Source organism: Mesorhizobium sp. P2_F5 (assembly GCF_056403715.1).
In genome coordinates, this window is the sequence record NZ_JBFUEY010000016.1 from 1 (window position 1) to 57179 (window position 57179).

At 62.5% G+C, this 57179-nt stretch carries 47 protein-coding genes; 18 read left to right on the forward strand and 29 right to left on the reverse strand.

The window, feature by feature from the left end; genetic code table 11:
- Positions 1 to 1457 (reverse strand): hypothetical protein (locus AC1DYO_RS20865; RefSeq protein WP_477266401.1); only part of this gene is annotated, 1457 nt, incomplete at its 3' end.
- A 322-nt stretch (positions 1458 to 1779) separates the two neighbouring features.
- Here AC1DYO_RS20865 and AC1DYO_RS20870 point away from each other — a divergent pair.
- Positions 1780 to 2724, forward strand: coding sequence for a transglutaminase-like cysteine peptidase (locus AC1DYO_RS20870; RefSeq protein ID WP_477266498.1), 945 nt, complete (start codon positions 1780 to 1782; stop codon positions 2722 to 2724).
- 29 nt (positions 2725 to 2753) lie between these two features.
- Here the strand turns inward: AC1DYO_RS20870 and AC1DYO_RS20875 are convergent, their stop codons facing one another.
- The 5 genes from AC1DYO_RS20875 to AC1DYO_RS20895 all read right to left on the reverse strand — a co-directional run bounded on the left by AC1DYO_RS20875 (position 2754) and on the right by AC1DYO_RS20895 (position 11038).
- Entirely contained in the window at positions 2754 to 3395 is a 642-nt protein-coding gene (locus AC1DYO_RS20875; RefSeq protein WP_477266402.1) for a ribbon-helix-helix domain-containing protein, read from the reverse strand.
- Entirely contained in the window at positions 3385 to 4674 is a 1290-nt protein-coding gene (locus tag AC1DYO_RS20880; protein ID WP_477266403.1) for an HlyD family type I secretion periplasmic adaptor subunit, read from the reverse strand. The genes AC1DYO_RS20875 and AC1DYO_RS20880 overlap by 11 nt, the downstream gene beginning before the upstream one ends.
- Positions 4675 to 4717: 43 nt before the next feature.
- Positions 4718 to 6850, reverse strand: a complete 2133-nt coding sequence (locus tag AC1DYO_RS20885; protein WP_477266404.1) for a type I secretion system permease/ATPase — start codon at positions 6848 to 6850, stop codon at positions 4718 to 4720.
- Positions 6851 to 6887: 37 nt separating this feature from the next.
- Entirely contained in the window at positions 6888 to 8336 is a 1449-nt protein-coding gene (locus AC1DYO_RS20890; RefSeq protein ID WP_181061079.1) for a TolC family protein, read from the reverse strand.
- 482 nt (positions 8337 to 8818) lie between these two features.
- Complete coding sequence (locus AC1DYO_RS20895) at positions 8819 to 11038, reverse strand: mechanosensitive ion channel family protein (protein WP_477266405.1); 2220 nt, start codon at positions 11036 to 11038, stop codon at positions 8819 to 8821.
- A 528-nt stretch (positions 11039 to 11566) separates the two neighbouring features.
- Between AC1DYO_RS20895 and AC1DYO_RS20900 the strand changes: the two genes are divergently transcribed.
- Positions 11567 to 12481, forward strand: coding sequence for an MBL fold metallo-hydrolase (locus tag AC1DYO_RS20900; protein WP_477266406.1), 915 nt, complete (start codon positions 11567 to 11569; stop codon positions 12479 to 12481).
- Between the two features lie 458 nt (positions 12482 to 12939).
- The gene (locus AC1DYO_RS20905; RefSeq protein ID WP_477266499.1) at positions 12940 to 13674 is read left to right on the forward strand and encodes an alpha/beta hydrolase; all 735 of its coding nucleotides are present in this window, start codon (positions 12940 to 12942) and stop codon (positions 13672 to 13674) included.
- A 133-nt stretch (positions 13675 to 13807) separates the two neighbouring features.
- Here AC1DYO_RS20905 and AC1DYO_RS20910 read toward each other — a convergent pair whose 3' ends face one another.
- Genes AC1DYO_RS20910 through AC1DYO_RS20930 form a run of 5 tightly spaced genes read right to left on the reverse strand, consistent with a single transcriptional unit; the run spans position 13808 to position 18186 of the window.
- Positions 13808 to 14413 (reverse strand): cysteine hydrolase family protein, encoded by a 606-nt coding sequence (locus AC1DYO_RS20910; RefSeq protein ID WP_477266407.1) that lies wholly within the window; start codon positions 14411 to 14413, stop codon positions 13808 to 13810.
- The gene (locus tag AC1DYO_RS20915; RefSeq protein WP_477266408.1) at positions 14410 to 15480 is read right to left on the reverse strand and encodes an ABC transporter ATP-binding protein; all 1071 of its coding nucleotides are present in this window, start codon (positions 15478 to 15480) and stop codon (positions 14410 to 14412) included. The genes AC1DYO_RS20910 and AC1DYO_RS20915 overlap by 4 nt, the downstream gene beginning before the upstream one ends.
- Positions 15467 to 16246, reverse strand: a complete 780-nt coding sequence (locus tag AC1DYO_RS20920) for an ABC transporter permease (protein WP_477266409.1) — start codon at positions 16244 to 16246, stop codon at positions 15467 to 15469. Before AC1DYO_RS20920 ends, AC1DYO_RS20915 begins: the two co-directional genes overlap by 14 nt.
- A 10-nt stretch (positions 16247 to 16256) precedes the next feature.
- Positions 16257 to 17165 carry an ABC transporter permease gene (locus tag AC1DYO_RS20925; RefSeq protein WP_477266410.1) on the reverse strand — a complete coding sequence of 303 codons (909 nt, stop codon included), beginning with the start codon at positions 17163 to 17165 and terminating at the stop codon, positions 16257 to 16259.
- Entirely contained in the window at positions 17155 to 18186 is a 1032-nt protein-coding gene (locus tag AC1DYO_RS20930; RefSeq protein WP_477266500.1) for an ABC transporter substrate-binding protein, read from the reverse strand. Before AC1DYO_RS20930 ends, AC1DYO_RS20925 begins: the two co-directional genes overlap by 11 nt.
- A 152-nt stretch (positions 18187 to 18338) precedes the next feature.
- On the opposite strand from AC1DYO_RS20930, the gene AC1DYO_RS20935 reads away from it, so the two are divergent.
- Genes AC1DYO_RS20935 through AC1DYO_RS20945 form a run of 3 tightly spaced genes read left to right on the forward strand, consistent with a single transcriptional unit; the run spans position 18339 to position 24440 of the window.
- Positions 18339 to 20567: an MGH1-like glycoside hydrolase domain-containing protein gene (locus AC1DYO_RS20935; RefSeq protein WP_477266411.1), complete on the forward strand. Its 2229-nt coding sequence runs from the start codon at positions 18339 to 18341 to the stop codon at positions 20565 to 20567.
- Positions 20564 to 23302: a carbohydrate-binding protein gene (locus AC1DYO_RS20940; RefSeq protein ID WP_477266412.1), complete on the forward strand. Its 2739-nt coding sequence runs from the start codon at positions 20564 to 20566 to the stop codon at positions 23300 to 23302. The genes AC1DYO_RS20935 and AC1DYO_RS20940 overlap by 4 nt, the downstream gene beginning before the upstream one ends.
- Before the next feature lie 10 nt (positions 23303 to 23312).
- Positions 23313 to 24440 carry a serine hydrolase domain-containing protein gene (locus tag AC1DYO_RS20945; protein ID WP_477266413.1) on the forward strand — a complete coding sequence of 376 codons (1128 nt, stop codon included), beginning with the start codon at positions 23313 to 23315 and terminating at the stop codon, positions 24438 to 24440.
- A gap of 43 nt (positions 24441 to 24483) precedes the next feature.
- Here the strand turns inward: AC1DYO_RS20945 and doeB are convergent, their stop codons facing one another.
- From doeB to ehuR, 10 genes are all read right to left on the reverse strand, one after another.
- Complete coding sequence (gene doeB / locus AC1DYO_RS20950; RefSeq protein WP_477266414.1) at positions 24484 to 25488, reverse strand: N(2)-acetyl-L-2,4-diaminobutanoate deacetylase DoeB; 1005 nt, start codon at positions 25486 to 25488, stop codon at positions 24484 to 24486.
- 2 nt (positions 25489 to 25490) lie between these two features.
- Positions 25491 to 26669: an ectoine hydrolase DoeA gene (gene doeA, locus AC1DYO_RS20955; RefSeq protein ID WP_477266415.1), complete on the reverse strand. Its 1179-nt coding sequence runs from the start codon at positions 26667 to 26669 to the stop codon at positions 25491 to 25493.
- Between the two features lie 130 nt (positions 26670 to 26799).
- Positions 26800 to 27792 carry a cyclodeaminase gene (locus AC1DYO_RS20960; RefSeq protein WP_477266416.1) on the reverse strand — a complete coding sequence of 331 codons (993 nt, stop codon included), beginning with the start codon at positions 27790 to 27792 and terminating at the stop codon, positions 26800 to 26802.
- Complete coding sequence (gene eutB, locus AC1DYO_RS20965; protein WP_477266417.1) at positions 27789 to 28778, reverse strand: hydroxyectoine utilization dehydratase EutB; 990 nt, start codon at positions 28776 to 28778, stop codon at positions 27789 to 27791. The genes AC1DYO_RS20960 and eutB overlap by 4 nt, the downstream gene beginning before the upstream one ends.
- A 183-nt stretch (positions 28779 to 28961) precedes the next feature.
- Positions 28962 to 29738: an ectoine utilization protein EutA gene (gene eutA, locus AC1DYO_RS20970; RefSeq protein ID WP_477266418.1), complete on the reverse strand. Its 777-nt coding sequence runs from the start codon at positions 29736 to 29738 to the stop codon at positions 28962 to 28964.
- Positions 29739 to 29745: 7 nt separating this feature from the next.
- A complete protein-coding gene (ehuD, locus tag AC1DYO_RS20975) occupies positions 29746 to 30405 on the reverse strand; it encodes an ectoine/hydroxyectoine ABC transporter permease subunit EhuD (RefSeq protein ID WP_454573526.1) in 660 nt (219 codons plus the stop codon).
- Positions 30405 to 31064, reverse strand: coding sequence for an ectoine/hydroxyectoine ABC transporter permease subunit EhuC (ehuC, locus tag AC1DYO_RS20980; protein WP_477266419.1), 660 nt, complete (start codon positions 31062 to 31064; stop codon positions 30405 to 30407). The genes ehuD and ehuC overlap by 1 nt, the downstream gene beginning before the upstream one ends.
- Positions 31065 to 31208: 144 nt before the next feature.
- Positions 31209 to 32060 (reverse strand): ectoine/hydroxyectoine ABC transporter substrate-binding protein EhuB, encoded by an 852-nt coding sequence (ehuB, locus tag AC1DYO_RS20985; RefSeq protein ID WP_477266420.1) that lies wholly within the window; start codon positions 32058 to 32060, stop codon positions 31209 to 31211.
- A 69-nt stretch (positions 32061 to 32129) separates the two neighbouring features.
- Entirely contained in the window at positions 32130 to 32915 is a 786-nt protein-coding gene (gene ehuA / locus AC1DYO_RS20990) for an ectoine/hydroxyectoine ABC transporter ATP-binding protein EhuA (protein WP_210285109.1), read from the reverse strand.
- Positions 32916 to 33039: 124 nt separating this feature from the next.
- Entirely contained in the window at positions 33040 to 34425 is a 1386-nt protein-coding gene (gene ehuR / locus AC1DYO_RS20995; RefSeq protein ID WP_477266421.1) for a MocR-like ectoine utilization transcription factor EhuR, read from the reverse strand.
- A gap of 81 nt (positions 34426 to 34506) precedes the next feature.
- Between ehuR and AC1DYO_RS21000 the strand changes: the two genes are divergently transcribed.
- The 5 genes from AC1DYO_RS21000 to AC1DYO_RS21020 all read left to right on the forward strand — a co-directional run bounded on the left by AC1DYO_RS21000 (position 34507) and on the right by AC1DYO_RS21020 (position 40088).
- Complete coding sequence (locus AC1DYO_RS21000) at positions 34507 to 34998, forward strand: Lrp/AsnC family transcriptional regulator (protein ID WP_477266422.1); 492 nt, start codon at positions 34507 to 34509, stop codon at positions 34996 to 34998.
- A gap of 130 nt (positions 34999 to 35128) precedes the next feature.
- The gene (locus AC1DYO_RS21005) at positions 35129 to 36622 is read left to right on the forward strand and encodes an NAD-dependent succinate-semialdehyde dehydrogenase (protein ID WP_477266423.1); all 1494 of its coding nucleotides are present in this window, start codon (positions 35129 to 35131) and stop codon (positions 36620 to 36622) included.
- A gap of 32 nt (positions 36623 to 36654) precedes the next feature.
- Positions 36655 to 38034, forward strand: a complete 1380-nt coding sequence (locus tag AC1DYO_RS21010) for an aminotransferase (protein WP_477266424.1) — start codon at positions 36655 to 36657, stop codon at positions 38032 to 38034.
- A 9-nt stretch (positions 38035 to 38043) separates the two neighbouring features.
- Positions 38044 to 39153 (forward strand): alcohol dehydrogenase family protein, encoded by a 1110-nt coding sequence (locus AC1DYO_RS21015; protein WP_477266425.1) that lies wholly within the window; start codon positions 38044 to 38046, stop codon positions 39151 to 39153.
- Positions 39154 to 39329: 176 nt separating this feature from the next.
- On the forward strand, positions 39330 to 40088 hold the full coding sequence (locus AC1DYO_RS21020) for an SDR family oxidoreductase (protein WP_477266426.1): 759 nt from the start codon (positions 39330 to 39332) through the stop codon (positions 40086 to 40088).
- Positions 40089 to 40143: 55 nt separating this feature from the next.
- On the opposite strand, the gene betI is transcribed toward AC1DYO_RS21020, so the two are convergent.
- Entirely contained in the window at positions 40144 to 40869 is a 726-nt protein-coding gene (gene betI / locus AC1DYO_RS21025; protein ID WP_477266427.1) for a transcriptional regulator BetI, read from the reverse strand.
- A 45-nt stretch (positions 40870 to 40914) separates the two neighbouring features.
- On the opposite strand from betI, the gene choX reads away from it, so the two are divergent.
- The 3 genes from choX (at position 40915) to AC1DYO_RS21040 (ending at position 43868) form a co-directional block, all read left to right on the forward strand.
- A complete protein-coding gene (gene choX / locus AC1DYO_RS21030; RefSeq protein WP_477266428.1) occupies positions 40915 to 41844 on the forward strand; it encodes a choline ABC transporter substrate-binding protein in 930 nt (309 codons plus the stop codon).
- A gap of 12 nt (positions 41845 to 41856) precedes the next feature.
- A complete protein-coding gene (locus tag AC1DYO_RS21035) occupies positions 41857 to 42882 on the forward strand; it encodes an alcohol dehydrogenase catalytic domain-containing protein (RefSeq protein ID WP_477266429.1) in 1026 nt (341 codons plus the stop codon).
- Between the two features lie 80 nt (positions 42883 to 42962).
- Positions 42963 to 43868, forward strand: a complete 906-nt coding sequence (locus AC1DYO_RS21040) for an AraC family transcriptional regulator (RefSeq protein ID WP_477266430.1) — start codon at positions 42963 to 42965, stop codon at positions 43866 to 43868.
- Positions 43869 to 43890: 22 nt separating this feature from the next.
- On the opposite strand, the gene AC1DYO_RS21045 is transcribed toward AC1DYO_RS21040, so the two are convergent.
- Positions 43891 to 45408, reverse strand: a complete 1518-nt coding sequence (locus AC1DYO_RS21045) for a winged helix-turn-helix domain-containing tetratricopeptide repeat protein (RefSeq protein ID WP_477266431.1) — start codon at positions 45406 to 45408, stop codon at positions 43891 to 43893.
- A gap of 123 nt (positions 45409 to 45531) precedes the next feature.
- Between AC1DYO_RS21045 and AC1DYO_RS21050 the strand changes: the two genes are divergently transcribed.
- Both AC1DYO_RS21050 and AC1DYO_RS21055 read left to right on the forward strand, forming a co-directional pair.
- Positions 45532 to 45753, forward strand: a complete 222-nt coding sequence (locus AC1DYO_RS21050) for a DUF1127 domain-containing protein (RefSeq protein ID WP_477266432.1) — start codon at positions 45532 to 45534, stop codon at positions 45751 to 45753.
- Positions 45754 to 45856: 103 nt separating this feature from the next.
- The gene (locus AC1DYO_RS21055; protein WP_477266433.1) at positions 45857 to 47023 is read left to right on the forward strand and encodes an MFS transporter; all 1167 of its coding nucleotides are present in this window, start codon (positions 45857 to 45859) and stop codon (positions 47021 to 47023) included.
- 124 nt (positions 47024 to 47147) lie between these two features.
- On the opposite strand, the gene AC1DYO_RS21060 is transcribed toward AC1DYO_RS21055, so the two are convergent.
- The 5 genes from AC1DYO_RS21060 to AC1DYO_RS21080 form a co-directional block, all read right to left on the reverse strand.
- Positions 47148 to 50429: a DNA/RNA non-specific endonuclease gene (locus AC1DYO_RS21060; protein ID WP_477266434.1), complete on the reverse strand. Its 3282-nt coding sequence runs from the start codon at positions 50427 to 50429 to the stop codon at positions 47148 to 47150.
- A gap of 1 nt (position 50430) precedes the next feature.
- Entirely contained in the window at positions 50431 to 51699 is a 1269-nt protein-coding gene (locus AC1DYO_RS21065) for a caspase family protein (protein WP_477266435.1), read from the reverse strand.
- Entirely contained in the window at positions 51700 to 52491 is a 792-nt protein-coding gene (locus tag AC1DYO_RS21070) for a M12 family metallopeptidase (RefSeq protein ID WP_477266436.1), read from the reverse strand. It abuts the gene before it with no gap.
- Positions 52492 to 52504: 13 nt separating this feature from the next.
- On the reverse strand, positions 52505 to 52855 hold the full coding sequence (locus AC1DYO_RS21075; RefSeq protein WP_181061045.1) for a YbaY family lipoprotein: 351 nt from the start codon (positions 52853 to 52855) through the stop codon (positions 52505 to 52507).
- Positions 52856 to 53346: 491 nt separating this feature from the next.
- A complete protein-coding gene (locus AC1DYO_RS21080) occupies positions 53347 to 53985 on the reverse strand; it encodes a TetR/AcrR family transcriptional regulator (RefSeq protein ID WP_477266437.1) in 639 nt (212 codons plus the stop codon).
- 195 nt (positions 53986 to 54180) lie between these two features.
- Here AC1DYO_RS21080 and AC1DYO_RS21085 point away from each other — a divergent pair, with 195 nt between their 5' ends.
- Together AC1DYO_RS21085 and AC1DYO_RS21090 are read left to right on the forward strand one after the other, a co-directional pair.
- Positions 54181 to 55377: a TCR/Tet family MFS transporter gene (locus AC1DYO_RS21085; protein ID WP_477266438.1), complete on the forward strand. Its 1197-nt coding sequence runs from the start codon at positions 54181 to 54183 to the stop codon at positions 55375 to 55377.
- Positions 55378 to 55456: 79 nt separating this feature from the next.
- Positions 55457 to 55879 carry a hypothetical protein gene (locus AC1DYO_RS21090; RefSeq protein ID WP_477266439.1) on the forward strand — a complete coding sequence of 141 codons (423 nt, stop codon included), beginning with the start codon at positions 55457 to 55459 and terminating at the stop codon, positions 55877 to 55879.
- A gap of 85 nt (positions 55880 to 55964) precedes the next feature.
- Here AC1DYO_RS21090 and AC1DYO_RS21095 read toward each other — a convergent pair whose 3' ends face one another.
- The gene (locus tag AC1DYO_RS21095) at positions 55965 to 57179 is read right to left on the reverse strand and encodes an NAD(P)/FAD-dependent oxidoreductase (protein ID WP_477266440.1); all 1215 of its coding nucleotides are present in this window, start codon (positions 57177 to 57179) and stop codon (positions 55965 to 55967) included.

Below are 57179 nucleotides of genomic sequence, written 5' to 3' on the forward strand. Positions count from 1 at the left end.
GTCGAGGCAAGGCCTGGCGCCGGGATGCTGTCGGTCGGCGTCGAATCGCCGATCGAGATGGTCAGCGTGGTGTGCGAGGTGTCGCCGTCGCCGTCCTTGATGGTGTAGGTGAAGACGTCGTCATGGCCGCCGGCCGAGCCGGCATCGCGAACGTAGGTATATGTTCCGTCGGCGGCCAGCGTCAGCTTGCCGTAGAGGCCCTGGACCTGAACGCCGAGCGAGCCGGTGGCATCGGTATTGGTGTTACCAGCCTGGACGCCAACCACTGTCGCACCGTCGGCGCCCTGGGTGTCGGCAACGCCGTCCGTGGCGTTCGCGTCGACCGCGTCCGTACCGCCGACAAGCACATTGCCTGTCGCGGGGCCAAACTGGCCCGCGGCGACGCTGTCGGTATCGGCAACCGCCGTCGGCACGTCGTCGACGATGGCGACGGCAAAGGTGGTGCTGGCCGAATCGCCGTCGACATCCGTAACTGTGATGCTGAAATTGTCCGGAACCGTGTCGTTGGGATTGAATCCGTCCCCCTGAAGGGGATGAGTGACCGATTCGGTCACCGTGTAATTGTATTCGATAGCACCTGTGCTCGGATTGTAGGAGACGATCGTCAGGTAGCCGAAATCGCCGGGAATCTGCTGGCCGACACCGGTAACGGTGACGCCGTTGATGACGATCGACCCGATACCATCCGGCGCGTCGATGGTGATCGTTCCAGTGCCGGAGGTTTCCGCGTCACTCGGCGCGTTGCTGCCCGGCGATTGGCCCTGGCCGCCGTCAAGACCGGTTTCGCTGGCCGCCTGGTCCGGGGTGAGCAATGATGTGGCCACCACTGAAACCGGCCTGTCGACAACGGACGGAAACAGTTCGCGCCGATCCAGAAGCCCAAATTGCAGAGCCGTGGGCGGCAACAGCGCCGACAGGCCAAACCCGTCGCCGATGCCACCTGGGGGAACCGAGAAGTCTCCGCCTGCACTTGAGTTCGAACCGCCCGGGCCGGCCGATATCGAACCATCGGCACCGAAGGCGACATCGACATGGCTTGCCTCAAGGGCTGCCAGCAAGGCAACGCGCGGCACCTCGACGTCACCGATGATGAAGGTCGGCACGTTGAGCGCGCCATCCTTGATCACGATCACCGTGCCATCAGCCTGTTCGAGCACGAGGTTGTGGCCGTCGACCTTGATGTTGTCGATCGAGACGTTGGCCGGAAGCTTCACCACGTTGCTGGCGTCGGCCACGTATTCGTGCGGCGCAGCTGTCGCCGGGGCCTTCGCCTCCGCAGGTGCATCTTGTTTGACGGGCGCGCCGCTGCCGACATCGACCGGTACGGGCTCGGCAGGCGCCGCCTGAGCGGCCTGCGCTACCTGCGTTCCCGCCTGCGACGGCGAGCCGCCATGTTCATCGTGAGAGCGCTGGTCCCAAGAATTCGAGACGGTGTCCAATTCGTTACTGTTCGTCATAACCAAACCCCTCCGGTATTTCCCGGAAAGAGACAGTGACGGCTCCTGCTTTGCAACTATCCCACAATCATTTTCATATATTCTGATATGCCTGTCTCGGCATTTTTTATACGTGGTAAACTCCAAACATATAACCTGGTATACACTGGCTGAGCCGCGGTCCGTTTGATATCCGCCAGCCAGGCCGGATTGGTAAACAGAAGTATAAATTTGAATAAAACTTTACGAAAGGTGGATGTTCCTGTTTTCCTGAAACTTATCCACCTTCCTTTCCAGTAATTTGAGACAAGATTGGTAGCGTCCACAGTCAAAGGTGGGCGTCATGAAAAAAGAAAAATCTGCCCCGGGGATAACCGGGCTCAAGCTGCTCCTGCTGGCAATGGGCATCGCAAGCCTGCCGCAGCCATCCTCCGCAAGCGCCGTTGCCGTGGATAACGGCGCTGTCGCTGGAATGCTGGCGAGAGTCGAAACCCCGCCCAGTCTCGGCGGCGTTTCGCTGGCTCGACCGCAACCCTGGCAGCCCGTTTCAGCCTACAGGATCGGCAGGATTTTCGGCAGCTATGGTCCTGCTGCCGTTCATGAAAATCCTGCTCCTTCGATCGCGCAGGACGACGCCGGGATCGACCCGATCCAGACTGCGGCGATCATTCCCGGCGTGTTCGGTTCGGTTGCCCTGTCGATGCGCAATTTCCCGGTCTCGGCGCGCTGGGCGCCTGTCTACAAGGCAATTGTCGAGTGCACCGCGGGCAGTGCATGCGAGCGCAAGAACAGCACCTTTGCCGGGATCGTCAAGGCAGCCGGGGACAAGGGTTTCATCGACAAGCTGTCTTTCGTCAACTCAAGTATAAATCACGCGATCGCCTACAAGAAGGACAGCGTGGTTTACGGCAAGCTCGACTACTGGGCGAAGCCTTCGGAAATCCTCGAGCGGCGGGCTGGGGACTGCGAGGATTTTGCCATCCTCAAGATGGCCGCGCTGTTGCACGCAGGCATCCCGGCTCAGAGCATGTCGCTGGTTGTCTTGCAGGATCGCAAGCGCGGTTTCTTTCATGCCGTGCTGTCGGTCAGCACCGGCAGCGGCGTTTTCATTCTCGACAGCCTGAGCAATGTCGTTTCGCGCGACAGCGATCTGCCGAGCTATGTTCCGCTGTATTCGTTCAGCACCGACCGCGCGTGGATCCATGGCGCAAAGACCGGCTCTGCGCAAATAGCCGATATCAAGGGCGGCCTTTCGACGGTCGCGCCGGGCGAAGGTTTGCAGAAGTAAGTATGCCGTCAGGGGGTGTCTTCGGAGCCCTAGCCGCCGAAGACGAACGCCATCAGCAGTTCCGGCTCGACCACCGGCGCCCTCACCGCATTCAGTTGACCGCGGTAGCGGCGGTCGCCGGCGCCAATGACGAAGCCGGTGGCGACCGGCGTCTCGCCATTGGCATCGAGCCTGGCGAATATATCGGCGACATTGAGGTCCAGCGCCAGCTTGAGGTCATGGCGCGCGTCCTCGTTCGGCGCCGCCGGCAATTGACGACGCACCAGTTGCTGGAACGGCGCATTGAAGGTCAGGATCTTCTTCGACGATGACAGGGCAAAGGCCGGCGAGGGACAGGCGACCAGAATGGCGCTGATGGTCTTGATCGACGCGAGCCTCTGCAAGGTGAGGTTCTGGTCGGCCAGTCCACGCATGCAGGCCACCCGGATTGCCGATGTCAGGTTTCCGGTGTTGGCGTGGCTCTCGGCGATCTCCTCGATCAGCATGCCGATCGTGCATTTCCGGTTTTCGGCCATTTGCTTCAGCGAGGCCCAGAACGCCCGCTCCAGACGAATGCCGCGGCGCGTACCGCCACGCGCCACAACCCGGAACTCCAGTCCGAAGTCCTCTGCCGCCAGCGGCGGCAGCAGCCGGTCGCGATCGGCAGGAGGGGAGATCGCGCTACCGCTCACTCATCGCCTCCTCACGCGCCTTGTTGATCGGCTTCATTAGGTAGGTGAGGATCGTCTTGCGTCCGGTCTTGATGTCGACCGAACAGATCATGCCGGGGATGATCGAATAGGTCTTGCCGTCTCGTGTCAGCGTCGATTTGTCGGTGGCGACTCGAACCTGATAGTAGGGTTCACCGGTCTTCTGGTCGACCAGGCTGTCGGCGGTGATGTTCGAGACCTTGCCTTCGATGCCGCCGAAGATCGAGAAGTCATAGGCAGTCACCTTGATCAGTGCATCCTGCCCCGGCCGGATGAAGGCGACGTCTCGGGGTGAAACCCGCGCTTCGACCAGCAGGGTTTCGGAGGTCGGCACGATACCCGCGACGACTGCGCCGGGCTGGACGAAGGCGCCGACCGTGTTGATGTCGAGCGTGTTGACGATACCGTCGACAGGCGAACGGATGTCGGTGCGCGCCACCTTGTCGGTGGCGCCGCGGATCGTCTCATCCACCACCGATAGGTCGGCCAGCGCCTGCGTGAGATCGCTGAGCGCCTCCTGTTGCAGCTGCAGGCCGAGTTCATCGACCTGAAGCTGGGCTTCCGTGATGGCCGACTTGGCTTTCTTGATGGTTTCTCCGGCGAGTGCCAGCTGGCCATTGAGCTCGGTCTGCTCGCGCTCGACGCGGAGCTGCTCGGTTCGTGCCATCAGGCCCTTCTTGACCATTGCTTCGACCAGCTTCGCCTCCTGGTCGCTGACGACCAGATTCTTGGTAAGGCGATCGGCATTGGCGTTGGCCTCGTCCAGTTCCTTCTCACGCTGATCGAGGCGCGACTTGAGAACCGACAGCTTGACTTCGAAGTTGTCGCGGCGCGCGATGAGCAGCTTCTGCTCGTTGTCGCAGATTTCCGGCGCCACCTTCTGGATCTCGGACGGGCAGGGGAACGCGCCCTCGAGAGTGCCGGTCTGTTCGAATTTGAGCCGTGCAATGCGCGTCTGCAGCGCACGGGCCTTGGCCTGCTGCTCGCCGAGGCTGGAGGTGTTGAAGGTGTTGTCGAGGCGAATGATGAGGTCGTTCTTCTTGACGACCTGCCCGATCGTCACGGCGATTTCCTGAACAACGCCAGGCTCACTGGCCTGGATGATCTGGGTCTTCGACGCCGGTATGATCTTGCCGTCGCCGCGTGCGATTTCATCGACCTCGGCAAAGGACGCCCAAGCGACCGAACTCGCAAAAAGCGCTCCGATGATGAATATCGACGCCGACGCAAAAAACGGCGGCCGGTCTTCCCTGGCAAGCATTTCCGACGCCCCAACGTATTGAATGCACTCAAGTCTGATTCTGTCAGGCGCTTGTTCTCTGCAGCGCCTGTATTACTTGGTCTTTCGGTCCATCTGCAACGATCTTGCCCTGCTCGATGACAATCAGGCGGTCGGCCAGCTCGAGCATGCTGAAGCGGTGCGTCGAAACGATCAGCGTCGTGCTGCGATCGAAAGCCACCTTGAGCTGCTTGATCAGCTGGCGCTCGGAAGCCAGATCCATCGAGCCGGACGGCTCGTCCAGGAAGACGATTTTCGGTTTGGTCAGCAACAGGCGGGCAATTGCCATTGTCTGCCTCTGGCCGCCCGAGAGATTGGTGCCGCGCTCGCCGACATTCATGTCGTAGCCGCGCGGATGGCGGGAGACGAAATCGTCGACGCCGGCAGCCTTGGCCGCTTCGACGATCTGTTCATCGGTCGCCTCCGGACACGCCATCAGGAGATTTTCCTTGATGGTGCCCGAAAACAGATCGTTGGCCTGCGCAACGATACCGACCGCGGCACGAACCTCCGACGGGTGGTATTGGCGGATGTCGATTCCGTCCAGCAACAGCTCGCCGGAGGTCGGCAGGAAGAGCCTGCCGATCAGCCGCCCCATAGTTGTCTTTCCCGAGCCTATGCGTCCGATGATGCCGATCCGTTCACCGGGCTTCACCGAGAAATTCACGCCGGTCAGAACTTCGTTTTCGGAACCCGGATAGACAAAGCCGACATTCCTGAACGCCATCGCGCCATTGCGAATGGGGCGGTTGACGAAACCAACCGTGTCCGGCCGATCCTCCGGCTGCGCCATGATCGAGTTGACAATTCGCAAGGAGAGCATTGCCTGACGAAGTCTGGACAAGGTAATAGCGATCTGCCCAAGCGGAGCCACCGCCCGGCCCGCCAGCATGACGGTGCCGATGATGGCGCCGGTGGAGACATGCCCTTCCGAGAAGGCATAAGCGCCGGCCACGATCAGGGCGATGGTCACCAGCTGCTGGATGGCCTGCGTTATGTTGCTGGCGGCGGCCGAAAGCTGCTTGATCTTCTCAGAGGTGTTTGACGCGTTCTTGGAATGCTCTGCCCATTTTCGCAGAAGATACGCCTCTGCCCGCAGCGACTTGATCGTCTCCAGCGTGGAGATGGATTCAACCAGTAGGGCCTGGCGTTGCGAAGCCTCGTTCATGGACGCGGCAACGCGTTTGCCGATACGCCGTTGCGTGATCAGCCCGACGATCACGGAGGCGACAAAGGCAATGGCCGGTATGATGACCAGCCAGCCGCCTATCGCATAGATGACAAGAAGAAAGACGAAGACGAATGCTGTGTCGATGAAGACGCTGACGGTGTTCGACGTGAAAAACTCGCGTACGAACTCGTACTGCGTCACCCGATTTGCATATTCGCCGGTTGAACCGGGCCGTGCCGACAAGGACGAGTTCAGCACCTTCTCGAACAGCATATAGGAGATGCGAAGATCGGCCTTGCGCCCGGCATAGTCGATCAGCGACGCTCTGGCGGTTTTCAAGAGCAGGTCGAACAGAATGACCGCGCCGATCCCGATCGACAGCACCCAAAGAGTCGAGATCGCCTTGTTTGGCAAGATCCTGTCGTAGACATTCATGGTGAAGATCGGCGAGGCAAGGGCCAACAGATTGATGAATACCGCTGACAGGATGACCTTCGAATAGGTGCGCCAGAATGGCCCCATCGTTCCGGTCAACCAATGTCGCCGCTCAATCTTGGCCGCCGAACCGACGCTCATCCCCTCGACCGCGTTGGCATAGGTTATCGAGAAGGAAACGCCGCCGCTTATGTAGCTTCCGGCAAGTTCGGATTTGCTGATGGTTGTGCGACCGTCCTCCTGGGTAGCGGTCGTAAATCCACCGTCCTCTGTCTCGGCAAGCAGCGCAACCGGCAATTGGCTGACGCGAAACAGGATGGCGGGGAGGTCGATGCGTCCGCGAAGAAAATCGCGATGGCTGAACTCCGTGATTTCAAGACCGACACGTTCGGCAAGATGCCGAATGGCGTCGATATCGATTCGGGTATCCGACAGCGGCACGCCGGCAAAGAGCACGGTCTCGGCACTCGGCCTGCCGAGGTAGCCGGCAACAGCCGAAAAGCAGGCCTTGAAGGCCTCCTTTGGGGACAGGATTTTAGGTTGTGGGTTCACGATCCGCCCGCAGGACTATCGTTAGACCTTGGCCTTACTACTTTTTCCTTACCGGCGCGAGGATATCGAAAGGCAGATCGTTCTTTTGCTCCGACGGCGTGCGTGCATAGGTTTCGGTGTCGGCCGTTTCCGGTGCATTGAACTCGGCCTTGGCGTAGGCGGTTGCCTGTTTGGCCGGCTGAAGGTCCATGGTCTTCAGCAACTGTCCGGTTGCCGCCAGCAGCCGGTACTGGGCAAAAAGCGAGGCGTAGGACGCGGTGTCGGCAAGCGTCGCTGTGTTGAACCGCGTGTTCTGTGCGTCAAGCACGTCGAGCAGCGAGCGCTGTCCGACCTTGAACTGCTCGCGATAGGACGCCACCAACTTTTCGTTGGCGGCTGCCTGAAGCTTCAGCGTCTTGGCCAGGTCGGCCTGCCGGAAGCGTCGATCCCATGACGTGCGGACGGCTTCCTCGATCTCACGCAGGACCTGGTGCAGGACAAGGCGCTGCTCGCTGGCGCGGCGGACTTGTTCCTGCTCGTTGGCCTTGTCGATGCCGCCGCGATAAAGGTTCCAGCGCAGCACGACCCTTGCCTGAAGGTCGTTCGTGTCGCCATCACTGCCATCGATGTCGGATCCTGCCCGGGCGACACCTTCGGCGGTGATCGAGGGCCCGAATTTTGCCCGTGCGGCATCCACGAGGGAAGCCGCGGCGTCGATATCACTGTTGGCCATATGCACGCGCGGATTGTTCTGTCGTGCCAGCCCGATTGCTTCATCAAGCGATCTCGGCAGCGCGGCGGACACATCGCCCGGCCTCGAGGCGCTGGTCAGCGGCTTTCCGACAGTCTTGAAGAACCGGATCTTTGCGGCCTCTAGTTCCTCTGTGGCTTCCTGCATACGGGCCTTGGCGGCGAACAGCCGCTCCTCAGCCTGCTGCCGATCGGCCTCGTTCAGCGCGCCGCCGGCAATGCCTTGCCGGATGTCGCCGAGAATTCCCTGATGGAATCCGAGGTTCTTCTTTGCTTCGACAACGATCGAGGCCTGCAACATGGCTTCGAGGTAATCCTGGACAACCGAGAGCCCGATGAATTCGGACCGTTCCAGAACCCGGAACGAGGCGCCGTCGACGCGCGAGGCCTGGCGGTTCAGTTCGGCGCGCCTTGCACCGCTGTCGTAGAGCGTCTGCGTAACCGTGAGGTCGGTTTCAGCTGGATAGAGCGTGTCGTTCTCGATGGAAAGCGAGCGCCTGTCCGGATTGTCGAGGCGGCGAGCCCCCGCTGACGCTTCCAGGTCGACGCTGGGAAGATAAAGCCCCTTTGCCTGGCGCAGCTCGAATTCGATTGCTTCGCGGTTTTCGATAGCCTGGCCAATCTCGGGATTGGACTCCACCGCGACCGCCATGGCCTCTTTAAGAGTGAGCGCGTGAGCATTCCCACAGCTCAATATGGCAACCGTCGTCAGCAGGCCAAGTCGCTTGCATATGGCCGACATAGTTGTCGAATTCATTTTACCCCGCCCCAACGTTTCCCCCTGCACCTTATCTCAAGCGCTACAACCCAAGCATGATTATCTACAAGTTTACAATTTAGTGACCTCTAAAACGCTGGATTCAAGCCATTAAGTTACGCAATGTAACAAAAATAGCACAAAAAATGCCCGGCCGGGTTTTTACGCGCGACCTGCCCACGCTCGCACATGGCAAACGGGAAGGTCCACGAAAAGGGGTTGTGACGCTCTCTTACAAGCAATTTTCCCTAAACAGACCGACTATTTCTGGGTGCATGTTTCTCCGCGGGTACCGGCAACGCCTGGTTGGCAGCTGCTGTTGGCACGCGAGCTTAAGCCTGGTTCCGATGACCTTCAAGCAGGAACGACACTCCGGTTAAGCGCCGCCTACCACGTACGGGTGTTTCATCGGTCTGCGACCCTTGGAACTGACGGCGCCCGGGCGGAATGCCGTGCTGTGACCGGCAGGTGTCACCGCTTTCCTACTCCGTTGTGCCGGCTTTTTTCCTGCGCCGGTTGGTGTGCGACTGCGCGACGGCCATTTGCAGCTCGGGTGTGATCTCTAGAGGCGCATTCTCTGCCTCATGTGGGTTCTGCAGCCCCTGGACGTGGACGGTCGGGAATGGCAGCTCGATGCCCTGCTCCTTGAAGACCTGACGCAGCCGCACATAGAATTTGCGTTTCATGCCGAAAGCGCCTCCGGGTCTGGTCATGGCCTTGACCCTCAATACGATGCCATACTCGCCGAACTCCTGTACGCCCTGCATCTTGATCGGGTCGAGCACCCAGTTTTTGAACTCGGGATCTTCCGCCAGTTCGAGGCCGATTCGCTTGATCAGCTTGCGGGCGAAGTCGATATCGGTGTCATAGCCGACGGTGATGTTGAATTTGTCGATAACCCAGTCACGGCTCTGGTTCTGGACTGCCCCGAGTTCACCGAATGGTATCGTGAACAACGGACCACGATGGTGGCGCAGCTTCACCGAGCGCAGCGAAAAGCTTTCCACGGTACCCTTGTAATTGCCCGAGGAAATATATTCGCCGACACGAAACGCATCATCGAGCAGAAAAAATACGCCCGAAATGATGTCCTTGACGATCGTTTGTGCGCCAAAACCTACGGCGACGCCGACGACGCCAGCACCGGCGATCAGCGGGCCGATCTGGATACCCAGCGACGCCAGCATCATCAGCACCGCCATCACGATGATCGATGCGACCAGAATGTTCTGGAGGATCGGCAAGAGCGTGTGCAGCCGAGCCTGCTGCGGATCGAGGATCGGGACCTCCTCTTCGCTGATCACAGGGTGCGGCATCTCAATGCCCAGTTTTCGTTCGATCAAAGCCTTGATGATCGACCAGCCGAAATCGGCTGCGAGGGCAATGACCACGACATTGATCAGGCCGCGCAATATGAACATCGTCGTCGTATCGCTGTCGTGCATGGATTGCATGTTCAGACCCCAGACACGCGCGAGAAAGTAAGCCGCCGCCAGGATGAAAATCATTCGGATTGCGCGATCGACGACGGCGATCGTCACCGCCGGGATCGTCGGCCGGCCGGCATCTTCCGAACCCGGTCGCAGGACGAAATTAACCCCGCGCTGCGTCAGCACGATCGCCAAAGGCAGGAAGAATGCGGCGAAGGTAAACCAGAAATAGGTATAAAGGCCGGCGATGCGCTGCAGGAACAGAACAACGAAGTAAGCAGTCAACAGCCATGTCGTTTCCGCGTGACCGCCATGGCGTGCACCGTCTCGCAGCGTTCTTGGCCGGCGCCAGATGGCAAGCAGCAAGAGCACCAGCAGCACGAAATCGGCGCCCAGTGACAAGACCATCATTCCGTCCTGATCGATGCCGAGACCCGGCAAGAGGATAAACGCGGCGCCGAAGAAGGCGAAGACGCCGACGATCCGGGGTAGCCAATAGGCCCAATGGTCAGCCGTCTCGTTGGTGATCGGCAAAGCACGAACCTCGACGGCGTTCTCGACGTTCATGAAGGAAGGGACGAGCGTGGCCATCACGTACAGGCGCACACCCCATGTAAGGACTGCCGCCATCAGAAATGTCAGCACAATCTCGCGGATAAGCATTGGCCAGTCGAACAACATGAATGCGCCGGCGCTGCCTAGTGCGAACGAGACGATCAGCATGCTGGAATAAAGCGCGCGACCACCGATCTTCTTGGCTCGCCCGATGGGCGTATCCTTCGGTTGCGCAATTACCCAAAGACGAAATGGGCGAGTGACTTTGTACGTTGCCCAAGTAAGCGCCAGGCCGGCAGCGATGAACATCGCAATCAGAATAAGGACGCTGACGGGCCCCTTGCTGGACATATCCTGCATGGTCTCTGCGCGAACGCGCGCGAACTGGCCTGGCAGCAGCGGCAAAGTCCGCACGATCCTTTCGATATGATGCCTGATCCGATCGAGCGTCGAGGATGCCATCGTATTCATCTGGCCGGGTGCGGCCGCGGCGTCGGACGACGCGTCGGTCGGCGAAGCTCCCGTCTCGGCAGGTGTTGATCCGGCGTCCTGATTTCGTTGTTCGGCCACCCAGGCCTTCACCGACGGATCGTCGAGAAGCTCGAACAGCTGTTTGACCCTTTCCGGCGGGACGGCCGCCGGCGCCTGCGCCTGCGCCTGACCAGCCAACAACAGGGCGATCCCAAAGACGAGCGGCCTGGCAATCAGGACAAACATCGCCGTCAGATCTCCGAGGCGTCGTGCCGGGCGCGCCAGAGCTCTGGCTCCCAATCGTCGATTCATGAGTGGCATAGTGCTGTAACCTTCCGGTCAAATCGGCGAGCAAAGACAGCTAGGTCCGTCGTTGCTCCTACCTTGGACAAGCCGATGTTGTGGTGCAAGTCTCATCGTTCCTGGCTAGTCCGTTGGGCAGGGCGCCTGGCGACCGGCAAGGCTGTCGTCATGGCCATTGTTTTCATGCATTGGCGACAGGGGACGCGCTGCCGCGTCTTGCGGGGCCACAATGGTAATTGATTTTATTGATAAAAGTGACCCCAGCGCTTTGAGGTGTCCATCGCCATTCCTGTTGTTTTCGACATAAGCCTTATGTCTCTCCCTTATGTCGGAACGGCTTTACAGCTCGGCAGTTAAGGATAATTTATATCCATAAGGATACGTAATATCCTTAATTGCAAGTCGACCATGGCATCATCATCGGTCGAGCCGACCCAATTGGTCTAAAGCTGCAGGCAGCAGGAGATAAACATGAGCCAAAACCACACCGCACATGTCGAAAGAGCGAGGCCCGACGAGTTGGTTCCATCGCGCTACGCGCTGCGGATCGGCGACATTGACGTGATGATCATCAGCGACGGTGTGCTGCCTCTGCCGACCGAGACAATGTCCACCAACGTCGACCCGGCCGTGCGGGCGGCCTGGTTCAAGGACATATTCCTGGGGCCGGATGCGTTCGACTGGGCGCTGAACGTCGTCGTGGTGCGCAGCGGCGGCCGGACCATCCTCGTCGACGCCGGGTTGGGGACCGAATTTTCGGGCTTTCCGCGAGCCGGGCAGTTGCTCCATCGACTGGAAGCCGCCGGTATCGATCTTGGGTCCGTGACTGACGTGGTGCTTACCCACATGCACATGGACCACGTTGGCGGACTACTCGTCGACGGGGTAAAAGACCGGCTGCGTCCGGACCTGCAAATCCACGTGGCCGCTGCCGAGGTCAAGTTCTGGGCAGAGCCTGATTTCTCCCACACCGCCATGCCGTCGCCGGTGCCGGATGTGCTTCGATCGGCCGCCAAGCAGTTCTTGAACGACTACCGCAGCCATTTGCGTCCGTTCGAGGAAGAGCATGAGGTGACGCCGGGCGTGATCGTCCGTCGCACTGGAGGCCACACCCCCGGGCACAGCGTGGTTCGCGTATCATCCGGCGATGAGCGGCTGACGTTCGCTGGCGACATAGTGTTCCCGGTCGGGTTCGACCATCCCGACTGGCACAATGGCTTCGAACACGACCCCGAGGAGGCGGTCCGCGTCCGGGTCCGACTTTTACGGGAAATGGCGGCGACTGGTGAACTGCTGGTAGCAACACATATGCCATTCCCGTCCATTGGCCGGGTGGCGGTCGCCGGCGACGCCTTTCGATGGGTGCCGGCCTTTTGGGACTATTGATCGGCTAAGCCTTCGTCCTGACGACATATCGACGGGCCGGCTTCTCATCGAGAGGGCCGGCTCTCTTCGCATATTCTGCGGAAGCGCGGAGTGGGCCTCCGCTATTTGATACGGCAATTGACGATCCGGCTTCCATAGCCAGAACGGTCAGCCCTCTTCAGAGGATCGTAGACAAACGCCTGGGCAATCCCTGTCGGAGCGCAGGTCGGCGCGCGCCGCGCGGGTGCAGACACTTTCAGCGTCGGGATGCGTCGTGGACGCAAAATCAAAGCGATCTCAAGGCAAAAACAACGCGCTCTGAAGGCCACCTCAAAGCGCGCTTTCCGGCTCTGCCGCATAGTCCTCCTGCAACACAGAGAAGCCGCCAAGCAGCGTCTGAAACCATCAACCGGACCTTGAACCCAGGAGTACTTGAAATGACCAAGATCGCACTCACCGCCGCAGCCATCCTCATCGGCATGGGCACGGCTTTCGCGCCTCCGGCCCTGGCCAAGACCGCCACCGGCGTCAAGAACATCGTGCTTGTGCACGGCGGCTTCGTCGACGGCTCGGGATGGAAGGGCGTCTACGACATCCTGACCAAGGATGGCTACACCGTCAGCGTCGTCCAGAACCCAACCGTATCTCTCAAGGAAGACGCGCTCGTCACCCGCCGTGCGATTGATGCCATGGGTGGCAAGGTCGTGTTGGTCGGCCACAGCTATGGCGGTGCCGTTATCAGCGAAGCCGGCACGGAAGCCAACGTTGCGGGCCTCGTCTACATCGCGGCCTTCGCTCCCGACAAGGGTCAGTCCATCATCGACATGCTGGCCAATCCTGAGAAGGCAGACCCGGTGCCACCGATCCTGCCGCCCGTGGGCGGCTTCCTGTTCCTCGACAAGGCGAAGTTCCACACGTCTTTCGCCGGGGATGTCAGCAACAAACTCGCAGCGTTCATGTACGCCTCGCAGGTACCATTCGGCCTTGAAGGGGCAGGCGGCAAGGTCAGCGACCCGGCCTGGCGGACAAAGCCCTCCTGGTACTTGTTGACCACCGACGACAAGATGATCCCACCGCGTGTCCAGAAATTGATGGCCGATCGCGCCAAGTCGCAAATCACCGAGGTCGCTGCCAGCCACGCTGTCTACGTGTCGCAGCCCAAGGTGGTGGCCAAGATCATCGAGACGGCGGCCCAGGCGCTCTCGGCTCAATAGGCCAACGCGGCGGGGGAGGGGCTCCCCCGCCGTCGCTCTCATCGGCGAGATTTGAAGACGAACCGAGCAACTCCCGTCCACGGCGGCTTCGTCAGGCTGGCAATGCCAGTGAACCGCTGGTGCCGCTCCGTGATCAGTCCGTCCAGTTCGCAAGCAGCGTGGCGGTGCTGGTAAGGGCTATCTGCTGCGGCATGCGCGGCAACAAAAGGTCTATGGTCGCCTTGTGGGATTCCAGCGACCCACTGGTCACGGCATCCTTCACCACGATTATCCTGTATCCTCTGTCGATGGCGTCGAAGACCGTCGCGAGCACGCAGACATCTGTCTCCACGCCGGTGATTACCAGCGTATCGACGTCGCGGGCGGCGAGCCGGTCCGCCAGCCCGCTGACGCCGAACATTGAATAGGTCGGCTTGTCCAGGGTTTCTGCCTGGCGCGCCAACGCCGTAAGTGGCTCGATCACGTCGACCAGGCCGGGGTCGCTTGACGATGCCTGCACTATTCCCGACCAGTGTTGGTAGTAGCTCCGCCAGTTGCCTTCGGCCGCGTCGGGCGTTTCAGGCACGGTAAAGCGCGCGAAGATCGTGCGGCCGGGCTTCGCCTCGATGATCCTGGCGATGTTGGGCACGATGTCGGCCAGCGTCGGTGTATGCCATTCCGTTTCTTCAGCGAACAGGCGCTGCATGTCGATGCACAGATGAACAGCATTGGGGCCGATGCGTATGGCTGTTTCGGTCATGCCGCCACCTCCAGCGGAACAGTGTGCAAAGGCGACCATGTCAATTCGACAACGTCACCAACCGAGTGCGGCCTCGCATCGCTGTTCTGGGCGAAGATCTTGAAGCTGAGCCCATCGAAAGCCGCCTCGTAGGTCAGTGCCGTTCCCGCATAGACCGATGACGATATCGTGGCACTGACGCGGTTGCTGCGGTCGGTGTCTTTTCCGCCACGCGCTACGTCCCTGATGACAATCTTTTCCGGTCGCACCGCGACCGTCGCCTCGCTTCCCTTAGCAGGCAGCGGTGCGTCGACGGCCACCGTCGATCCGTTGGCAAGCCTGATGCCGCCTGCAACGACCGTGCCGGTGAGGAAATTCGTGTCGCCCAGAAATTCCGCAGCGAAACGGGTCTTCGGGCGCTCATAGACCTCGGTGGGTGCGCCGATCTGCACGATGCGGCCGCGGTCGAGGATCGCCACCTTGTCCGACAGTGTCAGCGCCTCTTCCTGATCGTGTGTCACAAAGATGGTGGTCAGGCCGCTTTCCTTCTGGATGCGGATCAGTTCCACCTGCATCTCCTGGCGCAACCGGCGGTCGAGCGCGGAAAGCGGCTCGTCCAGCAGAAGCACGCTCGGCTTGGTGACGATCGCCCTGGCCAGCGCGACACGTTGCTGCTGACCGCCGGACAATTGCTTGGGTTTGCGGTCGCCGAAACCGGGCAAGCGCACAAGCTCAAGCGCGCGCTCGACCTGCTTGCGCGACTCCTCGCCCTTGATGCCGCGACGGGCGAGCCCGAACGCGACGTTTTCGTTCACCGTCATGTGCGGGAACAGAGCGTAGGACTGGAACACCATGCCGATGTTTCGCGCCCAGACCGGGGTGCGCGTGACATCGTTTCCGCCGATCGCGACATTGCCCTGGTCCGGGATGATGAACCCGGCGATGATGCGCAGCAGTGTGGTTTTCCCTGACCCGGACGGTCCGAGCAGGCTGGTGAAGGACCCTTGCGTGAAGTCCGTGGAAATGTCCGTGAGGACGGGAACCGAGCCATAGTTCTTGGCGATCGAACGAACTTCAACGTTTGTCACTGACGCCTCCCGGCTTTGCGAACAGGGCGAAGATCACGATGACGGCCATCGAACCGACCAAAAGGATGGTCGAGATGGCGTTGATCTCCGGGGTGAAACCCTTGCGGATTGCCGAATAGATCTGCACCGGCAGGGTCGAGAATCCGGGCGTGGCAAGGAAGTATGAGATGACGAACTGGTCGAGCGAGACGGCGAAGGCAAACAGTGCCGCGCCCAGAATGCTTGGATAGAGCAGCGGCAAGGTGATCGAAAAAAAGGCGTGTACCGGCGTCGAGCCGAGGCTCATCGCCGCCTCCTCGAGATCGGCGCGCACGGTCTGGAAACCCGTGCCGACGACCAGCACCACATAAGGGATGGCAAGCGCCACATGGCCGATCAGCAGCGCGTGCAGGCCGCGGCCGATGCCGCTGTAGAAGAAGAACACCAGCATCGCCGTGCCGGTGATCAGCCAGGGAATGGCGATCGGCGGCAAGAGCATGAGCTGAAGCAGCGTCTTGCCGCGAAAGGTTCTCCGCGACAGCGCGACGGAAGCCATGGTGCCGAGCGCCGTGGCGATGATCGACGTGGCGACCGCGATCCAGATGCTGTTGATGCCGGAATTGACGAGCGGAGCGTTGCCGGCAAGCGCCTGATACCAGCGGGTCGAGAAGCTGAACGGCAGTTCGTAGAGCGGGGATTCGTTGAACCCCATCGCCATCATCACCATGATCGGCAGATAGAGGAAGGCGAGGATGGCGGCGATGTAGAAGCGGGCGGCGATTTTCATCTTGGCATCCTCACAAGGCTGTGCCGCGGCGCAGCACGCCGGAGAAGGTGGCGAAGATACCGAGGACGACGGCAAGCATGGTGAAGGACAAGGCAGCGCCGAGTGGCCAGTTGAAGGCCTGCGTGAACTGGTCCTCGATCACCGTGCCCATGGTCACGCCGACGCGGCCACCGAGGATCCTCGGTTCCATGAACGAGCCGATTACCGGCACGAAGATCAGCACCGATCCGGAGATCAGGCCGGGCGCGGCCATCGGCAACAGAATCTTCCAGAGGATCGTCCACCAGCGCGCGCCAAGGCTGCTGGCGGCTTCGACGATGGTGTTGTCGATCGTGACCAGCGCGATGTAACAGGTCAGGATCATGTAGGGCAGGTAGCCGTGCACCAGGCCGACCACCACAGCCTGCCGCGTGTAGAGGAATCCGACCGACCCGGCGCCGGGCCAGACCGAATGGATCGCATAGTCGAGAAAGCCGCCTTCGCGCAGCACCATGGTCCAGGAGAACACGCGCACGAGACCATTCGTCCAGAACGGCAGCAGCACCAGGATCAGCAGCGTCTCGCGCACCTTGCCCTCGGTGGCGCGCACCAGCGCCAGGGCAGCAAAGAAGCCAAGCACCGCGCAGAAAAACGTCGTCCAGAAGCCCATCAGCAGGGATTGCCAGGCAACGCCGAGCAGATAGGGCTGGTCGACAAAGGCCCGGTATTGCTTGAATGTGAAGACGATCGGGGCCTTGCCCATCGGCGTCGCGGTCAGGAAACTGAACGCGAACATGGTGCAGAGCGGCAGGAACACCGCAAGCGTCAGCCAGCCATAGGTCGGCACCAGCAGCGCAGCCGTCGACGCCCATGGCGGCAACGGCTTGCGCGAGCCGCCAGGCTCGCGCAACTGGGTGGAATTGGCCGGATCAAGCGGCATAGAATGCCTTGACCTCTTGCCAGAGATTGTTGAACGCCTCGCGCTGTTCGTCGGTGAGGGCCGCCTGGATTGTCGACGTCTTGAGGTACTTGGGATCGTGAATCTGGCGGGTCAGGTCGTCAGCCGGCAGCTTGTCCATGGCAGCGGTGTTGGCCGAAGCCGGAGCACCCACCTTGGTCGCCCATTCCACATAGAACTCAGGATCGATCATGTAGTTGATGAAGGCCAGGGCCGCATCCGGATTTGCGCTGCCGGACACGACGTTCAGCGTGTCCATCCAGACAAGTGCTCCCTCCTTCGGAACGACGAATTGGACGGGAAGCTTGGAGATGTGCTTCGACCGCGCCGACGAACCTGACCAGTAGACAGACAGGTCGAACTCTTTGGCGGCAAACGATTTATTCCACTGATCTTCGCTCGACCACATCAATTTGACGTTGGGTTTGAAGCTCTTGAGCTTGTCGGTAATGGCGGCCAGATCGGTCGGCTTGTTCATGTCCTGGCCGGTCAGCAGCGCGACGAGCGCCACCATGGTCACGGCATCGTCAGACAGCGCCACGCGCCCGACATTGGCCGGGTCGCCCAATGCCGCGTAGCTGTCCGGGATCGTTCCACCTTCGCGAGCAGCCATGGCTGTCATGCCCCAGACCCACGGAACGCCGTAGCCTGTGCCGTCGATGTTGCGGTTGGCGCTGTTGACCAGATCCGGCGAAAGCCCGGCGGCATTCGGCACTTTGCTGAAGTCGGCCGCAACGACCAGACTGTCGGCGACGGCTTGCGACACGCGGGCGCTGTTGATCAGCACAACGTCGTAGACGCCAGGGTTGGTCCTCAGCTTGGTCAGCATTTCCGGTTCCGAGCTGAAATAGTCGTGCACCACCTGGATTCCGGTCTTTTCGGTGAAGGCCTTCACCGCCCAGGCCTCGTCGGTGCCGTAGCCCTGCCAGTTCAGAACCGTTATGCTGGTCGCGGCCCGTGCCAGCCTCGGCCTAGCCAAACCGGCGGCTGCGGCAGCACCCATGATTGTCAGAAAACTGCGTCGTGTCTGTTGCATGTTCTTCTCCCATTTTTGTTAGTGTACAAACAAACTTCGAGATGGCTTAATTGTCAAGTGATCTCTAATTCGACCGCCGCCGCCCGCTTCGCCCATCATCGATCCAACGGAAATATCACATGCTCAAAAACGCCAATTTGCCCGCCGAACGCGCCTGGAACACATGGTCGGAACGGCCGGGAGAGATGGTGTTCCTGCCGCTCGGCGCACGCATCACGCCCGTGCTGTTCTCGTCCGGCGCGCGTAAGGCGACAACCATCCGCCCGCCTGCCGAAATTCGCTTCGGACGCCACGGCCTCCACGGCGAAGTTATCGATTTCGAGACCAATCATGGCGGCACGCGACTCGAATTCTCCTACGCAAAACGCGATCCCTTCTGCATCGAAGGCCGTTGGTCGGTGCGTGAAAAGCAGGAGTGGGGTCTGCGCTACTGGGTCGTGCTTTGCCTGTCGGCGGAGGACGGGGAAGAGGTCACCTACAGCCATGAAGATGGCGCCGCGACGCTGGCCGTCGGATCCCGATATGTGTCGCTGGTTTCGCGCGACGCACCGGTACAGGTGACCGGTCACGACAGCATCGAAGCCCTGGTCGCCGACATGGACGCCAACGGCTATTTCGATCTCTCTAGCCGGTCGAATTCGGCAAAGGTCATCGCGCTGCGCTTCAATCTCGAAATGATGCCGGAAGCGCGGTTTGCCGTGGCGGTGGCTGACAGCCGCGCGCTTGCGGTGAAGACGGCGAAGCGAGCGCTGGTGACGGACACGGCACCCGCCGCGCCGCTTCACACCGGGCGCAATGAGGGTGCGCTCGACGCGGTGCGCGACGTGATCGGTTGGAACACGCTTTATGATCGCATCAATGCCCGCCCCTATGCCGCGATCAGCCGTATCTGGAATCTCGGCGGCTTCGCCGTCTGGTTCAACGACCAGACGTTCGCGGCGCTGATGGCCGGTCTTTTCGATCCATCGCTTGCGCGTGAAAATTTCGACGTCGCGATGGCCAGCGCGACCCCGCAAGGCAATTTCGCTTGTCTGCTGACCTCGCGCGATTCCTGGGTCGACCGTAGCCAGGCGCCGCATGGCGCCTTTATCGCGTGGACGATGTATCTGCGCAGCCGGGACCGATCCTTACTCGAAAGCGCCTACGGCCCATTGCTGCGGAACAACCGGTGGTGGCGAGCCAGCCGCGATCCGGACGGGCGCGGGCTGGTTTCCTGCGGCACCTCGGACGTCGGCGACGCCCTCTACAAGGGCACGGCTTTCGGCGCGCGCAACGAAACCGGCATGGACAATTCCGCAACGCATGACGAGGCGGTCTACGATCCCGCCACACGCTCGCTGTCGACGTTTGACGTCGGGCTCAACTGCGCGTTGGCGCTCGACACCGAAATGCTGGGAAAGATCGCCCGCGAACTCGGCCACCTCGACGATGCCGCAAGGTTCGAAACTCTCGCGCAGGATACGCGCGACAAAATCCAGGCCGAACTTTGGGACGAGGCGCGCGGGCTGTTCGCCAACCGGCAGCGCCGTGGCGGCTTCGTTTCCAGCGTCGGCCCGACAAGCTTCTATCCACTGTTGTGCGGTGCAGCCAGCGAGGCGCAGGCAGTCCGGCTTCTTGAGCATCTCGCCGATCCCGCTACATTCGGCGGCCAGTTCGTTCTGCCCAATGCGTCGCGCAACGATCCCGCCTACAAGGAAAACGTCTATTGGCGGGGGCGCATCTGGGCGAACGTCAACTATTTCGTCTGGCAAGGCCTGCGCCGTTATGGATTCGAGCCGGAGGCGGCCGAGCTTGCCCGCAAAAGCCTGGCTATGTTCGAGCAGTCCTGGACGACCGCGCGGCTTTGCGGTGAAAACTACAATGCCGAGACCGGCGAGATCGTCGATCAGGGCGATGCCGATCCCTTCTACACCTGGGGCGCCATGCTGCCGCTGCTCGGCGTCTGTCAGGTCATGGACATCGGCCCGTGGCACGGCTGGGAATTGGCAAACAACGGCGAAACGGTGCGGCTGGGTCCGCTGTCGAGCCCCGCCGGTGATGTCGTGGTCACGGTCGAAGCGGGAACGCTCACGCTCTCGGCCAAAGGCGCTGCGTTGTTTTCCACCGATTACAGAGGCCGCATCAGCCAGATCGTCGTGGAAAGAGGGCTGCTGTCGGTCCGTTTCCCGGAGGGCTGTTCGGGCAGTGCGAGCTTCCGGCTCGGGCCGGACATGGCCGCGCTTCTCGTGTCGGCGCGCCTCGATGGGGCGGAGGTCGCGACGGTGCTGGACGACGGATGCCGCGTCGCGGATATCTCGGGGGCAGGGGCCGGTGCGCGGCTTGACTTCCACCTGACGCCGACGCCGTGAGCGGCAAATTGCTTGACGGGCTCGAATGGTTCCGCAAGCCGGGGCCGGATTATTGGCCGGCTGTCTTCTGGTTCTGGCATCGCATTCCGAGCGTATCGGAGATTCGCCGGCAACTAGCGGATATCAGCGAAAAAGGCGTCGGCACGGTGATGATCCAGGCGCGTCGCGCGCTTGCGCTCGAATCCTATATGTCGCCTGCGTATCTGGATGCCTATCGGCGCGCTGCCGTCGAAGCGCAGCGGCTGGGCCTCAGGGTCACCATCTACGACGAGTATGGCTGGATGTCGGGTCATGGCGGCGGGCGTACCGTCAATGGCGCTGATCATCTGCGCGAGCGCCATCTGTTCTGGACGCGTGGGGTGGTGAAGGGGGCGCGCACCGAACTCACGATTTCCAACATCCACTCGCCGTTCCTCGATTTCCTCGGCGAGGCAGGCCGCACCTGGTGCTACGAGGACGGCGTGCCGCGCTGGGGCGACTGGCAGGTGGTGCTCGCCATCTCGCACCCGGAGACGGCGATTGCGGCCGAAAGCGCCGTCCGACCGGTGACGGGCACTATCAACATCGAGCAAACCGGCAATGCCGCGTGCCGCATCGTGATCGAGCATGATAGCGCCGTTCCGGCTGGCAGCGCGGTCACCGTCTTTGCATCGGCGCGGTGCCTGACCTCCCGGCTCATCAACTATCTGCTGCCGGAAGCGGCGCAACGCTTTGCCGACACCGTCTACGCGCCGCTGCTGGATGCCGCCGGTGGCGCGGCGGACGGCTTTTTCTTCGACCACCCCTACGCCGGTTTCCACGTCTGGGACGAGCACCATGGCAATGTCGGCAACAGTCTGCTCTGGGACGTCGCCGACCCGGCCGACGCCATGCAATTGCTGTCGCTGCTGCGCGACGTCGGTCCGCGCACGGCCGAGCTGCGGGCCGGCTTTTTCGAAGCCTATGGCCGACGCATGCATGAGGCCTTCTTCGGAACGCTGTCTCGCTGGACCGCCGAGCGCGGCGTCGGTTTTACCGGACACGAACTTCTGACCCATGTCGGCGCCTGGCGGTTGCACGCCGGCCTCACCGGCTTCGATCCGCGCAGCATGCCGGGCGTCGACTATTTCGGCGTCGACGCCTATCGCAGCGCAACGGCGGTCGACGCCGCCGACTATGCGCCGCAGCTTTCCGCCAAGCTCGGCGACAGCGTAGCGCGGGCGCACGGCCGCCGGCGCTGCATGATCGAGCAATATTCGACCGGGCGGGAAACCGGCGCGCCGGGCCTTGCCGGCCAATGGGGTCTGACAGCCGAGCGCTTCCGCGCGCAAGCGATCCGCCATCTCCTGTTCGGCGCGCGGCAGATCCTGCTGCACGCCTATAACGTCACCGATGGCGACAAGGGCGACGGGCTGCTCAGCGCACGTTTCGATTTTCCGCCAGCTTTCAACTTCGAGCCGTGGTGGGAGGACTGCCCTGCGATCTTCGCGGAACTGGCGCGGCTCTCGGCTTTTCTGGAGGATGGGGAACCGCTGCGGCCGGTGGCGCTTCTCTATCCACTCGAGACGATCCGTGCAGAGGCGATGGCACCGGCCTGTGGGGACCATTTCGGCTGGTGGGCGGAAGCGCTGGCGCGCGCGGGGCTCGGCGATGACATTGTGGACGAGCGGATGCTTGACACGGTGTTGGGTGCAGAGCCGCGCTACGAGACGCTGGTGCTGCCTGCGGTGACGACGCTCGCTTCGGTTGATACGGCTGAGATCATCGCCGCTTTCGTGCGAAATGGCGGCCGGCTGCTTGCGACCGGCCCGCTGCCGCACAAGACCAGAACCAAGGGAGATGAGCCGTCCTGCGCCACGCTGTTGAGCAGCGTTTCCGCGACGTGCGGGCGTGTCGTGCATCTGCCGGATGCGGCACGGCAAGACATCGCGCACCTGGTCGCGGCCGAACCGCGCCCGCTGCCTGATATCAGCTTCGAAGACGGTCCTTCCTGGAGTTCGGTTTCGCGGTGCGGCGACACCTGGCGGCTGGCAGCCTTTAACGACCAGGCGACCACGCGGCGGCTCAGCGTCCGGCTCGCCGAGCCGACGCCGGAAATCTCGTTCTGGAATCCCGAGAGCGGCGAAGTGGCTGTCACGCCATGCACTGTGGTCGATGGAACGCTGACCCTTGACGTCGGTGCCCAGCGTCTGGTGTGCCTGTCGATCGGGAATGGTGGCCAGGCATCATATCAGCCGGTCGATGCCGGGCGGCGTCACGCCGCCACGCTTGCCGATGCGCCGGCGCAGATCGTCCTTGCCGACGGCTGGACGCTGGAGATCGACGGTGGCGAACCGATTCCGATTGCCGTCGATCGCGGCTGGGAAGTGCAAGGCCATGCCACTTTTGCCGGCACCGGGGTCTACCGCCGGCGCGCAAACCTGCCTGACCTCACCGACGGTCTCGTCTGGCATCTGCTGCTGCCGGGCCTGCATGAAACGGCGGAGCTTTGGCTCGATGGCGCGTTCATAGGCCGGCATATCGCGGGAGAAGCGCGCTTCGCTCTGCCTGTCTCCCAGGGCGAGGTTGCAATCGAGCTTCGCGTCAGGAACACGGCAGCAAATCGTTATTATGCAGGCACGCCTTTTTGGGGTGGCACGCCGCTGCCCTCGGGACTGACTGCGGCACCATGTCTCTGTGCTGGTCGCAAGAGCTTGGTTGCCAATCCAAGGGCGGCCACTGAAACTGCGTCGCGTCGACGACCTCCTACCGAATGAGAATTCGCGCATGAACATAGATGGTGTCTGCGATCCACGCTTTGCCGGCGTGCGCGAGGCGTTTGGCAGGTCTTTCGCACAAGGACTCGAGCATGGTGGCGCCGTGTCGGTCGTGGTCCACGGCAGGACCGTCGTCGATCTGTGGGGCGGTCACGCTGATGCCGCGCGCACCCGCTCGTGGCGGCAGGACACGCTGATCAACGTCTGGTCCTGCACCAAAGGCGTTGTGGCCTTGGCCATCGCCATGTTGGTGGAGCGCGGCAAGCTCGACTATGCCGCCCCCGTTGCGCGTTATTGGCCGGAATTCGCGGCTGGCGGCAAGGAGCGCATCACGCTCGATCAGCTGATGTCGCACCAGGCCGGGCTGAACGGTCTCGCCGTGCCGATGGACGAGGCAGGGCTGTTGGCGTGGACGCCCTTCGTCGACGCGCTTGCCGCCATGTCACCCCTATGGGAGCCCGGCAGCCGCTGTGTCTATCATGCTCTTACCTACGGCCACCTCGCCGGCGAAGTGCTGCGCCGTGTCGACGGACGAAGCATCGGCCGCTTCATCGCGGAAGAGATCGCAGGCCCGCTTGGCGCCGATTTTCATGTCGGTCTGCCGGCCAGCGAGGATCCCAGGGTCGCCGAGATGATTGAAGGTCCAAAGACTTCGGACTGGGTCGAGTTTGTCCGCGCCTCGCCATTTCCCCACGCTGGCGACAATCCCACACCCCGGGCATCGGCGCCCAACGACCGCGCCTGGCGCGCCGCCGAGGTGCCGGGCGGCAATGGCCAGTCGACGGCTCATGCACTCGCACGCATCTACGGCATGATGGCGGCCGGCGGCGTTTGGGAGGGCAAGCCTCTGATCGGCCGGACAGCAATCGAAGAAGCAGCGAGACCTCGCATTCGCGGCATGGACGACAGCTTCGCGTTGCCGACAGCCTTCGCCGCCGGCTATCAGATGGAGGATCCCACCTATGCCGGGCGCGCGTCGCCGCAAACGTTCGGCCACAGCGGCTGGGGCGGCGCCATCGGCTTTGCCGATCTCGCCGCCGGTGTCGGGTTCGGCTATGTCACCAACCGTATGCTCGGTTTCGACGACCTCGATCCACGCCGCAAGCTTGTGATCGACGCCGTCTACGACGCGTTTTGAAGCAAGCACAGACGCTGGTCATTGATTTCGCTGACTCCGAACATCAGGAAACCAGAACGCCAACCACGGCGGCACAGTCACCGGCTTTGACCAGGCCTGGAAAATGCCGCGCCGCCAGCATGCCGGACATTTTTGCCCTGATCTCCTGCGGAGCGATGCCGGTGCGGCCGGTGGAATGGATGCGCGCCAGCACCGAGCCTTCTTTCACAGGCTCGCCAAGATCGACCATGGTTTCGATCATCCCGTCGTCCTCGGCGAAGGAGAAGCAATCACCCGACGGCATGTCCAGCCATTGGGTCGTGCCCGTCTCGACTGCTCCCTCAACAATGCCGGTATGACGCAGCACATTGAGGATGCCACGCCGCGCGATCCGCACCGTTTGCGCACGCGAGGTGCCGCCGCCGCCAAGTTCGGTGCTGACAAAGACCTTGCCCATTTCCTCGGCGGCCGTGTCGTACATGCCGACGGAGTCGATCTCGATCATGCGCATCGAGAACGGCGCGGAGAATGCCGCGACCGCGTCGAAGGCTTTCTGCTCCTGTGCCTTGTCGGGCACAGTGTGGGCGGCGCAGAACGGCACGAAGTCCAGCGTGCTGCCGCCGGAGTGGAAGTCGAAAACGAGGTCGGCGCGCGGCAGCAATTCGCGCTGAAAATAGTCGGCGATCTTTTCTGTCACCGTGCCGTCGGGACGGCCGGGAAAACTGCGGTTCATGTTGCCTTTGTCGATCGGCGACGTCCGCGTGCCGGCGCGAAATGCCGGATAGTTCATCGCCGGCACGATGATCACCGTGCCGCTGACTTGCTTCGGGTCGAGCGTGCGGGCGAGATCGTAGAGCGCCAGCGGCCCCTCATACTCGTCGCCATGATTGCCGCCCGAGAGCAGCGCCGTCGGCCCCGCGCCATTGCGGATGACGCAGATCGGGATCATCACCGAGCCCCAGGCCGAGTCGTCGCGGCTGTAGGGCAGGCGAAGGAAACCATGTTGCACGCCATCCTTGTCGAAATCGACAGTTGGGGCGATCGGCGACGGGCGGAGCGTGGACGTCATGTTCAATTCTTCACCACCAGCTTGCGCGGCACATTTGCCAGGCACTCTACACCGGTTTCGGTGATCAGGATGGATTCGGTGATCTCCAGCCCCATCGTCTCCAGCCACAGGCCGGTCATGAAATGGAAGGTCATGCCGGGCTTGAGTTCGGTGCGGTCGCCGGGGCGCAGGCTCATCGTGCGCTCGCCCCAGTCCGGCGGATAAGATAGGCCGATCGGATAGCCGGTGCGGTTGTCTTTGACGATGCCGTATTTTTTCAACACGGCGAAGAAGGCGTTGGCGATGTCCTCGCAGGTGTTGCCGGGTTTGGCAGCCGCCAGCCCCGCCTCCATGCCTTCCAGCGTCGCCTTTTCCGCATCGAGGAATTCCTGCGTCGGCTTGCCCAGAAAGACGGTGCGCGACAGGGGACAGTGATAGCGGTTGTAGCAGCCGGCGATCTCGAAGAAGGTGCCTTCGCCGGACTTCATCGGTCTGTCGTCCCAGGTAAGGTGCGGCGCCGAAGCGTCGGCGCCCGACGGCAGCAGCGGCACGATCGCCGGATAGTCGCCGCCGATCCCGTCGACGCCGCGCGTGCCGGCATCGTAGATCTCGGCGACGAGATCGCATTTGCGCATGCCGACTTCCATCTTGTCGACGATGCGCTGGTGCATGGCTTCGACAATGCGCGCCGCCTTGCGCATATAATCGATCTCGGTCGCGCTCTTCACCGCACGCTGCCAGTTGACCAGCGCGGTCGCATCGACGAAGCGGGCATTGGGCAGGTGCTTCTGCAGCGCGGCGAAAGCGGCGGCCGAGAACCAGTAATTGTCCATCTCGACGCCGATAGTGAGCTTGCCCCAGCCGCGATCACTGAGCACGCTTGCCAAAAAATCCATTGGGTGGCGCTCGGTCGACTGCACATAGTGGTCGGCGTAACCGACGATGTTGTCATGGGCGAGATAGGCGGTGCGCTTGGCGCCGTTGGCATCCTGGCCGCGGCCGTACCAGACCGGCTCACCCGATGGCGGCACGATGACCGCCTGGTGGACATAGAACGACCAGCCGTCATAGCCGGTCAGCCAGGCCATGTTGGAGGGGTCGCTGACGATCAACAGGTCGACGCCCTTTGCCGCCATGGCTTGGCGAGTTTTGGCGAGGCGTTCCGCAAATTCGCCGCGCGAGAATTTCAGGTTCGGTTGCATTCTTCTTGGGTCCTCGTTTGTTGGGCCTAGAGCCTGTTTTCAACTGTATTGAAATCGGCTCGTCGTTCTTGTGAGCGTGATCTTTTCGGAAAACCGGTTCCCACTTTTCCGGATCACGCTTTGGCCAGCATCAGCTTTCGAAAATCGTTCCCGCCTTCGCCGCCCGTGCGCGGTCTCGGGCGAGCGTCGCGATCGCAGTGTCCTGCACACCGGTGCCGGTGAGGTCGGCGACGGTGATGTCGCTTGCTGAGCGCCTTCCGTGCTTTTTACCTGCTATGATCTGGCCGAGTTCGGTGACTTCCGTGTCGGCTCCGATGACGCCCGATGCGATGGCGTGATGGAGTTCGCCGAGACGCCGCGTTTGCTTTGCGCTGTCGGCGACGTAGAGATCGGCCATGCGCAGGATCGCCGGCGCGATTTCGTTCTTGTGCTCGGCGTCGGATCCCATGGCGGTGATGTGCTGGCCGGCAACGACAAAGCCGGCCTTGATAAGCGGCTCGGTCGACGGCGTGGTGGTGACGATGATGTCGGCACCGCCAACAGCCTTTGCCGCGTCCGGTTCGGCGCGCACGAGGATGCCAAGTTTTTCGCGCAGGGCGCTTGCCGTCGCCTCCGCCTTGACGGCATCGCGCGCCCAGATGCGTGCCTCGGCAATTGGGCGCACCAGCATGAGCGCTTCGAGCTGCAGGCCAGCCTGCAGGCCCGCGCCGAAGATTGCGGCAACGGAGGAATCCGGCCGCGACAGATGCTTCGCCGCGACAGCGCCCGCAGCAGCAGTGCGGACATCGGTGAGATAGCCATTGTCGAGCAGCAGCGCCTCGACCACACCGGTTCTTGCCGATAGCAGCACCATCATGCCGCCTCCGCTGGGCAGACCGAGTTTCGGATTATCGAAGAAGCCGGAACTTATCTTGACGGCGAAACCATCCATGCCAGGCACATAGGCCGACTTCACATCGACCTCGCCGCGATGCTCGTGAATGTCCAACCGCAGGATCGGCGGCATCGCCACCGGCAATGTGGCGAGCGCGCGGAAAGCGTTTTCGACACAGGCGACAGCGTCGAGATCGAGCGTCACGATTGTGCGCAGTTCTTTCTCGGTGAGGATCGTCATCCGGCTCATGCGGCTCGCTCCGCGGCTACCTCACCGCAAACGATCTTGCGGTGCAGGTCCATGTCGATGTTTCGTCCGGACAGCAGTACGACCACCGGTCCGTTCGCCTTGACCTTGCCGGCGAGCAGCGCGGCGATGCCGACCGCGCCGGCGCCTTCGACGATCTCGCGCTCATGTTCATAGGCGTGGCGGATGCCGGCGGCGATTTCGTCCTCGCTGAGCAGGATGACATCGTCGAGCAGATCGCCGCACATGGCGAAGGTCAGCTGGTTGTCGAGGCCGATGCCGCCGCCGAGCGAATCCGCCAGCGTCGGCAACTCCTCGACCTCGACCGGGCGGCCGGCATCGAGGCTCGCCTTCATCGCCGCGCCGCGCGCCATCGAAACGCCGATAACTTTTGTCCCTGGGCTGACGCCCTTGACGGCCGCTGCGATGCCCGAGGCCAGCCCGCCACCGGAGAGCTGCACCAGGACGAGAGCGGCGTCCGGAACCTGCTCGATGATCTCCAGCCCGAGCGTGCCTTGCCCTGCTATGATGTCGGGATGGTCGAAGGGCGGCAGCATCACCAGTCCCTCTTGTGCCACGAGCCGTTCGACCTCCTGTTGCGCCTCATCCTGGCTGTTGCCGATGATGCGGACGTCCGCGCCAAGCCGACGGATTTCGTCGAGCTTGTTCTGCGGCACCAGTCGCGACATGCAGATCACCGCGCGCATGCCTTCGAGTTTCGCGGCATGGGCCAGCGCTCGGCCATAATTGCCGGTCGACGACGCGACCACGCCGCGCGCCTTCTCCTCGGCGCTCAGCGAAGCAACGGCGTTCGAAGCGCCACGCAGCTTGAAGCTGCCGGTGGTCTGGCGATGCTCGAGCTTGAGATGGACAGGGACGCCGAGCCGCTCGGATAGACTCGGGGATGGCACCGTTGGTGTTCGCTCGATCTTGTTGGAGATACGTTCACGGGCGGCACGGATATCCGCGAGGGCGATGGCGCGCGTCATGGGGCGACCCCCTCTGGCCTGCCGGCGATCTCCCTCTCAAGGGGGGAGATCGGCGGCTTCGACGTCGCCGCACTTCCAATCACGTCGATGATTGGCGAAAGCCGGGCCGCAGCTAATCTCCCCCCTCGAGGGGGAGATGGCCGGCAGGCCAGAGGGGGTCGCTCGTGAATATGAGGCATCCTCTTACTGACCCAAAGGCAGCATCATCAGGCGGCCGAATTCGGGATACGGCGTCTCGTCGCTACAGAGCCGCAAACAGTTCCAGGCGCTGGCCTGGTTGCTGGTCACGACAGGGCGGCCGATCGCTTCTTCCATTCCGGTAACCGCGAGCGCACCGCGCAGCGCGGTGCAGGACACGAACAGTGCATCGGCTTCAGCGTGTGTTGCTTCGCGTGCGAGATCGACAATGGCTGCCGGCGGGATGCGCGCCATCTCGCGGTCGTCCTCGAAACCGAGACAGGTGAAGCTCAGGATATCGAAGCCACGCGCGGCGAAGTAAGCCGCCATCGGCCTAGAGGTTTCGACGGTGTAGGGGGTGAGGATGCTGATCTTCTTTGCGCCCAGCGCCTTCAGCCCGCGCACGCCGGCCATCGGCGGCGTTACCACGGGAACGCCTGATTTGGTAGACTGGATCGCCGCCTCGATTTCGGCATCGCCGATAACCACCGAGGCCGAGGTGCAGGAGTAGCAGACGGCGTCGAGCTTTTCGTCGGGCAGGATCAGTGCCGCGCCCGCCGCCAGCTCCGGCTGCATCTTGCGAAGGTTCTCGGGTGTCGTCGGGTTCTTGTAGGGGATGCGCGCGACATAGACGCCGACCTTCTCGCTTGCCACCATGCGGCGGAAATCCGGCTCGCTGGTGTGGTCGGTGGCAAGGATGATCAGGCCGACGCGCTTTGCCAGCGGGCGCGCGTCGAGCATCGGCCTTGTCGGCATCAGCCTGATTTCGGGCAGCGGTTTCATGGAAAAATTACCTTTCGATCTTGCCGTAGCGATGTTCCAGCCAGCGCAGCAGCACGACCGAGAAGAGGCTGATGACGAGGAAGAAAGCGCCGACCAGCGTAATCGGTTCGATGTAGCGATAATAGGTATTGGCGACGCTCTTGGCCTGGTTCATCAACTCCAGCACGGTGATCGCCGATAGCAGCGGCGTCTCCTTGAACATGGCAATGAAATAGTTGGCCAAAGCCGGGATCATCGGCGGGATCGCCTGCGGAATGATGATGTTGGTCCAGGTCTGAGTGGCGCTCAGATTGCATGCCTTGGCCGCTTCCCACTGGCCGCGCGGCACATTGTCGATGCCGGCGCGGTAAACCTCTGCCGTGTAGGTGCCGTAGTGCAGGCCAAGCCCGATGACGCCGGCGACCAGCGGCGGCAACAGGATGCCGAAATCGGGCAGCACGTAGAAGATGAAATAGAGCTGCACCAGAAGCGGCGTGCCGCGTATGAATTCGGCAAGGAAGCCGACGGTGCGTGACAGCACCTTGTTGGGCGAGCGGCGCGCCAGTGCGATGCCCAAGCCGACGATTGCGGCCAGCACGGAGCCGAGCAGCGTCGCCAGGATGGTGATCTTCACGCCCTGGATCAGCGTCGGCATGATCTCCCAGACGAAGTTCCAATCCCACTCCATCAGACGCGCACCCCGTCGAGGCCGCGCGCCATACGGCGTTCCAGAGAACGCACGCCCCAGGAGATGATCAGCGCCAGCGCGAAATAGATGATGAGAATGGTGGTGAACGGCACCAGCGTGTTGCCGGTCTGCGAGCGCACGACCTGCGCCTGGAAGGTGAGATCGGCGAGCGAGATCAGCGACACCACGGAGGTCGCCTTGAGCAGCTCGATGGCGTTGTTGCCGAAGGTCGGCAGCATGATCAGCAGCGCCTGCGGCAGGATGACGTGGCGCATGCCTTGCCAGCGGCCGAAATTGAGCGCGATGCAGGCTTCATATTGCTCACGGCCGACCGACTGGATGGCGCCGCGCACCACTTCGGCCGCATAGGCGCCGACATTCAAGCCCAGCGCCAGCACGCCGGCCTGCAGCGGGGTCAGCTCGAGGCCGATCAACGGCAACACGAAATAGGCAAAAAACAACTGCACGAAGATCGAGGTGCCACGGAAGAATTCGATATAGACGGTTGCCAGCCAGCGCAGCGCAAAGAAGCGCGACACGCGCCCCATGCCGGCAAGAAACGCCATGATCAGCGCGAGCACCGACCCCATCAGCGTCAGCTCGATGGTGACAAGCGCTCCCTGCAATATCAGGCCGAGATAGCCGGACCACTGGGTCATTAGGTTAGAGGTTCCCACGTTTGGTTCTAGGATCCTTCTCGCCGTTCACGGGGGCGAGGAGTGGTCCGCGGAGCGGACGAAAAGCCAATTGCTTGGCTTTTCGAACGACGAGCGCCCGTGAACGGGGAGAAGGCAAAAACGGCGCTACTTCGCGGCGCAGAGCTTGTCGCGGGTCGTCGACATCGCTGCCGCCGCCGAGAAGCCGTAGGGCTCGATGATCTTGGCGAATTCGCCTGATTTCTTCATCTTGGCGAGCTCGACATCGAAGGCGTCGCGCAAGGCCTCGTCGCCCTTCTTGAAGGCGGCGCCGTCGCAATAGACCGGCGCGCCCTGCACCGGTGCAATAACTTCGAGGTTCGGGTCGTTGGCCTTCTTGACCAGGTCATTGATCGACAGGACGGGCAGCGAGTAGGCATCGATGCGGCCGTCCTGCAGCATCTTCAGGCCGCTCTGGCCGTCCGGAACGACGATGACGCGCTCGCGCGGCACGCCGGCGTTGAGCGCCAGCTTCTCTTCGGTGCCGCCACCGGGGGCGCCGATGGTGGCTGATGTGTCCTTGGCGACATCCTCATAGCTCTTGAAGCCCTTCGGATTGCCTTTCTTGACCAGCATCGCCTCCGCGTCGCACAGCACGGGTTCCGAATAGACGACCGCCGCGCAGCGCTCCGGCTTCATGAACAGGCCGGCGGTGACGACGTCGAAGCGGCCGGCCTGCAGGCCGGGGATCATCGCGCCATACTCCGAGATCGACGCGACGATGTCGCCAACGCCGAGACGCTTGAAGACCTCGCGCGCCACATCAGGCGCCGCACCCGAGACCTTGCCGTCGGCTGCGACCGCCGTGTAAGGCGGCTCATTGGCGATAGCGACGCGGGCAAAGCCTTGTGCCTTCAGCTGATCGAGCTTGCTGTCGTCGGCCGAACCGGTGCTTGAAGCGGCCAGAACCGCCGTCAGTGCGAGACCGGCGACGCCGGCCAGAATGCCAAGTTTCTTCATTGTTCCCAACTCCTTGTTGTTTTCTTGGTTTTGTCGTTTCGGGACGACTGCGTCGCCTCGGCAAAGCGGTCAGACACGATGTCCGGCCGCGATGATCTTCTTCAGGAAGCCTTGCGTGCGCTCCTGCTTGGGATGGCGGAAAATCTCGTCGGGCTTGCCTTCCTCGACGATCCTGCCGCGGTCGAAAAACAGCACGCGGTCGGCGAAGTCATGGGCAAAGCCCATCTCATGGGTGACCAGCAGCATGGTCATGTCGGTCTCGGCGGCGAGCTTGCGCATGACGTTGAGCACCTCCTCGACCAGTTCCGGATCGAGCGCGGAGGTCACCTCGTCAAACAGCATGATCTTTGGCGACAGCGCCAAGGCGCGGGCAATCGCCACGCGCTGCTTCTGGCCACCGGACAATTGCGCCGGCATCGACTTCGCCTTGTCGGCCATGCCGACCATGTCGAGCAGTTCCATCGCCCGCTTCTCGGCAGCGGCGCGCGGCGTGCCCTTGGTCAGCATCGGCGCCAGCGTGACATTGTCCATGACGCATTTGTGCGGAAACAGATTGAACAGCTGGAAGACCATGCCGATCTTCTGGCGCATCTTGGTCAGGTGTCGCTCGTCGGCGGGCAGCAGCTGTCCGTTGCGTTCCATGTGGTAGAGCTGCTCGCCATCGATCTGGATATGGCCGCCGTCGATCTTCTCCAGCGTCATCAGGATGCGCAGGATTGTCGTCTTGCCCGAACCGGACGGGCCGATCAGCGCCAGCTTCTCGCCGGGCATAACCTGCATCGACAGACCGTCGAGCACCTTGAACGAGCCGAAGCTCTTCGAAATGGCGTCGACCTTGATGATGGGTGTGGACAAATGAATTTCCCCTGCTGGAGAAGCCTGTGTCCTTAACGATGCGGAACGCGCCAAATCATGTCAATTGGGAAAATAAACTCATGACAATATTTCCGGCGCCGCATAATTTCAGGGCAATTTCCGCTCAGATTGCGAGCAGCAGATGCTCCGGATCGCCAAGCAGCAGCTTGGTGACAACGCCGAGGCCGGCGCGCAGTTCCCCCTCGGTGGTCGAGCCCAGCGAAATGCGCACCGCAGGGTGCCAGGGCGCATCCGAGATGCGGAAGGACGTGCCGGGCGCGATCGCGACGCCTTGCAAACGGGCCTGGGCGACGAAGCTCTCCTCAGCGCGGTCTGCGGGCAGTTGCAGCCAGACATGCAGCCCGTCGCGTCGGGCGCGATAGTCGACCCCGGCCAGCACCTCGGCAGCGATATCCTGGCGTCGCCGCAAGGCGGCGCGCTGCCAGCGGACGAGCTCCATCGCGGTGCCGTCGGTCACCCATTTGGTGGCGATCTCGGCCACCAGCGGCGTCGCCATCCAGTTCGAGACCAGATGCCGGTTGGCAACGGCGGCGACATAGCGGTCGGGCGCGGCGAGATAACCGATGCGCAGGCCAGGCACGGTGATCTTGGTGAAGGATGTGACGTAGAGCGTACGCTCCGGCGCGAAGGCAGCAACCGGCGGCGGTCGATCCTCGACCAGCGGACCTAGCACATCGTTCTCGATGACGGCGATGTCGTGCTTGCGCGCGACTGCGGCGATCTCTTCGCGCCGCCTCGCATCCATCAGCGTCGCCGTCGGATTGATCACCGAAGGTTGCACGAATACCGCGCGAATGTCGGTGAGCTTGCAGGCCTCGTCGAGCGCTTCCGGGATCAGGCCGTTGCCGTCGATCGGCAGGCCTTCAAGGTTGAAGCCGAGATAGCGCGCGAGCGGTACCAGCGTGTGGTGACCAATGGCCTCGGTGGCGACGGTCGAGCCCGGCGGCGCGACACTCATCAGCGCCACCGTCATCCCGGCGGTGGCGCCGTTGGTCAGGCTGACGTTCTGCGCAGAGACATCCAGCCCGCACAGTTTCAGCCATTCGACCGCCACCGCGCGGTGGCGCGGAAACACCACGTTGGGCCGGAACGACAGCGCCGAACTCGAAGGCAGGTTTTCGGCCAGCCAGCCCAGCGCCTGCTTCAGCCGCTCCAGATGCATCGGCTCGCAGACCGGCTTCAGGATGGAGAGATCGATGACCTCGCCGAGGCGTTCGGGCAGATAAGGCGGCTCCGGTTCGCGGCGCTGCGTTTGGACGAAGCTGCCGCGACCGATCTCGCCCGAAATCAGACCGCGCCGGATAAGTTCCTCATACGCACGGCTCACCGTCTGCACCGACAGTTTCAAGTCGTCGGCCAGCCGGCGATGCGTCGGCAGCCGCGCGCCATTGGCCAGTCGCCCGTCATGGATGGCGCGCGCGAACTGGTCGGCCAGCGATTGATAGGCTGGCCGGCGAAGGAGCGCGGGATCGGGTTGCCACAATGTCATGACTTATTAGGATCGAAATCAGTGCAATTGACAATCGAAATAATGCGCCGTCATGGTGATGCCGACAAAAAGTGGACGCCGATGACATCAGCGAAACTCGACGCGATCGACCTGAAAATCCTCGACGCCATCCAGCGCGACGGACGCATCACCAAGCTGGCGCTGGCCGACAAGGTGGGGCTGTCGCCGACGCCATGCTGGATGCGGCTGCGCAAGCTGGAGAAGGCCGGCATCGTCTCGGGCTATCACGCCAGGATCGCCATGCGCGTCGTGGCGCCGGTCGCCACCGTGCTGATGGAGGTGACGCTGGCCAGCCACCGCCAGGCCGATTTCGACCGTTTCGAGCGCGCCATCCGCGACATCCCGGAGATCGTCGCCTGCTGGTCTGTGGGCGGTGGCGTCGACTACGTGGTGAAGGTGATGGCGCGCGACATCGACGCCTATCAGCGGCTGGTCGACGGCTTGCTCGAGCGCGAAATAGGCATCGACCGCTACTTCACCTACATCGTCACCAAGACGGTGAAGGAGGAGATTGTGCTTCCGATAGCCGAGTTGCTGCCGATACCGGCGTAAGCCCCAGAGAGATTGTCTGTCGGGCCTACGCAATAGAGAGAGTGTCTCTCCTTCAAGGCGTGCAAACAGCCTCTCTGTCTGCTGACCGCAGATAGTCTTCCCGCATCGTCCGAACCGGGAGGCCTCGACCATGTCCGCGCATTTCGCCCGCTCGCATCGCCATGAAGCGCTCGACCGGCTCACCGATCGCCGGCTGCTGCGCGAGCTTGCCTATGTCGACGGTCACTGGACGGCGAGCGAGGCAGCCGAAAGCTTCGAGGTCACCGATCCGGCCACCAGCACCACGGTTGCCTTCGTCACTGCACTCGATGCGCACCAGACGACAAAGGCGATCGATGCTGCTGCGCGCGCCTTCCCGGCATGGCGCTCGTTGTTACCGCAGGAGCGGTCTAAGATTCTGCGAAAATGGTTCGAGCTAATCATCGCCGCGAAAGACGACCTCGCTCTGCTGATGACGCTGGAACAGGGCAAGCCGCTGCAGGAGTCGCTCGGCGAAATAGATTATGCCGCCTCCTTCGTCGAGTGGTACGCCGAAGAAGCCAAGCGCCTGAACGCCGAGAGCGTCACCAGCCATCTGCCGAATGCCGAAATGATGGTGCGGCGTGAACCGCTCGGCGTCGTCGGTGTCGTCACGCCGTGGAATTTCCCGTCTGCCATGCTGACCCGCAAGGCCGCCGCCGCACTGGCCGCCGGCTGCACCATCGTCGCGCATCCGTCCTCGGAAACGCCGCTCTCGGCGCTGGCGCTGGCCGAGCTTGGTGAGCGTGCCGGCCTGCCCACCGGTGTCTTCAACATCGTCACCGGCAAGGCCGCAGTCATCGTCGGCCGCATGTGTGAGGACCCGCGCGTCCGCGCCATGAGCTTCACCGGTTCGACCGAGATCGGCCGGCTGATCGCCGCACAGAGCGCGCCGACGATGAAGCGGCTGGTGATGGAGCTTGGCGGCCATGCGCCCCTGATCGTCTTTGCCGACGCCGATCTCGACAAGGCCGTGAACATTGCCATCGACGCCAAGTTCGCCACATCGGGCCAGGATTGCCTCGCAGCCAACCGTATCTATGTCCAGCGCCCGATCTACGATCGCTTCTGCGCCGCCTTCGCAAAGCGCATCGAGGCGCTGCGGACCGGCAACGGCCTTGCCGCTACGACCGACATCGGGCCGCTGATGCATGAGCGCGCTGTCACCAAGGTCGAAGAACAGGTCGCCAATGCCATCGCATATGGCGCGCGCTGCCTCACAGGCGGCAAGCGGCATCAGGCCGGGCCGCTGTTCTACCAGCCGACATTGCTGGCCGACGTCAGCGACGAAGCGCTGATCATGCGCGAGGAAACGTTTGGGCCGGTCGCCGCGGTGACGCCCTTCGACAGCGAGGACGAGGTGATCGCCCGTGCCAACGCCACCGAATATGGGCTCGTTGCCTATGTCGTCACCGAGAACGGCGCCCGCCAGCAACGCATGGGCCGCGCGCTCGACTACGGCATGGTCGCCATCAACCGCGTCAAGATCACGGGCGCGCCGATCCCCTTCGGCGGCGTCAAGCAATCCGGCATCGGCCGCGAAGGCTCGCGCCACGGGCTCGAAGCTTTCACCGATCTCAAATATCTCTGCCTGGACGTCGCATAAGTCCGTCCGGCCATCGCTCAAGGAGTCCAAAAATGCTCGACCAGTCCAACGAACTCAACGCCTGGGATCGCGACCACTTTTTCCATCCCTCGACCCATATGGGCACGCATGCGCGGGGCGAGAGCCCGACGCGCATCATGGCCGGCGGCGAGGGCGTCACCGTCTGGGACAACAATGGCAAGAAGAGCATCGATGCCTTTGCCGGTCTCTATTGCGTCAATGTCGGCTATGGCCGCCAGAAGATCGCTGACGCCATCGTCACCCAGGCGAAGAACCTTGCCTACTATCACGCCTATGTCGGCCACGGCACCGAGGCCTCGATCCGGCTTTCCAAGATGATCATCGACCGTGCGCCCAAGGGCATGTCGAGGGTCTATTTCGGCCTCTCCGGTTCGGACGCCAACGAAACCAACATCAAGCTGATCTGGTACTACAACAACGTGCTCGGACGCCCTGAGAAGAAGAAGATCATCTCGCGCTGGCGCGGCTATCATGGCTCGGGCGTGATGACGGGGTCGCTGACCGGGCTCGACCTGTTCCACAACGCTTTCGACCTGCCGCGCGCGCCGATCCTGCACACCGAAGCGCCGTACTATTTCCGCCGCGCCGACCGCTCGATGAGCGAGGAGCAGTTCTCGCAGCATTGCGCCGACAAGCTTGAAGAGATGATCCTGGCCGAAGGCCCCGAAACAGTCGCCGCCTTCATTGGCGAGCCGATCCTCGGCACCGGCGGCATCGTGCCACCGCCGGCCGGCTACTGGGAAAAGATCCAGGCTGTGCTGAAGAAGTATGACGTGCTGCTGGTCGCCGACGAGGTGGTGACGGGCTTCGGTCGTCTCGGCACCATGTTCGGCTCCGACCATTACGGCATCAAGCCGGACCTCATCACCATCGCCAAGGGTCTGACCTCGGCCTATGCGCCGCTGTCGGGCGTCATCGTCGCCGACAAGATGTGGCAGGTGCTGGTGCAGGGTTCCGACAAGCTCGGCTCGCTCGGCCATGGCTGGACCTATGCGGCGCATCCGATTTGCGTTGCCGCGGGTGTCGCCAATCTCGAACTGATCGACGAGATGGACCTGCTGACAAATGCCGGCGAGACCGGCGCCTATTTCCGCGCCGAACTCGCCAAGGCCGTTGGCGGCCACAAGAACGTGGGCGATGTGCGCGGCGACGGCATGCTGGCAGCTGTCGAGTTCGTTGCCGACAAGGATGACCGCGTGTTCTTCGATGCTTCGCAGAAGATCGGACCGCAGGTGGCCACAGCCCTTGCCGCCAGCGGCGTCATCGGCCGCGCCATGCCGCAGGGCGACATCCTTGGCTTCGCTCCGCCGCTCTGTCTGACGCGTGAGGAAGCCGACATCGTCGTCTCGAAGACGGCGGATGCCGTCAACAGCGTGTTTGCCAACCTCTGAAATCGATTCATGAATGCCATGACCAAGACCATTCCCGCCACCATGGCCGCCGTGCTGCTCACCGGGCACGGCGGACCGGAGAAACTCGTCTATCGCACAGACGTCAAAGTGCCTGCGCCCGGCCCGGGTGACGTGCTGGTCAAGGTCAGTGCTTGCGGCATGAACAACACCGATGTCTGGGTGCGGCAAGGCGCTTATGGCACCGAGGAGGACGCCGCTGCCGTCTCGACCTGGCGGCGTCAGGGCAACACGCTTGTCTTCCCGCGCATCCAGGGCACCGACACGGTCGGCACCATCGCTGCCGCCGGTGAAGGCGTTTCGCCGGACCGCATCGGCGAGCGGGTGATGGTCGATTTCTCGATCTACAACCGCGATGACGATTCGCTCGCCGACATCGATTATATGGGCCATGGTCGCGACGGCGGTTACGCCGAGTACCAGACCGTGCCGGCCGAAAACGCACATGTCGTCGACACCGAGATGAGCGACGTCGAACTCGCCACCTTCTGCTGCGCTTACCTCACCGGCGAGCAGATGCTGGAGCGGGCGGGGCTCAAAGCCGGCGAGCGCGTGCTGGTCACCGGCGCGTCGGGTGGCGTCGGCTCCGGCATTGTACAGCTGGCGCGGGCGCGCGGCGCCATTCCCTATGCGGTCGTCGGCAAGGGCAAGGAGCAGGCCGTGCGCGAAATCGGCGCCGAGGCTGTCATAACCCGAGGTGTCGCCGATCTTCCCGTCGCGGTAGCCGAGGCCACTGGCCGCCAGCCAATCGACGTGGTGGCCGATCTCGTCGGCGGTGCGATCTTCAACGACTTGCTTCGCATCCTGAGGCCCGAGGGCCGCTACACCACAGCCGGCGCCATCGCCGGCCCGGTCGTGCAGCTCGATCTAAGGACGATGTATCTGAAGCAGCTGCAGCTGCACGGATCGAGCCAGGGCACGCGCGCCGATTTCCGCCGCATTGTTGGATACATCGAGGCCAAGAAAATCCGGCCGCTGGTTGGCGGCGTCTACAAACTGTCCGATTTCCACAAGGCGCAGGCTGACTTCATCGCCAAGGATTTTGTTGGCAAGCTGGTGGTCGTGCCGGACGCCATGTGGATCGATGGCCGGGGCTATTGACCCGGCGGGACGCGCCTTCGTGTAATTAGAAAAAACATCGCGAGCTGTCGGGCTTATCGATCTCGCCCGTCCAATCGTGCGATTTGGACTTTTGCAAACTATCTGCGGACTTCGGATTATATATAGTCCGGCTTTGGCGGGATATCTTGGCATCATCCACAACGAAGGAGATTGCCATGAAGACCGCTCTTATCACTGGAACCTCGTCGGGCTACGGCCTCGAAACCGCCAGGCTTTTCCACGCCAAAGGCTGGAATGTCGTCGCCGCCATGCGCACGCCGCGTGAAGATATCCTGCCCAAATCCGACCGCATCCATATCGTGCCGCTCGACGTCACCAATGCCGACAGCATCAAGGCCGCGGTCGAAGCGGCCGGCCCGATCGACGTGCTGGTCAACAATGCCGGCATCGGCATGTTCGGCGCTTTCGAGGCGACGTCGATCGATACCGCGCGCCAGGTCTTTGAAACCAACACGTTCGGCGTCATGGCCATGACCCAGGCGGTGATCCCGCAGTTCCGCGCCCGCCGCTCGGGCACGCTCATCAATGTCACCTCCAGTGCCGTACTGGCGCCGATGCCGCTGGTTGCCATCTACACCGCCAGCAAGGCGGCGATTGACGGCTTCACCGCCTCGCTTGCCAACGAGCTCAATCATTTCGGCATCCGCGTGAAGATGGTCCAGCCGGGCTACGGGCCGACGACGGCCTTTTCGCGCGATGCGGCATCCTATGTCGAGCGCTTCATTCCCGAAGCCTATGCCGGCTATGCCAGCGAGATCTTCGCGGAGATGACTCGGCCGACGGCGCACACCGTGCCCGAAGACGTCGCCGAAATGGTCTGGAACGCCGCGCATGATGAAACCGCGACGATCAGTTTCCCCGCCGGACCCGACGCGGTTGCATTGAGCCAGGCGCGCCATGCTGTGGCTGCCTAGTTCCGCCGCCGTGTCTGCCGCGCCGGCGAACATTGTCGCCAGGTGCGGCAGGGGCTCATTGCTGCCTTCGCCGGGCAGCCGCTCGCTTGGGTTCTCGGTCTGAACGCAGAAGCTTCTCTTCCTTGTCGCTCACCAAGGAGCGAATCCCCCGAAACACCAAGATGATGGCCTCGTCGCGTCCGATATCGTCGGCAACCGCCTTGCGCAGCCAAAGCCCGTCGAGCAGGGCAGCGATGATCAGGCTCGCCTCATGCAGGCGCGCCGCATCGAACATCCCGCCGAACACCGAGGCCAGATTGGAGCGCAGCCGCCGGTGGAACACGCGCTGGAGCCGTGCATATTGCTCGTTCACGCCGGCTTCGGCGCAGACGGATATCCAAGCGCTGGCGATGGGACGGGTGAAAGCTTGTGCGGGAAAGTTGCCCTCGATGACCGCTTCCAGCCGCGCCCAATTGGTTCGTGCCGCGGCGAGCCTCGCAATGACATCTTCCATCAGCAGGCGGTTGTTGTAGCGCACCATGCCGAACAGGACCTCGTCCTTGCCCTTGAAATAATAGGCGAGAATGCCCGGAGACATACCGGCCTCGCGGCATATGCGGGCCGAGGTCATGCCTTGCAGCCCATGCTCGAGGAATACGCGATGCGCGGCCGCGATCAGCTCGACGCGCCGTATGTCCTCGATTCTGGTTCGCTTGCCCTGAGTCGCCATTTCCCTTTCTAGCAAATAAGATTTTTGTACGCTCATACAAGATTCTATATTGACATACAGCGAAAACGCCATAGCGTTGGCTGGCAGTCGTCTCATCAAGAAAATGGGGAACCAAGAATGCGTACGACAGTCATCTTTGCCTTGCTTTCGGGGTTGATCGCTTCACCCGCCATGGCCGCCGACGCGGCACAGTGCCAGAAGGTCCGCATGGCGGACCTTGGCTGGACCGATATCGCCCTCACCAACACCACCGCCGAGGTGATCCTCGATGCCCTCGGCTACGACGCCTCGCAGACCTTGCTCGGCCTTGGCGTCGCCTATTCGGCGCTGAAGGAGAACGACATGGATGTGTTCCTCGGCAACTGGCGGCCGGTCCAGGACGAGGAATACAAATCCTATTTCGACGAGGGATCGGTCGAAGTGTTGGGCATCAATCTTGAGGGCGCCAAATACACGCTCGCCGTCCCGCAATATGTCGCGGACCAGGGCATCAAAAGCTTCGACGATCTCGCCGCCCACGCCGACAAATTCGGCAGCAAGATCTATGGCATCGAGGCGGGCTCGAACAAGCCGCTGCTCGACATGGTGGCGGCCAACCGCCATGGGCTCGGCGACTGGCAGATCATCGAGTCCAGCGAGGCGGCAATGCTGACGCAGGTCGCGAACTCGGTGGCGGACAAGGGCTGGGTCGTGTTCCTTGGCTGGGAGCCGCATCCGATGAATCTCGACTACAAGATCACCTATTTGTCGGGCGGGGACATCGAGTTCGGGCCGAACTTCGGTGGCGCCACGGTCCGCACCATCGCCCGCAACGGCTTTTCGGCGGAATGCCCGAACGCGGCCAAGCTGTTCGCCAACCTGACCTTCGACCTCACCTATGAAAACTACGGCATGCGGATGATTTTGGGCGAGGGGAAATCCGCCGACGAAGCCGCCCGCGAGATGATCAAGCGCAACCCCGACAAGCTGGCGAAATGGCTGGACGGCGTCTCGACCCTTGACGGTCAGCCAAGCCTGTCGGTCGTGAAAAGCGCGCTGGGTCTCTAGATGAGCCGGAGCATGCTCGCAGCCGTGCTGGAGAGCCCGGGTCAGCCGCTGCGCATCATGACTGTGCAGCGGCCGGAACCCGGTCCTGGAGAGATACTGGTTCGCCTGGAAGCGAGCGGCATATGCCATACCGATGTGCATGTCTGGCAAGGTCATGTGCGGCCGGCATCGGGGCAGTCGACTTCTATCCTCGGCCATGAAGGCGTCGGCAGGGTGGTGCAGCTCGGTGCCGGCGTCATCGACTGGCGCCTCGGCGAGCGTGTCGGCGTCGCCTGGCTTCACGACACCTGCGGCCACTGCGACGAGTGCCACGCCGAAATGGAGTCTTTCTGCCAGCACCAGCGCGCGCACGGCTTTGATGTTGCAGGCACCTTTGCCGAATATGTCGTTGCCGATGCGCGCTTTGCCGCGCGACTGCCGGATGAGGGCGATGCGGCGGTGCTGGCGCCGCTGATGTGCGCCGGCCTGACCGCTTTTGGCGCCGTGCAGCGGGCAGGGGTCAGACGAGGAGAGGTTTGTGCCGTCTTCGGCTGTGGTGGCTTGGGCCTCTATGCCATCCAGATCGCCCGGCGGCTTGGCGCAGTGGTCGTCGCCATCGACACGGATGAAGCCAAGCTTCGCCTTGCAGCTTCCCTCGGCGCCGAGCACACTTTGCTTGCCTCGCCCGAACTCGCCGGGACCTGGCCGGTGAATTTGCGTGCGCATGTCTGCATCAATTTTGCGCCGACGCCGGCAAGCTGGGATGCCATGGTCGCGGCAATCCGTCCGCGCGGCCGGATCGTCGCGGCGGCCATGGTCTCGCAGCCGGTGCCGCTCAGCCAGGAGTGGCTTACGGCAAGCGGTGTCTGGATAACCGGGACCAGCGTCGGCACCCGCGCGCAGATGCGCGAGCTGATCCAGTTGCATGAGGCGCAGCCCTTCGAGGCCCAGGTCCAGCGCGTCACGCTGGCCGAGGCAACCGACGCATTGGTCCGGCTGAAAGCTGGAAATGCCGAAGGGCGACAGGCAATCGTCTTTGATATCGACAACCACCCTTGAGACCTAAGACTATAGCCACAGCTTTGGGGCAGGGACTATCGACAATTGACGGCGGCCCTTTGTTTGGAAAAGTCCATTCAATGGTAGATCCGCTCTCCGAAATCATTGAACTGCTCCGGCCTCAGGCCGTGTTCACAAAGGGCATTAGCGGCGCCGGCCGCTGGGGCGTCCGCTATAGCGATTTTGGCCATCCGAGCTTCGCCATCGTGATCGAAGGCGCATGCCGATTGGTCGTCGATGGACAACAGGCGCTCACGCTGGAGGCAGGCGACTTCATCTTGCTGCCGAAGACACCGGGTTTCACCATGACGGGTTTTGAGCCAGTCACCCCCGAGATCATCGATCCGCATGTCGCGGCCTTGACGGCGGAAGGCGAAGTTCGCCATGGCGCGCAGGACGGGCGGCCGAGCGTCCGCATCCTCGGCGGCTACTTCATCTTCGACAGCGAGGATTCCGGACTGCTGGTTTCACTGCTGCCGGATCAGATCCATGTCCGCGGCGTCGAACGCCTGTCGATCCTGGTGAAGCTGTTGATCGAGGAGGCCGCCCGACGCCAGTCGGGACGCGAGCTGGTGCTGACCCGGCTGATCGAGATCCTGCTGGTCGAATCCTTGCGGCTGACGCAAACGCCGGATGCGCCAGCCGGACTGCTGCGCGGACTGGGGGATGTTCGGCTGGCCGAAGCCATCCGGCAGATGCATGCCGATCCGGCGCGTCCCTGGACGATGGCGGAGCTCGCAAAGGAGGCGGCGCTCTCCAGGTCGGCCTTTTTCGACCGCTTCAGCCGCTATGTCGGCGTGCCGCCGATGGAGTATCTGCTGGCCTGGCGCATGGCGCTGGCCAAAGACATGCTGCGCCGGCAGGAGATTGACATCGCCGAGGTCGCCGAGCGCGTCGGCTACGGCTCAGCCAGCACCTTCAGCACCGCCTTCAGCCGTCATGTCGGCCAGCCGCCCGGCCGCTACGCAAAGGCGACGGTGCGGTAGGCGACAGCTCGCCGCCGGCCCGTCACTCCGGAAGGCCGGCCTTGCGGAAGCCGTCGACGAAATGTTCGAGCGTGGCAGTGTCGCGGAATGGCTCGGTCATGACCCAGTGGCGGGTGGTAAAATGCGGGTTGCTGACGAGGAACATTTCGACCTCGGCGCGCGCCTCGTCGAGCAGGCCGAGTTGGGCAAGGCTTGCCGCCAGGAAACGGCGCGAGCTTGTCCGATACGTCTCGTCCCGGCGCAGCGTCTCGACGGCGGCTTCGTAGTCACGCGCCGCATATTGCGCCTGGCCGAGCGTCAGATAGTACCAGCTTGCCGGATACGGGTTCAGGCGGAACGCTTTGCGGATCTGCTCGAGGCCCTCCTCCACCTGCCCGGCCAGGGTCGTGATGTCGGATAATGTCGCCCAGGCGTCGGCGTCGTTCGGGTCGAGCTCGAACGCCTTGGCAAATTCCACGTCCGCCTCGTCGAACCTGCGCTCATAGGCAAGCAAGTTGCCCAACACCCAGTGGCAGCCGGCATCGTTGGGGTCGATCGCCACCGCCTTGCGCGCCAGATCCAGGGCAAGGCTGCGGGCAGGCTCAATGGGTTCGCCCCAATGTACCCATCCCATCCAGTGGTTCATGGCAAGCCAGCGATAGGCCTCGGCATAGTCCGGATCGAGCGCAACCGCGCGCGTCAGCATCAGATGCGCTTCGCGCGCCGTCTCCGGCGAGACGTCGATCAGCTTGCGTGCCCGTACACACAGATCATAGGCCTCGAGATTTCTGGGCCTATTGCGCGGCAGCGGAGCGCGCAGCCGGCCAAGCAGCGCCTCGACGATCTTGGCCGTCACCTCGTCCTGGACGGCAAAGATATCTTCCAGGCCGCGATCGAAGCGATCCGCCCACAGATGTTCGCCGCTCCGCGCATCGACCAGCTGCGCATTGATGCGGACGCGCCCGGCGGCGCGTCTGGCGCTGCCCTCCAGCAGATAGCGCACGCCAAGATCCTCGGCGATCTCACGCACGTCCACCGCCTTGCCCTTGTAGGCAAAGGTCGAGTTGCGCGCGATGACGAACAGGCCGCCGATCCGCGACAGGTCGGTGATCAGGTCTTCGGTCAACCCGTCGGCGAAGGCTTCCTGCTCCGGGTCGTTGCTGAAATTGGCGAAAGGCAGCACGGCGATCGACGGCTTGCCGGGCAGCGGCAAAGCCTGTCGCTTCGCATCACCGAGCTGTTCGATGGCGCCGGTGAAGCGATAGCCAACGCGCGGAACCGTCGATATCCATTCACCGCCGTTTGCGGCCGGACCCAGCAGCTTGCGCAATTGCGCGATCTGGACCGTGAGGTTGCCTTCTTCGACGGCCGTGCCTGGCCATGCCGCGTCCATCAACTCGGCCTTGGCCAGGATCTCGCCGGGCCGGGCGACGAGCGCCGCCAGCAGCTGCAGTCCGCGGTGGCCGGCGGCGACGGGAACATCGTCCCGAAGGAGCGTTCCCGCACCGGGATCAAGCACGAACGGACCAAAGGCAAAGCGCGATCCCTGCATAGCGCGCATCTATAACCGGTTTGGAAGTTTTGAGAACTATTTGGGAAGGCTTAATTACGGCGCCGTCCGCATGCTGCAGAGTTCAGCCTCCTATCGAGGGTTCTTGCCCCCTCAAACCGAATGGAGGTTGCCATGAACGATACTCTTGCTTCTGCTCCGGCAGCCTGGCCGGAAAAACCCGTGGCGTCATCTCGCCGGAGCCCGCGAGGCATGATTGCCGCCTGGCGCGAGCGCATACGCTTTCGTTGGGACCTGAAGCAGATGGCGGAGGCCAATCCGCATCTGATCGACGATATCGGTCTGACCAGACGCCAGGTCGAGGCCGAGATCGTCAAACGCTTCTGGCAGGTGTAAGCCGAATGCCGCGGATGATACCGGCTCGCCCGTTTGCGCGTGCCACGACGCCTCGCCGGCATTTGCACTTGCCGAAGTTTGCCGATCCTGCTTCGAAGGTTGCATGAGCGCCGAAGACGCGACGTCACCGCGAGAGAGCCGCATCCCGTGGGCCGCGATGGCCGCCATCATCGCGACCGTCACGGTGTTCGCCGTGGCACAGGGCCTGACCTATCCGCTGCTCAGCTTCATCCTGGAACGGCAGGGGACGACACCGGGCCTGATCGGCCTCTCTGCCGCGATGACCCCACTGGGTTTCATTGTCTCGTCGCTCTTTACGCCGGCGCTGGTCCGGCGCGCGGGTGCGGTGCGCTTTGCGGTCCTGTGTTCCATCCTGGCGGCAACCGCCCTGATCGCGATTGCCTGGACGCAGGACGTCTGGGCCTGGATGCCGCTGCGCTTCCTGCTCGGCTTCTTTGCCAATCCGCTCTACGTGATCAGCGAAACCTGGCTGGTCTCGATCACGCCCGCCACGCGCCGGGGCCGCATCATGGGCCTTTACTCCTCCGTCGTTTCGGCAGGCTTCGGCCTCGGTCCGCTGTCGCTCGGCCTGGTCGGCACGCAAGGGTGGCCGCCTTTCATCATCGGCAGCGCGGCCTTCCTGGTCTGCGGCCTGATCGTGCTTGCGGTGGCGCCGCGCCTGCCCGATATGCCCCGTGAGGGCGAGGCGGTATCGGTCGGCGGCTTCTTCGCCCTGGCGCCGCTGCTTCTATTCGCGGTTTTCACTGCTGCCGCCTTCGAACAGGTTCTGCTGTCCCTGTTCGCGGTCTATGGCGCCGCGCTCGGCAGCGCCGAGCAGCGCATCGCGTCGCTGATCACCTGTTTCATCGCAGGCAATGCCCTGCTGCAGATTGTGCTCGGGCGCGCGGCCGAACGGTTTGGCTCGAAGCGGATGATGCTGTTCTGTGTCCTGGCTTGCCTGGCCGGTTGCCTGCTGTTGCCCTTGCTCTTCGACACCTGGCTCATCTGGCCGCTGTTCTTCGTCTGGGGCGGGGTCTCGTTCGGGATCTACACGCTATCGCTGATCCAGCTCGGCGAGCGTTTCACCGGCCAAGCCTTGATCGCTGGCAATGCCGCCTTCGCCTTCGTATGGGGCATAGGCGGCATCGTCGGCTCGCCCGTGGCAGGGCTGGCAATGCAGTTGACCGGACATCAGGGACTGCCATCGTCGCTCGGCCTGCTGTGTTGCGTGCTGGTGGTGTTTCTGTTGGCGGAGCTACGGCGGGTTTGAGAGGCCGGTTCCTGGCGGTGTCTTCCACGCCAGGAACCGCCATGGGCGTTAGGCGCACGCATCTACGGACCTGGCCTGATCCACAGAATGCGCGTCAGTCCGGTTCTTCCATGATGGTCGTCTGTCAACGAAGGAACCGGATTTGCTCCATTGCAAGAAGTGGCAACGCAGTGCCGCCTGCAGATACGCTTTCCTCATCGCCGGCCAAAGGATCCACAGCGGCGAGCTTGCCGAAATTAATGCCGCTGCGCGCTTCGATGCTGCGGATGGAAACCTGTGTCGCGGTGCCGAGTTGGGGCGAGGTGAAAGCCCCGAACACGAATTCCTCTTCCGGCAACAGACTTTGCTGCTGGTCCATCTCGTACCCCGTCGCGCAGAGTTTGCCGGTGTCATCGTGGATGAAGACGATGACCTTCCAGAAGGCCACCGGTATGCGGACGCCATACATCTCCGGGTCGGCTTTTGCGAAATAGGCGCCGGTGAAGACGGAAATCTTCATCGCATCCTCGCGGGCATGTTGCAGCGCATAGTCCTCGAGCGCCAGCCATATTGGGGCGTTGAAGGCCTGCATCTGCGGCGTCACATTGGTGACGTGCATGGAATCTTCATTGCCGCGCTTGGCAATTTCCGGCGAACCCCAGCCCGGATCCTCCCGCCGTGTCATATGCCCCCGGCTGAACTTCGGCGGGTTGCCGTAGCATTCCTTCATGATCTGCTGTTCTTTGGGAATGCGCGGATCCCATTTCCAGGCGACGCGGGCGCTCTTCTTGGACTGATTGCCGTCGATGTTGCAGGCGCTCAGAAAGCACATGCGGCGGCTGCGGCTCATGATGACGGAATAGTGTTCGTACCGAAGCTCCGTCTTGGAAACGCCGTCCTCCTGGAACTCAAGAATGTCGTCGGCGCCGCGTATCACCGTCGGCATGTCGACGCTGAATACGTCGCCGAGGAAAGCAGGGTCGTAGCCGCCGCGGTCGCGATAGTCTTCGGCGACCGCCTCCGTGCCGTCGTCGATCATGTCCGAGTCGTCTGCACCGCTGTCCGTCACCCTGCTTCGCGCCAACACTGGCGCCAGCGGACCGCCGCGATCGAGCTCCACCGATATGCGCAAAGTCAACGGGATCGTCAGGCTGTTGCCGCTGATGCTCTGGCGCACGACGGTCGAGGGGCGGCGCTGCGGCGTCGGGGGCGCATCGCGAGACGGCGTCTCCGTGCGGCGCGGGACACGGTGAGTCCGCACATCGTCAAGCAGTTTCTTCACCACATCGGCGCGCACGGCGTAGTTCGTCGAAAGGAAACTGCCGCTGAAATGCAGGCCGATGGCGTTTCCCTTGTCGAGATCGAAGACCAGCGACCCGGAATTGCCGCCCAGTGTCGTGCAGTTATGCCAGATACGTGTCGGCTCCACCCGGGTCACGCCGCCGGGGGCAAGCCGTTTCTTGTTGTAGATATTTCCGTAGATGCGCTCCATCAACTCCGGTTCGGGAATGCGGCTGTCATAAGCGGGGTAGCCGATGGTTGCGACATTTTCGGTCTGTGTGATGGTCGTTGCAAGCTCGATGGGGCTTGCGAGTTTCGCGTCTCCTGAGATCACCTCGATCTCGAAAAAGGCAACGTCATATCCCGAGGCATCTTCGATATGGAGTGGCCTGACAAGCTTGAAGAGAAGCTGGTCGGGATTGTCGATCTCTTCGAGAAAGTCGGTGTTCGCCGCAATGGGCGCACTCACCCCCATCTTGAACGTGAAGCCAGCGCCCCTTCGCTCGGCGAATTCCCGGGCCACATGGCGATTGGTGACGAGCACGTTCTCCGCGACTAGCCACCCGGTGCCCACCCAGTCGAGCTGCCCGCCCACAAGATTGATCCGTCCGACGGCACGGATGGCGTTGTCGAGCAGAGGCTTGGCCTTCTTCAACCGTGCCTCCCAGATCTCGCTGTCGGCCTTGTCGACAAAAGTGAGCTTGGTCACGTTGTCCTGGATAGCCAGCACAGGCCGCTCACGTCGCATGACGATGCTCTCCAATTCGACGGCCTGGTCGAGCGCCTCGGGCGATTGCGCGATCTCCAGCGCCTCGGTCTGGACCCCAAGATCGGCACTCTCCTCCGCAAGTTCCAAGTCCCTTGTTCTCACGGACATGTTGAAGCGGCGCAAGCGCGCCAGTTGATCCTGAATCTTGCTCACTGTGACCTCACTTAGCGGGCGCGGTACTGTTTGGGGACGATATGTCGGCACGGCGGCCGCGTTGGCCGTCTTCCTGCTTTCCCAGGCGTTGGTCGACTCACGGAAACTTAGGATCGGCCGGTCGAAATTCGCATTGCTTGCGGTTCGATAGAGCTGATCGAAAACAGTGCCTATCTTTCCGCTTTCGGCCTGGTCGAAATGCTTTCCCGCTGCGGCATTGCGGTAGCCGCTCAGCCGGTCAAGAGCGAAACGCAATCCGGGTGTGAACAGTGGCAGGCCGCGCTGTGGCAATTTGTAGAGAAGGTCGAGCGCGGCAAGGTGGTCACCGCGACGCGCCAGCACTTCGGCCCTGATGCAAAGCCCATCCGTCAGCCAGGGCGTGGCGCTATAAAGCTTGTCGGTCCACTGATCGAGCCAGTTTCCAGGCGACGAGCTCTCGCTTTCGCGTCCGTCGGACGGCCCCACAAGCATCATGATGTAGGCGCCAACCGCAGCGGCCACCGGAAATTCATGCTTGTCGGAAAGCAGGTCCCTTGCCCTGCGCCAATAATCCGAAATCAGCGACAGTTGTTCGATCCGGCGGCCCTCGAGATAGCGGATGAACAGATCGGCGTCAGGATCCTGCAGCTTTATCGCAAAATTGCCTGATGCTGGCTCGGGGAAGGAAATCTGCGCCGTTTCAGACAGGGAAACGGGCGCAGCCACATAGAAATAGCGGCCATCATTGCTTTCGGTTCGCACAAAACACGGTTGGGGGGTTCCTGGAATCGTGGCCCAGCCGGAGGGATCCCGAAAGAGTTTTTGCCTCTCGGCGGAAGTCTGCCCATCAAAGCCGATCGACACCAGCGTCAGTTCCCGAGGCGCGGGTGCCGGCGCGCTTTCCGCAACCATGCCTTCCAAGACGTCTGCATCGGATTCGAAACGCGATGCAACTCCTTGTGCTGAAATGTTGTCGTCGGCCTCGGTGACCAGTAAGGCGCCAACCCTGGCCTGCGAAAGAACGACCTCGGCATTCTCGCCTGACGCCGGCATCTGGAATGCCGTCTCCAGGAGTGTGCCATCGCGCAGCAGTGCCCGGGCGGCGTAGAAACCCGGCGCCAGATCGATGTCGTCCGCAGGCTGGTGAAGCGTTCTGATGATCTGCAGATCGTGGTTCAGGATCGAGACTGTTGCGCCGGAGACGCCCAGGCGCTCAGGCACGGATAGGATCAGCTTGCCGCTCATCTCAGCCTCCCATCCCACCGCCTGCTGGCGGGGCTGCGGGTGGGGCCGCCAGCGGCGGTGCTGGCGGGGGGCCCGGGATTGCAGTCATGCTTATCGGCCAGTTCGGCGTCTGCTGGTTGATGAGCTGCATGTCGGTGACCGCTTTAAACCCGGCTCCGGCCTCGGCCGTCAGCTTGAAGATTCCGGCCTTCGAGGTCACAGCGTAGGGATGGTCCGCCGCCGACGGTGGAATGTTCTGGCTGAAGCCGCCGCCCACCCGCTCCAGCGCGAGCCCGGTGCGTTCGATCGCCGCATCGGGGCGGATGATCAGCCGGAACTCGACCTGCGGCGGTGATGTCAGCCAGCGCAGTGTCACGTTTTTGAAAGTTGTCCCTGTCGCAGGCGCATATTGGCCGGTTTTAGCCCCCGTGAAGTGATTGCTGAGCGCCGTGTTGAGGGTGAAGCTCGTGACTGGCCAGCGCTTTTTCAGGTCGTTCAAATCCGCGTTCTCGGCCCCATTCTCCAGGCACTTGGTGAGCGCGTCGCAGAAGTCAGTCTTCTTGCCTGCGATCGTTTGCGCGATGGAGCCGGGATAGGAACCCATGAACATCGGCGTCGCACGATCGTCCACGCCAGGGAGCGGATCCCACACCGTGCCGGGCGGGTTCGCCAGGCCGGGGTAGTCCATCACGGTCTCGCGGCAGGCATCGACGAAATAGAACTGCGTCCTGGCGATGTTCGGATGATCGTTGGATGGCGCCATGCCGAGCATAAAATTGGCGGTGACCTCGCATGAGCACTGCAATACGCCGCCGGCTGCGGGGTCGGTGAAATCGGCGAGCGTGATCAACGGGCTGCCGAGGCGCTCGAGACCGTGTCCGGAATAATAGAAGAAGGTCATGCTGCCGGGATCTGCGGCGGCGGCTTTCCGCCAGTCCTTGGCCGCAATGACGAAGTTCCTCCAGTCGGCCGGGTTGATCCCCTCCCGCGTCAGCTGCTTCCCTTTGCCTAGATCGATTGGCTTGAGCTTTGGCTTTTCTTTTGCGGACGGCGACATCACCAGACGTATAGTTGCCAGCGGACAGGCGAGTGAATCCGCGTTGGCGACCAGCCAGCGGCAGATCTCCCAGGTGCTGAGCGCCGGCGAGGCCAGCCGCAGCAGGTTGAATTTCTTTGGATCAGGCGGCTCGGTCGCTTTGGGCAGGTGCGCATACTCGCTCACCCCCACCAGAAAGGCGTGCGTCTGGGACTGGCCTTTAAACTTCCTGCGGCGATCGAATACGAGGGTCATCTAGCCGTACATCTTCTTGATTGTGGCTCGGTCTCCGGGGCTCAAACCCTGGCGCTGGCCGACGGTAGCGGCATGGCCCTTGACGAGTTCGATGGTTGGCTTGCCGTCCTTGGAGAAGGCGACGAGTGGATAATGCATGATGGAATCGAGATCGTAGTCCTCGATATCGACGCCATCGTGAATGTGCTGCGTGAAATTGTGCTCCATGCCGGCCTGTATCCGGTCGAACCGGATGCGGATATGCGCGTCGCGATCGATCCTGCTCTGCTCATGCCACAGGCCGAGCGCATGCCCGATCTCATGGATGGCGTTGCCTGCGCTGCATTCCGGCCCGAGCAGCAGTTCCTGGCGCCCGCCGCGCATGCCCACCGCCGAGCGGCAGCCGGAGCCAGGGACGAAGGCGACGAAGTTCTTGTGCTTGGGGTTGCTGGGATCGCGCTGCTGGAATTTGATCGAGGTCTTGGCAGACCAGTGGGCCATTGCGTCATGGACGCGCTCTGGTTTCGGCAGCGTCGCTGCCATTTCGAAGATCAGGACGCCCCCCGGCCAGCGAAACTTCTTGCTCAGGATGGCCGATCCAAGTCCTACCGCCCCCTTGCGTAGCATTCCTGGCGATTGTTGCACGGCTGCAAGAGTGTCTGCCGCTTCCTTGGCGCTGCCCAAGACAATGCAACCCTCGACCACCGCCTGGCCGTCGACGACTGTGTATTGAACCGGGCGCACTGTCTTGCCGATCCGCGCAAATGTGGTTTGCACGGCTGGTCCCGCTTTGAGTTCTCCGTCTTCCGCCATTTTCCCCTCCCTCTCAGTCTCGATCGAAAGAATGAAGTCGCAGCCGCTGCGGCGTCTTTGACCCAAGCCGCCACGGGTAACTCAACACTGTGCCGAATGATGCGTCATCCGCTCCGGCCGGAAGGTACCCGGCGCGCGCAGACAGCGTGTATTGCCGCCGCTCTTCGACTGCTTCGTCAGGAACCGAGAGCACAAACGCGACGGGCTGCGTCGAACCGGGCTCAAGCCGGTAGTGCGTCTCGGCCATCACGATCGATGGCGCGTCGAGCATGGTCGTGTCCTCGAGCCGGACGCTGATATCCACGGGGCGGCTGGGTGGACCGTCGACGAAATCAATTGAGCCGTTGATGTCGGGGCTGCTCACCGGGCTGCTCCATCATCTCCGCGAACGCTTCGGTGCGGAGCAAAGCCCGCGACAAGTTCGGCAAAATTTCTGAGGTGACGGCAAACGAACGCAACGCGCCCCGATATCGACAGCACAGTATTCGTGACAATGAACGAGCCCACCGCCATGTCGTCGAGAACCGCTCTTATTGGCCATAATTGGATGACAAGAACGTGTTGATTAAGTGCTGAATTTACTGTGTTGTCAAGTAAACAGGTCGATTTATTGGATTCGGCAGAAGTCAACGAAGCCCATGTTATTGACAAAACGTCCACGCGCGCCGCACATGGTCCATGTGACGTCGTCTGGCCTGTCAGATCTCAGCGACGAGCAAATATCGCTGTCGATCGTTCACGATGTGAACTGACGCTGCGACAGTCTATGAAATACGTCACGTCCATTCCCTTCGGTACAAAATTGCGAATGGGCCGCAGGGCTGGATCGCGCGTAGGGCGGAAGCGGGCGATTGCTCAGGCGTAAGGCGTGCCTGCCATTGCGACTTTCAGGCCGATGCTGCCCTTGTCGACGAGAGCGAGAAAGGCCGCGCTCGCTTGGCCGCTGTCGCGGGTTTCTCGAAACGTCCGGTGCGCCTGGATGAAGGCCACACTCCATGTCGTCAGGAGCAGCGCCGCACCCAGCCGGGCGTCGGGGTCGGCGGCATCACGCCCCGCGCCTTCGGTCAGCGCTACCGTCAGCACGTCCGCCAGCTCATCCCGTATCGCTCTCGCCCGCGCCTTGAGCGTCTCGCTGCCCTCGACCGTCCTGATCAGGCCCTGGCTCCTGGCGGAGAATTCGACGACGGGGCTACGTTCGGCAACCAGGCGATGCGCGAACAGCCGCAACGCCTCGATCGGCGCGATGCCTGGATCGCGCTGCCGCAGAGCCTCGCGCAGCATCTCGCGGCCTTCCTCGTCGCGGTCGAAGAGCATGTCCTCCTTGCGCGGGAAGTGATTGAACACCGTCATCCGCCCGACATCGGCGGCCGCCGCAATCTCATCCACCGTCACTTGATCGAAACCCCGCTCGAAGAACAGGAGCGTGGCGGCATTGGAGATGGTTTGCCGCGTGGCGAGGCGCTTGCGGGACCGGCGGTCGGACGGGATTGACATGGCACTCCTGATTTAATATGTACTGAGTACAGATTGGTATCGAGTATAGAAACAGGCAGACCGGAAAACAAGCCTTTTCGCTCGACCCCGCCGCAGAAACCCAGCAGGTCCGCGCCCACAGGGCACGTCACGGGCAAGCTCCTCACCGCGCTGCCCCACTATGAACAACTCCTCGTCATGAACAGAACCTTCGCCATGAACAAATCCCTTACCGTCATCTTCGCCGCAATCGGGCTCGACGCCGTCGGCATAGGTCTCATCTTCCCCATCCTCCCGCGCCTCCTCCAAGAGGTGACACACAGCCCTGACATCGTACCCTACATCGGCATCATGACCGCGCTCTATGCGCTCATGCAATTCGTCTTCGCGCCCATGCTCGGCGCCTTGAGCGATAATATCGGCAGGCGTCCCGTGCTGCTCATTTCGCTCGCCGGTGCGGCCATCAACTACATCGTCATGGCCTTCGCGCCGCAGCTCTGGATGCTGTTCCTCGGCCGCGCCATTGCCGGCCTGACCAGCGCCAACGTCTCCGTGGCCATGGCCTACATCACCGATGTGTCGCCGCAGGACAAGCGCGCCCGTCGCTTCGGCCTGTTCAACGCCGTGTTCGGCGCCGGCTTCATCATCGGACCGGTGCTCGGCGGACTGCTCGGCGAGCATTGGTTGCGGCTGCCTTTCATTGCTGCCGCCGTGCTCAACGCCTGCAATCTGCTGCTGGCCTTCTTCATCCTGCCGGAGTCCCGCACGCCGGCCCGCCAGAAGCTCGATCTGGCCGCGCTCAACCCGCTTGCGCCGCTGCGTTGGGTGTTCTCGATGAAAGGGCTGCTGCCCATCATCCTCGTGTTCTTCATCATGAGCGCCACCGGCGAGGCTTACGGCACCTGCTGGGCGCTGTGGGGCTTCGACACCTTCCAGTGGAACGGTGTCTGGATTGGCCTTTCGTTGGGCGCCTTCGGCATCTGCCAGACGCTGGTGCAGACATTCCTGCCCGGCCCGGCGGCCAGACTGCTCGGCGAACGTTGGGCCGTTGTCACCGGCATAGGCTTCGCCTGCATTGCCCTTCTCGCCATGGCTTTCGCCAGCCACGGCTGGATGGTGTTTGCCATCATGCCGGTCTTCGCTCTGGCAGGCATCGGCGCACCGGCGTTTCAGGCCTTTGCCACGAGGCAGGTCGACCCCGCCCGCCAGGGCCAGTTGCAAGGCGTGCTGGCATCGGCCGTCAGCCTCGCCTCCGTCATTGCCCCGCTTGGCTTCTCGACCTTCTACTTTGTTGTCCAGAAGCAGTGGCCCGGAGCCATCTGGCTCTCGGTGCTGGTCGTCTATGCCATAGCCATTCCGCTGGTTCTTCTCGGCACCCGGAGCGCCCGCTCCGTAGAGCCTGCGATCGCGTAGATCTCCGTCAGTAAAGCCGCTCACACACCAGACCTTGCAAATATGCTATACTCACCGGACGTAACCGGGAGAGGTATCGATGAAGAAGGCTTTCCTGATTTCTGCCATTGTCGAGATGACATTTCTAGGCGCGGCGACGACGGCGTCATTGGCGGATGATCTTCCCGCCTTGAACTCGAAGTGGCGCGAACAGCAACGCGGAACCTGCCTGGAGATTACTCAAATTTCGGATGCACTTCCTGGACCGGCAGGCTGCGCTCAGATTGCCGGTCGGATGAAAGACGATCTGATGATCGGTTATGCCTGCAAAAGCGGATCGGAAATCAGTTTTTTCTCCGGACTGCAAACCGACAATTCGATAAAGCCCGATATTTTCATTGGCCGGTATAGCGCGGAAGCCATAATCGCCCAATTTTGCACCAGAATTAGCAACGACTGGCCTCCGGATTATGATTGCAAAAATGAAATGACGTTCAAAAGCGTCAGCAGTTGCACACCCTAAACCGCGCCGTTGAAAGACCGAAGCTTCATCAGCCGTGCTGTAGAGATCACTGCCTGGGCGACGGCGTGGTGGGCGAAGCGGCCGATCAGGACCGGCTGAATGAAAAGAGCTTCGCATCGGAGTCTTCGATGCCGCCGATCGCCGAGGCAACGATCTCCGAAGCGATCTGCGAGAAGGTGATACCGTTGCCGCCATAACCCATCACGGCGTGGATGCGTGGGTGGCACGGCAGTGCGCCAATATAGGGCATGCCGGTGTTCGTGGTGCCGAATGAGCCGGTCCAGGCGAATTCGGGGCGGACGTCGAGCCGCGGCAGCAGGCGATGCAGCTTCTTTGCCAGACGCTGCGCCTTGTCGGCAATCAGCGCATCGCGGCGCGCCTCGTCGATGAATTCCTCGTCCTCACCGCCGCAGATGACGCGGCCATCTTCTGTTGTCCGCAGGTACAGATACGGCTCCGACGCCTCCCAAATCAGCGCCGCGCCCGGCCAGATGTTTTTCGGTTGCGGCGCCGTGGCAATCGCCCAGGTCGAGACAACGCTGTGCGCGGTCTTCGGGATGATGTCGGTCAGCTCGTAGCCGGTAGCCAGCACAAGATGCCGCGCGGTGATGGTCGGACCTAGGCTGGTGGCGACGACGACATGATCACGGCTGTCCTCGATCGCCGTTGCCTGCACCGGTGCATAAAAGCGCGCCTCGCGTTGCAGCGCCTTCAGCAGCAGGCCTGCCGTGAGCTTGCGCGGGTCGAGCGCGAGATTGCCGTGGCTGAGGATGGCGCCGGCGCGATCGATACCAAACTCATCGGCGAGGACCTTGCGGGTCAGATAGCTTGCGCCGATGCCGACCTGCCGGCGCGCTTCTGCCTCGTCGCGCAGCGCGGAGGGGTCGAGTACATCGCCGGCCAGATAGAGCGAAGGGGATGATGTAAGGCGACAGTCGATGCCGAGTTCGGCGATCCGTCCGCCAAGGTTGGACACCGCAAGCCGCGACCGACGCCATGCCTGTCCGGCATCGGCCTTCCCGACCATCGGCGAAAGTTTCGTCAGCGGCTGGTCAAGTTCGAACTGCACCAGCGCCGTCGTCGCCGCAGTCGATCCCAGCAGGGGTCCGCGACGGTCGATGCAGATCACCGAATGGCCAGCGCCGGCCAGCGTTTCTGCGGCCATGGCGCCGCTGATCCCCATGCCGACGATCAGCACGTCGGTCTTGACATCGCGGGTCAGTTTCTCCGTCGGCGCCGATGGCGCTCGATAGGCAAACCAGACCGGCCGACCGCTGCGCAGGTCGAGTTTGCGTGCCAC

What these genes read in the sequence shown, in the direction of transcription:
- AC1DYO_RS20870 (WP_477266498.1), top strand. Translation starts at nt 1,780, where the DNA reads ATGAAAAAAGAAAAATCTGCCCCGGGGATAACCGGGCTCAAGCTGCTC.
- AC1DYO_RS20880 (WP_477266403.1), bottom strand. Translation starts at nt 4,674, where the DNA reads ATGCTTGCCAGGGAAGACCGGCCGCCGTTTTTTGCGTCGGCGTCGATA.
- AC1DYO_RS20890 (WP_181061079.1), bottom strand. Translation starts at nt 8,336, where the DNA reads ATGAATTCGACAACTATGTCGGCCATATGCAAGCGACTTGGCCTGCTG.
- AC1DYO_RS20895 (WP_477266405.1), bottom strand. Translation starts at nt 11,038, where the DNA reads ATGTTTGTCCTGATTGCCAGGCCGCTCGTCTTTGGGATCGCCCTGTTG.
- AC1DYO_RS20900 (WP_477266406.1), top strand. Translation starts at nt 11,567, where the DNA reads ATGAGCCAAAACCACACCGCACATGTCGAAAGAGCGAGGCCCGACGAG.
- AC1DYO_RS20905 (WP_477266499.1), top strand. Translation starts at nt 12,940, where the DNA reads ATGGGCACGGCTTTCGCGCCTCCGGCCCTGGCCAAGACCGCCACCGGC.
- AC1DYO_RS20910 (WP_477266407.1), bottom strand. Translation starts at nt 14,413, where the DNA reads ATGACCGAAACAGCCATACGCATCGGCCCCAATGCTGTTCATCTGTGC.
- AC1DYO_RS20920 (WP_477266409.1), bottom strand. Translation starts at nt 16,246, where the DNA reads ATGAAAATCGCCGCCCGCTTCTACATCGCCGCCATCCTCGCCTTCCTC.
- AC1DYO_RS20925 (WP_477266410.1), bottom strand. Translation starts at nt 17,165, where the DNA reads ATGCCGCTTGATCCGGCCAATTCCACCCAGTTGCGCGAGCCTGGCGGC.
- AC1DYO_RS20930 (WP_477266500.1), bottom strand. Translation starts at nt 18,186, where the DNA reads ATGGGTGCTGCCGCAGCCGCCGGTTTGGCTAGGCCGAGGCTGGCACGG.
- AC1DYO_RS20935 (WP_477266411.1), top strand. Translation starts at nt 18,339, where the DNA reads ATGCTCAAAAACGCCAATTTGCCCGCCGAACGCGCCTGGAACACATGG.
- AC1DYO_RS20945 (WP_477266413.1), top strand. Translation starts at nt 23,313, where the DNA reads ATGAACATAGATGGTGTCTGCGATCCACGCTTTGCCGGCGTGCGCGAG.
- doeB (WP_477266414.1), bottom strand. Translation starts at nt 25,488, where the DNA reads ATGACGTCCACGCTCCGCCCGTCGCCGATCGCCCCAACTGTCGATTTC.
- doeA (WP_477266415.1), bottom strand. Translation starts at nt 26,669, where the DNA reads ATGCAACCGAACCTGAAATTCTCGCGCGGCGAATTTGCGGAACGCCTC.
- AC1DYO_RS20960 (WP_477266416.1), bottom strand. Translation starts at nt 27,792, where the DNA reads ATGAGCCGGATGACGATCCTCACCGAGAAAGAACTGCGCACAATCGTG.
- eutB (WP_477266417.1), bottom strand. Translation starts at nt 28,778, where the DNA reads ATGACGCGCGCCATCGCCCTCGCGGATATCCGTGCCGCCCGTGAACGT.
- eutA (WP_477266418.1), bottom strand. Translation starts at nt 29,738, where the DNA reads ATGAAACCGCTGCCCGAAATCAGGCTGATGCCGACAAGGCCGATGCTC.
- ehuD (WP_454573526.1), bottom strand. Translation starts at nt 30,405, where the DNA reads ATGGAGTGGGATTGGAACTTCGTCTGGGAGATCATGCCGACGCTGATC.
- ehuC (WP_477266419.1), bottom strand. Translation starts at nt 31,064, where the DNA reads ATGACCCAGTGGTCCGGCTATCTCGGCCTGATATTGCAGGGAGCGCTT.
- ehuB (WP_477266420.1), bottom strand. Translation starts at nt 32,060, where the DNA reads ATGAAGAAACTTGGCATTCTGGCCGGCGTCGCCGGTCTCGCACTGACG.
- ehuR (WP_477266421.1), bottom strand. Translation starts at nt 34,425, where the DNA reads ATGACATTGTGGCAACCCGATCCCGCGCTCCTTCGCCGGCCAGCCTAT.
- AC1DYO_RS21000 (WP_477266422.1), top strand. Translation starts at nt 34,507, where the DNA reads ATGACATCAGCGAAACTCGACGCGATCGACCTGAAAATCCTCGACGCC.
- AC1DYO_RS21005 (WP_477266423.1), top strand. Translation starts at nt 35,129, where the DNA reads ATGTCCGCGCATTTCGCCCGCTCGCATCGCCATGAAGCGCTCGACCGG.
- AC1DYO_RS21010 (WP_477266424.1), top strand. Translation starts at nt 36,655, where the DNA reads ATGCTCGACCAGTCCAACGAACTCAACGCCTGGGATCGCGACCACTTT.
- AC1DYO_RS21015 (WP_477266425.1), top strand. Translation starts at nt 38,044, where the DNA reads ATGAATGCCATGACCAAGACCATTCCCGCCACCATGGCCGCCGTGCTG.
- AC1DYO_RS21020 (WP_477266426.1), top strand. Translation starts at nt 39,330, where the DNA reads ATGAAGACCGCTCTTATCACTGGAACCTCGTCGGGCTACGGCCTCGAA.
- betI (WP_477266427.1), bottom strand. Translation starts at nt 40,869, where the DNA reads ATGGCGTTTTCGCTGTATGTCAATATAGAATCTTGTATGAGCGTACAA.
- choX (WP_477266428.1), top strand. Translation starts at nt 40,915, where the DNA reads ATGCGTACGACAGTCATCTTTGCCTTGCTTTCGGGGTTGATCGCTTCA.
- AC1DYO_RS21035 (WP_477266429.1), top strand. Translation starts at nt 41,857, where the DNA reads ATGCTCGCAGCCGTGCTGGAGAGCCCGGGTCAGCCGCTGCGCATCATG.
- AC1DYO_RS21040 (WP_477266430.1), top strand. Translation starts at nt 42,963, where the DNA reads ATGGTAGATCCGCTCTCCGAAATCATTGAACTGCTCCGGCCTCAGGCC.
- AC1DYO_RS21045 (WP_477266431.1), bottom strand. Translation starts at nt 45,408, where the DNA reads ATGCGCGCTATGCAGGGATCGCGCTTTGCCTTTGGTCCGTTCGTGCTT.
- AC1DYO_RS21050 (WP_477266432.1), top strand. Translation starts at nt 45,532, where the DNA reads ATGAACGATACTCTTGCTTCTGCTCCGGCAGCCTGGCCGGAAAAACCC.
- AC1DYO_RS21055 (WP_477266433.1), top strand. Translation starts at nt 45,857, where the DNA reads ATGAGCGCCGAAGACGCGACGTCACCGCGAGAGAGCCGCATCCCGTGG.
- AC1DYO_RS21060 (WP_477266434.1), bottom strand. Translation starts at nt 50,429, where the DNA reads ATGAGCGGCAAGCTGATCCTATCCGTGCCTGAGCGCCTGGGCGTCTCC.
- AC1DYO_RS21065 (WP_477266435.1), bottom strand. Translation starts at nt 51,699, where the DNA reads ATGACCCTCGTATTCGATCGCCGCAGGAAGTTTAAAGGCCAGTCCCAG.
- AC1DYO_RS21070 (WP_477266436.1), bottom strand. Translation starts at nt 52,491, where the DNA reads ATGGCGGAAGACGGAGAACTCAAAGCGGGACCAGCCGTGCAAACCACA.
- AC1DYO_RS21080 (WP_477266437.1), bottom strand. Translation starts at nt 53,985, where the DNA reads ATGTCAATCCCGTCCGACCGCCGGTCCCGCAAGCGCCTCGCCACGCGG.
- AC1DYO_RS21085 (WP_477266438.1), top strand. Translation starts at nt 54,181, where the DNA reads ATGAACAAATCCCTTACCGTCATCTTCGCCGCAATCGGGCTCGACGCC.
- AC1DYO_RS21090 (WP_477266439.1), top strand. Translation starts at nt 55,457, where the DNA reads ATGAAGAAGGCTTTCCTGATTTCTGCCATTGTCGAGATGACATTTCTA.